Below are 57,671 nucleotides of genomic sequence, written 5' to 3'. Positions count from 1 at the left end.
GGCGACGAAGCCTGGGCAGCGAACGAAGCGGCCCCGGCGGAAGTCCTCTTCTCCGACTGGGTCATGCCGGGCCTGGACGGGCTGGAGCTCTGCAAGCGCATCCGGCACAAACAGTCGAAGAACTACACCTACTTCATCCTCGCGACGGGCGGGCGCACCTCCGAAGAGGACCACGACGCGGCGGTACGGGCGGGGGTGGACGATTTCCTGCTCAAGCCGATCAACCCCGACGAAGTGTGGCGGCGGCTCTTCGTCGCCCGGCGCTTCCTGGACTTCACCCGGCACCTGCGGCGCGTCCGGGCACTGCTGCCCGCCTGCTCGGTGTGCAAGAAAATCCGCGACGACAACACCTACTGGCACGACTTCGAGGCCTACATCCAGGACCAGCCCGACACGGATGCAGACACGTTCATTTGCCCCGACTGCCAGCGCGCCCAGGAAGAGGCGGCGGCGAAACACCGGTAAGGGCCACGGGTTCGCCCCATCAAGGCCGCGCGGGGTAGCGCCAGGCCCAGTCGCCTTGAGCAAGATCACAGCCTTCCGTTACCTCGCCGTGGTCATCGGTGACGTTCCAACCGACAGAGTAGAGGCAAAAGAGGCCGTCGGCGGTGCGCTTGTAATGGAGCGGCTGGCCCGTGATGATGTCCCAAGGGAGAAGGTCCAGGTAGCGTGGCACCAAGGCTTCGAGCTTTTCGGGATATTCACCGTAGGCCAGCCGGTAGCGCTCCAGGGCGCAGCCGATGCGGGCTTCGTCCACGGCGGTTTGGGCATAAGCAATTTTCTTAAAGCCGTTATTCATCACAGGAATGGCCAGTTCAAAAAGGCAGGTGTAGGGATGCCTCCAAAATGGGTTGCTCCAAATCGGGGCGTTCTCATCGATCGAGGGCATAACCGGCGGAAGCGCCTGGGGTGAAATGACGCGGGAGGCCGGGTCTAGAAAGGGGAAAAACTGTTCCTCATAGCAACGCGATAGGGCAAGGGTGTTTTGATACAAAACATTCCGCGCCAGTCTCCAGTAGCCGGAGAGTTGGGTTGTGCAGGCGGCGATCGCAAAGGCTCTTTCTCCTTTCATCCCGCGGAGCCCGGCGTCTAGAAAATCCCTCTGCGCCAGCATCTGCTGAATCTCGACGAGTTGGCTTTCATCCCAACGATGGGCGGCCAAGCCTTCCCAAACGGGCTGAAGATCAGCGCATACCATGCCGACTTCCATCATCAGAGACATCAGCGACGGGGGTTCGCTGGCGGCTTTGGAAATGCCAAAGAGTGTTTTCACATCCTCCAGCGCCAGGCTGGACTGGCCTTGATCCATCCGGGCCGTGGCACGCAGCAAAAAGATTTGCGTGGCTTGTCGCAGAGAAAGATAGAGGCGGAGATACCGCATTTCGAGAGAAATGGGAAACTGGGCAAAAGGACGGCGGCTGGCTTGCGAAATTTCTTCCAGTTCCGGGTCGATGGCCTTCAGTGCTTGCAAAGGATCGGAGCCAAGGTGTTCCGCCCACGCTTTCTGGTCCACGCTTACCCCGGTAGCCCATTTACCCAGCCGTGGCCAGTTTTCGCCGCCCCACGGGTCGAAACGCTCCAGTCGTTTTTGAACGGCAGCGGCTGCATTTGTGTTCGTGATCACAGCCTTCAAGAGCGGGGTCTTATAAAAGTTCTGCTCGTCTGGAACGGCAGGTGAGGCGAACGCGGCCAAGTCGAACCGTTCGCCCCGGGCCTCGGCCTGACGTTTGTAGCGTTCCCAAAGCCACTTTGCCCGGACATTCTCCTCCGCGATGACCAGGAGCCCTATGGCCACCAGCGCAACGGCAGCCAAAAACACCCGGCCTGCGATTTTCCAGAAAAGGCTGCGCTTCTTCATGATGAACTAAGCCCCTTTTTCTACCCTCCGCTGCCGGTTGTCCATCCCGATCGCCGCTGCAAACTCCCCTTTCCATTTCTCTTCAACCCAGTTAGTTTTGCCCTCACCCGATGGAGAAAGATTACAAAGTCAAACTCGAGGTTTTCGAGGGGCCGCTCGACCTGCTGCTGTTTTTGATCAAGCGGGACGAGATCGATATTTACGATATCCCCATCGAACACATCACCAGCCAGTATCTGGAATACCTGGAGGCGTTCCAGGAGCTGGATCTCGATATCGCGGGCGAGTTCGTGCTGATGGCGGCCAATCTGATTTACATTAAGAGCCGCAGCCTGCTACCCGTGGAGGACCGGGGGGAGGAAGAGGAGGAGGAAGAGACCGATCCGCGCTGGGAACTGGTGCGCCAGCTCATTGAATACAAGAAGTTCAAGGAGGCCTCGATGCGCCTGGGCGAGATGGAGGCCAATCAGTCGGCGCTCTTTCGCCACATTCCCGATGTCCCCAATACGGAACCGGAACGGCCGATTGGCGAGGTGAGCATTTTCGACCTGATCGCGGCGTTCCAAAAGATCCTCAAAAGGACGGTTAAAAAGGAGCTGATCCGGGAGATTTTCGAGGAGAATTTCACGGTTTCAGACAAGATCGAGTGGGTGCTCAAGCTGACGGCCTCGGGCAAGCGCCTGACGCTCTCAAGCATTCTGGAGGGGACGGTTTCGCGCACGGAGGTGGTGGTGACGTTTCTGGCGATTCTGGAGTTGATCCGCCTAAAGCAGCTCGCGATCCGGCAGGACGAGCCGTTTGCGGAGATCGAGATTCACCGCCGCGAGGACGCTCCGGAGAGCCCGCACTTTATTTCGACGACGCCCAAGCCGTTTAAGGAAGCGGCGGGGGAGGAATAGGCAGGGGTGCCTCGTTCCCAAACTCCGATGTGGGAACGCAAGTACTCCGGCAGCTCCATTGCCGGAATCCTGAGGGCCGCAATCGAGTTGAGAGATCAAGTGCGTGCCCAAATAGAGTTTGGGCACGAGGGGCGTTGTTCGGTTCAATACCCCGGAGCTTGCTCGGGGGATGCTTTACGCTTTACGGCGCTTTAGGCAGAAAAGACCGGCACCAGTTACAACCAACAAGGCGTACGTGGAGGGTTCCGGCACAATGGTCAATGTTTCCGCCGTCGCCGGTGAGGTGATGGTATTGTCCATGGTATAGGTACCGGTGACCAGGTTGCCAAAGCCCAAGCTGACGGTGTAGGAATCAGTGCCCGGGGTGTAGCTGATCTGATCTCCCGTGTGGCTCATCACATTTCCGCCGTTGTCGAACACCAGACTGACGACATCCATCCCTCCCCCACTCTGGAAGATCACACTGGTAATCTGATAGGTGGTTCCCGTGGTCAGATTGGTAATCGCCCCCGCGTTTTGCACCGTAAAAGTCACCGAAGAGCCGTCGGCAAGGAAACTGTTGTTAATAAAGGAGGAATAACTGCCGATTCCAATACCCCATAGCGCCCCATTGCTAGTCACACTGGACCCCGACAGCCAATCGTTGCCGAAGACCCATGAAACTTGCGTGTCGGCCCCGTTGTTGGCCGAGGACAAGGTGAAGTCGATGGTAGGGGTTGCCGTGCTCGCGGCGACACTGGCAAACATCGTCAATGCTAATACTACATGCAAAGCGTATTTTTTCATATTTGGTCCGCGCGTAAGTTTTTAGGGCCAAATGTAAAAATAATATTATAGCGAAATATTCAACCATATTTTTGCGGCATGCGCAAACAGCTGGGTTTATCCCCACCTGAGAGAGGCCATTTCGCAATAGCCCCCTACCCGTTGCACATCCCCAGGACGCGCTTCAAATACCGGCCGGTGTGGCTGGCCTTGGAGCGGGCGATCTGCTCCGGCGTGCCTTCGGCGATGATTTGGCCGCCGTCAGCGCCGCCCTCGGGGCCGAGGTCGATGATCCAGTCGGCGCATTTGATCATTTCCAGGTTGTGCTCGATGACGATCAGCGTGTTGCCGGAGTCGCGCAGCTTGAGGAGCACTTCCAGGAGTTTATGGATGTCGGCGAAGTGGAGGCCGGTGGTTGGTTCGTCGAGGATGTAGACGGTGCGGCCGGTGGCTTTTTTGGCCAGTTCGGCGGCGAGCTTGATGCGCTGGGCTTCGCCGCCGGAAAGCGTGGTGCCGGACTGGCCCAGGCGCACGTAGCCGAGGCCCACGTCCTCCAGGGCGAGGAGTTTGTCGCACACGGTGGGGACGCTCCGGAAGAAACGGGCGGCTTCGTCGACGGTCATGTCGAGGACGTCGGCGATGTTTTTGCCCTTGTAGGTGATCTCCAAGGTCTCGCGGTTGTAGCGGCGGCCGTGGCAGACTTCGCACTCGACGTAGACGTCGGCCAGGAAGTGCATCTCGATTTTGATCAGGCCGTCGCCCGCGCAATGCTCGCAGCGGCCCCCTTTGACGTTGAAGGAGAAGCGGCCGGGGTCGTAGCCGCGCACGCGCGAGGCGGGGAGCTGGGCGAAAAGGGAGCGGATGGGGCCAAACGCGCCGGTGTAGGTGACGGGGTTGGAGCGCGGGGTGCGGCCGATGGGGGTCTGGTCGATGACGATGGCTTTGTCCACCTGGTCGAGGCCGAGGAGGCCTTTGTGTTTGCCGGGGCGGTCTTTGGAGCCGTAGAAGTGCCGGAAGAGGGCGCGGCGCAGGATGTCGTCGACGAGGGTGGACTTGCCGCTGCCAGAGACGCCGGTAACGCAGGTGAAGCACCCGAGGGGGAAGGCGGCGGTGACGCCCGCGAGGTTGTTCTCGCTGGCTTCCTGGACGGTGAGCCAGCCGCTGGAGAGGGCGCGGGTGTCGAGGGCCAGTTCGCGGCGGCCCTGGGGGGGCACGCGGTGTTTGGGCACGGGGATGGAGAGCCGCCCGGAGAGGTAGTCGCCGGTAAGGGAGCCGGGGCTGTTTAGGATGTCCTCCAGCGTTCCCTGGCCGACGAGCTGGCCACCGCGCACGCCCGCGCCGGGGCCGAGATCGACGATGTGGTCGGCGGCGCGGATGGTGTCCTCGTCGTGCTCGACGACGATGACGGAGTTGCCGAGGTCGCGCAGGCGGCGCAGGGTGCCGATCAAGCGGTCGTTGTCGCGCTGGTGGAGGCCGATGCTGGGTTCGTCCAGGACGTAGAGGACGCCCGCGAGGCCGGAGCCGATCTGGGTGGCCAGGCGGATGCGCTGGGCCTCGCCGCCGGAGAGGGTGCCGCTTTCGCGGTCGAGGTTCAAGTAGGAGAGGCCCACTTCGTCCAGGAAGCTCAAGCGGGCGAGGATTTCGCGCAGGACTTCGCCGGTGATGAGGACCTGCTGCGGGGTGAGCTTGAGGTGTTCGAGGAATTCCCGGGCATCGCGGATGGTCAGGTGGCAGAGGCCCTGGATGCCAAGCTCGCCGCCGGTGGCGTCGGTGAGGGTGACGGCGAGGATCTCGGGCTTGAGGCGCGCGCCGTGGCAGACGGTACACCCGCGGCGGCTCATGAAGGCGCGGATTTGCAGGCGGCGCAGTTCGCTCGCGGTCTGCTCGTAGAGGCGGGCGAGGTTGCCGACGACGCCTTCAAAGGGCTTCTGGATGCGGGTGCTCCGCGAGCTGCTCTGCATCTGGAGGTCGATGGTGCGATCACCCGTGCCGTGGAAGAGGGCTTGCTTGAAGCGCTCGGGGAGCTCGCCAAAGGGGGTCTCCATGGAGACTTTGTAGGCTTTGGTGAGCGAAAGGAGCAGCGCCCGGTAGTAGCCGTGCATCCGCTTGGTGGCCTTGGCCCAGGGGACGACCGCGCCGCCTTCGAGGCTTTTGGTGGGGTCCGGGACGATGAGGTCGGGGTCGCAGACGAGTTCGGTGCCCAGGCCGCTGCATGCGGGGCAGGCCCCTTCGTGGCTGTTGAAGGAGAAGTGCTTGGGGGTGAGGTGCGGGATGGTGAACCCGGTCTCGGGGTTGATGTACTCGGTGGAGTAGCGGTGGCCCTCCCAGGCGGTCTCGCCCCGGAGCTGGGTGAGGGCGGAGAGGCGACCGTGGCCCCATTTGAGGGCGGTTTCCACGGAGTCGGCAAAGCGCTGGCGGGCACCGTCGCGCACGACAAGGCGGTCAACGACGGCTTCAATGGAGTGCTTTTTCTCCCGGTCGAGCTTCACGGGCTGCTGCGGGTTGCCGATTTCGACGATCTGGCCGTCGATGCGGGCGCGGACGAAGCCTTCGCGCTTGATTTTCTCCAGCACGTCGCGGAATTCCCCGGCCTGGCCGTCGACGAGCGGGGCCAGGAGGACGATTTTGGTTTCCGGAGGGAAGGCCAGCAGGGCGTCGACGATGGATTGGGTGGTTTGTTTAAAAACGGGCTGGCCGGTGGCGGGGTCGTGCGGCTGGCCGATGGCGGAGTAGAGGACGCGCAGGTAGTCGTATATTTCCGTAGTCGTCGCGATGGTCGAGCGGGGGTTGCTGGCGCTGGTGCGCTGCTCGATGGCGATGGCGGGCGAGAGGCCTTCGATGAAGTCCACATCAGGCTTCTGCATCTGGTCGAGGAACTGCCGGGCGTAGGCCGAGAGGCTCTCGACGTAGCGGCGCTGACCTTCGGCATATAGCGTATCAAACGCGAGCGAGGACTTGCCCGATCCGCTCAGGCCGGTCATCACGACGAGCTTCTGCCTCGGAATCTCCAATGAAAGATTCTTGAGGTTATGCTGTCTTGCGCCTGTGATTTTGATTGTCTCCGCAGCCATTTTGCTGGATTGGTGGAAATAATCACAAAAGCACAACCTCTAGCCCAGCTCCAGAGATAACTTCCATGAGCAACGAATCTGTCACTTTTACTTCCGAGGAATGGATGGACTTCCGCCAAAGATACAGCACTGTAAAGCACTCGCTGAACAATGCTCTGGCGGTGTTCATGGCCCTCGCGGAACTGGCCCAGCGCAATCCCGAGAATTTCGAGAAACTGGCGAAGTCGGTCTGCACCCGCGGGCCGGAAATCGCCGCGCTGATCCAGGAATTCACGGTCTACCTCGACTCCAAGGGCCCGCCCGCCCCCTTGAGGTAGCAGAGGACCTAAAGTTTTTCGGCACGGACGCCTTGTTTTTCTCTTAGCCGGGAAAAGCGCGAGGGGGTTTTGTGCGCCCCCACGATCCCGCGCTACGCCATCCGAAGGACGGCCTTAATGGCCCGGCCCGATGCGGAATCGGCAAAGGCGCGGTTGATTTCGCCAAACGGATAGACGCGAAGGAGCCGGTCGATGGGGAAGCGCCCGGCTTGATAATACCGGATCATTTTCGGGATGAACACCTGGGGAATGGCGTCGCCCTGGATGATTTCGACCATCCGCTGGCCGGGCTGGAGCCGGGAGGCGTCGGCCCCGGGCACGGCGATATTGGCCAACGCGCCGCCGGGGGCGAGGGTTTCGGCGGCTACGTCAAGCACCTCGGGCTCGCCGGTGATTTCCAGGGCGTAATCAACCCCGCGGGGGAGGATTTTCCGCAGGGCCCCGGCCAGGCGTCCGTTGGAAAGGAGCGCATGGGTGGCCCCCAGTTCGCGGGCCAGTCGCAGCCGGGCGGGCCGGAGATCAATGGCGATGATGACCCCGGCCCGGGCAATCCGCGCGGCCATGACGGCGGCGAGGCCAACGGACCCCGCGCCAAAAACCGCCACGCTGGAGCCGCGCCGGACGCGCAGGGAGTTTAAAATGGTCCCCGCGCCGGTCTGGAAACCGCACCCGAGGGGGGCGAGGAGTTCCAGCGGGAGCGTCTTGGGCACTTTCACGGCGTTGCGAGGGGTGGCCAGGGCATGGGTGGCAAAGGAGGACTGGCCGAAGAAGTGCCCCCGAGCGCCGTGGTAGGCGTTGGAGCCATCCAGGCGCTCGCCGTCGAAGTTCAGCTCCCAAAAGCGTGCGCAATGGGCCGGAGCGCCCCGGCGGCAGGCGGCGCAGCGCCCGCAGGACTGGTAGGAGAGGACGACGTGGTCGCCCGGCCGCAAGCCGCGGACCCGCGCCCCGGTCTGCTCGATGATCCCCGCCCCTTCGTGCCCCAGGATCTGCGGTAGGCCGCCGTCGCCGCCAGCCGCCCCGGCAAAGCCGAGGTCGGTGTGGCAGATGCCGCACGCGGCGATGCGCACGAGCAGTTCGCCGGGCCGCGGAGCGTCGAGCCCCACCGGCTCGATGCGAAAGGCCCGGGCCGAGCCGGATTTGCGCGCCAAGGCGGCCTGAATGGTGATCATCCCGGCCCTTATCGTGCGCCGGAGGCCTTCCGGGGGCAATCCGAATCCACCTCGCGGCGAAATCGCCTCGCCGGGTCCCGGACGGCCACTGCGATGGGCTGAACGATGCGAATTGTGCGAATTTTCTCTCGCAACCCTCCGTTTGCAGGGTAACTAGGGGAGGGAGTCCCCAAGATGTCTACCGAACTGCTTGATGCCTACGCGTATTGCCCGCTTTGCGGCGCAAAAGAATTATCGAAAAACCCCGAGGGCCTGACGTGCTGCCATTGCGGTCACCGGATCTTCAACAACCCGATCACGGCGGTGGCCGTTTTCATTCTCGACGACCAGGAGCGCGTGCTGCTGATCCGCCGGGCCATGGAGCCCGCCCGGGGCAAATGGGCCCCGCCGGGTGGGTTCGTTAACGCCGGAGAGACGCTGGAGGAGGCCGCCGCGCGGGAAATCGACGAGGAGACCGGCCTGAGCCTTCGCGGCCTGCGCTACCTCGGCGCATTCCCCAACCGCTATCTCTACCATGGCCTGAGCCGCCCGGTTTGCGATGTTTTCTTTACCGCGCGCACCGATTCGTTCGCGGTGCGCTTGCAGGATGACGAGGCGAGCGCCTCTGAGCTGCGCCCGCTGGCGGAGATCGCCCCGGAGGACCTGGCCTTCGACTCGATGCGCCGCGCGCTGGCGCTCCTGCGGGGGGTGTAGGGCGATGCCGTTGGGGCGTTGGGGGAGGGTTTGTTGAACTGTTCAACAACCGCCGGGTTGCGTTAACCCGCTTTTCACCGTCAAGTATCAGAGTCCGGTGTGTTTGCCACGATCAGTGAACCCGGCGGCTCACTCCTATTTTCCATGAATCATCCCCATCCCCCTTTTGGCCATTTCTCCGAAGACGGCCGCGAATATTGCATTACCGAACCGCTCGCTCCGCCCCGGGCCCAGGTCAATTTTCTCTGGAACGATACGCTCATCTCAGGGCTCAACCAGTTCGGCAGCGGCGACGGCGTCTTTAATAATCAGGCGATGATGTACAACGACGCGCGCGGGCGGGTTCGCATGATCCGCGACGGGCGGCGCTACTTTTACCTGCGCGACAATGCCTCCGGGGAGTTCTGGAACACGGGGCTTTACCCGGTCAATACCGCCGGTGCGAAGTTCACCTCCCACGTGGGGCTGGGGTACTCCCGTTTTTCGATGGAGTGGTCGGGCATTCTCGCCGAGAGCCAGGTATTCCTGGCGCCGGATGAGCCGGTGGAGATCTGGGAGTTTACGCTCCGGAATCTCTCCGGCCAGCCGCGCACGCTCACGCTGATCCCCTACGTGGAGTGGCTCCTGGGCGGCTATGCCACCTTCAGTAGTCCTTACTCATACCTTCGCAGCGCCTACGACCCCGCACTGAAGGCGGTGAGCAGTTACAACACGTCCGACGAACGGCCCCACGGGCGCTATAACGCGTTTGCCGCCACGGACGGGGCAATCACCGGGTGGTGCGGCGGGCGGCGGGATTTTCTCGGAGCGTATGGCTCGCCCGCGCGGCCGCAGACGGTGGTGGATGGCGCATTCTCGAACAAAGAGGCGTGGTGCGAGGAGCTGGCGGGAGCGATGGGCATCGAGGTCGCGCTCGAACCGGGCGAGGCACGCGAGGTTGCGGTGTTACTCGGTAGTTTCGACACGGAGGAGGAAAAGGCGCGCCTGATCGCCAAGGTCCTGCCGAAGGCTTACCGTGCAAAGGCATGGAGTTCGCTGATCGAAGATAAAAAGGCGATGCTCGAAGCGGTGGTCGTCGAGACGCCGGACCCGCAGGTCAACCGGCTCGTCAACATCTGGGCCAAGCAGCAGATCCAGCTTTGCGTGGAGTTCGGCCGCGACGGGGCGCGCGGCTTTCGCGACACGCTCCAGGACGCCTGGGGCATCGCGCCGTTTAACGCGCCGCTCTCGAAGGCGAAGATCAAAGAGACGCTGGCGCACCAGCACAGCGACGGCCACGGCATCCGCGGCTGGCTGCCGCTCCAGATGCACCATTACTCCGACGGCCCGGCGTGGATCGCGCCGACGGTGGCGGCTTACCTCAAGGAGACGGGCGATTACGATTTTCTCAACGAAACGGTGCCCTACCTCGACGAAGGCGCCGACACGGTGCTGGGCCACACGCTCAAGGGCGTGCGACACTTGAGCGGCGACCTCGGGGCGCACGGCCTGGTGCTGGCGCACGAGGGGGACTGGAACGACTCGCTCAACTGGATGGGCCGGGGCGGCAAGGGCGAGAGCGTCTGGACGAGCATGGCGCTCTACCATTCGTGCAACGTGGTGGCCGAGTTGGCCCGCGAGGTTCTCTGCGACGCCGCGCTGGAGGCCGAGATGAACGAGCGCGCGGCCCGCATCGCGGCGGCCATCCAGGAGCACGGCTGGGACGGCGAGTGGTACCTGGCGGGGTGGAGCGATTCCGGCAACCCGGTGGGGTCCTCCAGGAACTCCGAGGGGCGCGTTTTCCTCAACTCGCAGACGTGGGCCGTTCTGACGGGCCTCGCCACCGGAGAGCGCAAGGCGAAGTGCCTCAAGGCGGTGGACGAAATTCTCGAATCCGAGCACGGCTCGCTGACGCTGACGCCGCACTACACCCATGCAGACGAGAACGTGGGCCGCGTCACGATGCTGCTCCCCGGGATGTATGAAAACGGGACGCCATATTGCCACGGCACGGCGTTCAAAATCGTGGCCGACCTCAGCGCGGGCCGCCCCGAGGAGGCGCTGCGGAGCTGGCAGAAGGTGATGCCCGACAACGCCGCGCATCCTTCGGCGGTTTCCGGCTGCGAGCCCTACGCCTTTACCAACCAGTACCTCGGGCCGGGCAACGGTCGCGCGGGCGATTCGATCAGCGGATGGATTACCGGCACGGCGGGGTGGATGTTCCGCGCGGTGCTGGAGTACTTCTGCGGCGTGAAGCCGGGCTACCAGGGGTTCACCGTGGAGCCGTGCCTGCCAGCGGCGTGGGACCGTGTGAAGATTCACCGCCGGTTGCGCGGGAGCGATTACGAGATCCTCCTCGAACGCCAGGCGGGCGGCGCGGTCCGCGTCACCGTCAACGGTGCCGAGGTTCACGGCGAGCCGATCCCCTACCGGTAATCGCCCGGCAGACCGGCGGCTATCGCACCGTGGGGCCGTCGCGCCAGACGCCTTCGATACTTACGATCTTGGGGCAGCGCGGGAGGCCGTATTCGTTGTTCTGAAGCTGCCCGGTGACGAGATCGACCCCGGCGGCGCCGATGCTGCGCGGCAGGCGGTCGATCCCGGCCCACGGGTCGGTGTCCAGCAGCCGGTGGAGCGAGGCAAAGCCGATCTCCTCGGGCACGCGGATGCCCTTTTCGCGCACAAACGCCAGCGGGTGCGCAGTATTACTCACGATGACCTCGGGCCGGTATTCGTCGAGCCACTTATAGAACCGCTCCGGGCTCCACACCATGCCGCCCGCGCAGGCGTGCATGCCGATCTCGGGCGATTTCGGGAAGCTCCTCAGCGGCCCGTCGGAAAGCCCCCATTCGCGCGGCAGCAGCGGCGGCACGCGCTGGCTCTGCGGCAGCTGCTGCTGAAAGGTCAGGAACCCGGATAGCCAGCCGTGCTTGACGCGCCGTTCGAACAATGCCGAGTTCACAAACCCGATGCGCCTGTACCCGCGCCGTTTGAGCGTGCGCAGCGCGAGCATCATTCCGTCATGGTAGGCGTGGGTCGCGCGGTGCACGTTCGGCTGCGCGATCGTCAGGCCCAAGGCCGCGCTGGCGAACAAGCGCCAGTCGAGCGAGACGTGCCCCAGGTGCCTCGGCAACGGCCCGAGGACCACGCCGCGGATGCCCCGCGTGTACAGAATGCGGCTGAGCCGGGTGCCGTTCATGCCCGGTTCCTTGGCCCAGAAATGCTCGATCTCGTAGCCGGTCTCCTCGGCCCGCTCGCAGGCCCCTTCGTAATACGCCCGCTCGTTGATATTGCCCCGCCACATATCGGCCGTTTTCCAGAAGCTGAGGTAGGCGATTTTCTCGCAGGAGCGTTCGCGCCTGGCGGTGCGAAGGCGCGTCATGAGGGATGAGACGACCGGATCGGGCGTGTATCCATGCGCCTCGGCGAGCTTCAAGATGCGCTCGCGAGTGCCCTGGGCGATGCGGGGATGATGGTGCAACGCCATGGAGACCGTGGCCTGGGAGACTCCGGCAAGCGCCGCGAGCTGCCGGATCGTGAGGAAGTTGCTCATAAGGAAAAACGCCGGGGGGGCTTGACGTCCTTAGCGTAGCATTCCTCCCCCGCGAAACGAACAGAAAATCAACCCCATCCCGATTTTTGGAGGTTGACTTTCGACACGGCATGTAGCACGGTGGCTTAGCCACGATGCTAATAAAAGATCCCATCTACCAACAGCTGCGCCAGGCCTTGGGCGAGCTGATCCTGAAACGCGATTTCAAAGTCGGCGACAAGTTCCTGACGGAACGGGAGATCTCCGAACGCTTCGGCGTGAGCCGGACGACGGCCAACAAAGCCCTTTCCTCCCTGGTCGCCGACGGCACCCTGGAATTTCGCAAAGGCGTGGGGACGTTCGTGCGCCCGGGGGTTCTCGATTACGATCTGCGCTCGCTGGTGAGCTTCAGCGACAAGGCTCGGAGCGCCGGGCGCGTGCCCAAAACGGAGCTGCTCGCCTTCCGCCGCCTGCGAGCCTCGGAAGCGCCGGACCCGGTGGCCGCTCAGCTCGGGGCGGGGCCGAAGGAGCGCCTTTTCTTCGTCGAGCGCCTGCGGTTCGCGGACGACGTCCCGGTCATTCTCGAACGCCGTTACATCCTGGCGGATCTCTGCCCACGGCTGACTAAGCGGGACCTGGAGGGATCGCTCTACGCGGCCTGGACGGAGAAGCACAAGCTGGCGATCACGGGAGCCAGCCAGACGATCCGCGCGGTGAAGCTTTCCGGCAGCGACGCGGCGGCGCTTCAAACCAAACCGGGCGATGCGGCGCTGGCGGTTCTCGCGCTGGGCTACGTCGCCGACGGCAAGCCGCTCTGGCGCGAGGAAACGCTCTACCGCGCCGAGGCCTACGAGTTTCGCTGCGAACTCGGCGGCCTGCACCCCTCCCAGCCCACCATGGGCCATCTCCTGCCGTAGTTCCGCGCGGCGGGGCGTTAGCATTTTCAACACCCATCCCATCACTCAAACCCAAGAATAATTCCATGACATCCATCAAAGTTACCCTCAAAGATTTGGCGAAGATGATTGATCATTCGCTGCTGCACCCCACCATGACGGACGATGACATCCGCAGGGGCTGTGAGCTCGCGCGCAAGTACGACACCGCCACGGCCTGCGTGAAGCCCTACTCCATCCCGCTCGCCCGGGAAGTCCTTGCCGGAAGCGACGTTCGCGTCTGCCCGGTGATCGGCTTCCCGCACGGCAACAGCACGACAGCCATCAAGGTGGCAGAGGCCGCAGCAGCAGCGACGGCAGGCGGGGTCGAGATCGACATGGTGGTGAACATCGGCAAGGCGCTCGGTGGTGACTGGGCCTACGTCGCCGCCGAGATCCAGGCGATCCAGGACGCGGTGGCGGCCCATCACGCGATACTGAAAGTGATTTTTGAAAACGACTACCTTCAGGATGAGCACGTCATCAAGCTGTGCGAAATCTGTTCGACCATCGGCGTGGCATTCGTCAAGACCTCCACGGGCTATGGATTTGTGAAGCAGAGCAACGGCCTATATTCTTACAAAGGCGCGACGCTGCACCACCTCCAACTGATGCGCCAGCATTGCCCGTCCACGGTCCAGATCAAGGCGGCGGGCGGCGTGCGCACGCTCGATGATCTGCTGCTGGTGCGCTCGATCGGCGTGAGCCGGATCGGCGCGACGGCCACGGAGGCGATCCTTGAGGAAGCCAAAAAGCGCGGCGTCGGCGAACAGCCCGTGGAGGTGACGATCGAACACTCCGCCCTGGCCGGTGGCGGCTATTAGCGCATGATTGGCCTGGAAGGAAAAGTGCTCGTCGCCCAGGGCGGCGGGCCCACCGCCGTCATCAACCAAACGCTGGCAGGGGTCACGCTGGAAGCGCGGAAGAATCCGCTCACCAAGGCGGTCTACGGGGCGCTCCACGGTGTTCGAGGAATCGTGGAGGAGGAGTTCCTCGATCTGACCCGAGAAACCACCCACCACCTCGAACAGGTCGCCGCGACGGCCTCCTCGGCACTGCTCTCGACCCGCGACAAGCCCGACGCGGAATACTGCGCGCGGATGTTCCAGGTGATGCGCCGCCATGACATCCGCTACTTTTTCTACATCGGGGGCAACGACTCGGCGGATACGGTGCGGATTATCGACGAGCAGGCGAAATCGACCGGGTATGACTTACGCGCAATCCACATCCCCAAGACCATCGACAATGACCTCGCTGTCAACGACCACTGCCCGGGCTTCGGCTCGGCGGCGCGGTTCGTGGCACAGGCGTTCATGGGCCTCAACCTCGATAGCCGCGCGCTTTCCGGCGTGCTGATCGGAACGGTGATGGGGCGGCATTCGGGGTTCCTGACTGCCTCATCGATCCTGGCGAAAAAGTATGCCGATGACGGCCCTCACCTCGTCTATCTGCCGGAGCGCCCGTTCTCGCAGGAGGCGTTTCTCGCGGATGTGGAGCACGTCTACCGCCAGCACGGCCGGTGCGTGATCGCCGTGGCAGAGGGGATCAAGGATGCACAGGGGACGCCGATCCTGCTCCAGCTCAGCCCGAACCGCGAGCGGGATGCGCACGGCAACCGGCAGCTCTCGGGAACGGGTCTCCTCGGAGACCTGCTCGCGGAGACGATCCGCAAGGGGCTCAAAATCCGGCGCGTGCGGGCCGATACGTTCGGCTATCTCCAGCGGTGTTTCGCCGGAGTGATCTCCGACCGGGATGCGCAGGAAGCCCGGGAGCTGGGGGAGACCGCCGTTCACTACGCCATGCGGGACCATCTCGATGGCTCGGTGGTGATCCGCCGTCCGGTGATGGATTACGGAGTATGCTACGATCTCGTTCGGCTGGATGAGGTGGCGGGCAGGACGAGGACGATGCCGGACGAATTCATCAACGAGGAAGCCAACGGCGTGACGGCGCTCTTCCGGAGCTACTGCCGCCCGCTGGTGGGGACGCAGCTCCCGGAGGCCCATCGCCTGCGTGCGCCCCGCGTGCCAAAAATCGCCGTGTCAGCTTAAACCCGGAGGATTGACAACCGGCGGGGTCAATCCATTATGGGCGAAGTCAAAGCGGGGCGCCTTCGGCCCGGCAAGCCCTCCAGATTACCACCTCCCATGGTTCCCCTTTGCTTCTCCACTCTCGGTTGTCCCCAGGACAACGTTGCCACGCTTTGCGAACGCGCCCGGCGCTTCGGTATTTCCACAGTGGAAATCCGCTCCCTGGAGGGCCTCGTCGATTACCCGGGATTCCTCGCGGCGCATCCGGAGGCCCTTGCCCATACCCGTGAACGCTTGCAGCGCGCCCGGATCGCCGTGGCGGGGCTCGGCGCATCTTTCGACCTGCTCGGAAGCGGCCCCGCCGACATCCCGCACCTGGTGGAAACCTGCCGCGTGGCCGACGCTCTCGGGAGCCCCTACGTCCGGATTTTCGGCGGCGGCGGCGAGCGCCAGGTGATGACGCCGAAGGATCTTTGCTACGCCGCGGACCTCTACCGCCAGGCCGACGCGGCACGGGCCAACGCGGGAACCGAATGCCAGCTCCTCGTGGAGACGCACGGCGCGCTCGTGGATACAGCGACGCTCTCGGAGTTCATCGCCCGGGCCGGGGAGGACGTTCTGTTTTTATGGGACACCCACCACACGTGGCGGCTCGGTGGCGATGCGCTCGCAAAGACCTTCGCCCTGATCGGCCGCAATGTTCGCCATCTCCATTGCCGCGATAGCGTCTCCACTGGCGGCGAGGCGTACCGGCAGGTTCTCCCGGGCGAGGGGGAGTTCCCCTATGGCGATCTCTTGGAGCTGCTCCGCTCCCCGGAAGGCAAGGGCTTGACGCTCTCGCTGGAATGGGAAAAACAATGGCACCCGGAGCTGCCGCCGCTCGACGAGGCCCTCGAGTGCTTCCTCGGCATTATTGACGCGCACCGTTGATCGCTTCTTCGATCTTCCGCCGGTGCTCGCTCTCTCGGCCCAGCGTTTCCGCGACTTTCTGGAATGCCGGGGGGAGCGTCAGCGCTTCGGCGGGAGTGGGGTTGAACTGGTAGCGGTAGAGCGTACCGTCCGCGCCCCGATAGGCCACGGGGAGCTTGGTGGAGGCGTCGATCCAGGCTTCGCGGCCCGCCGTGGCATAGTGATGGCACAGGTGATTTTCGAAATGGGCCGCGCCGGTGTAGGCTGCGATTTTCACCCAGGCCACGCCGGGGAAACCGCCCGGAACGGCTGGGCTCATCTCGTCGGACACAGGCGATCCGCTGAGATCGTCGGCCACGACTCTCCCGGTATTGGTCATCCAGAGCAGGACTGATCCGGAATACCATTGGTCCCGCACCTTGTGGTTACTTAGAGTGATTCGATCATGCTTGATCTTTCCGGCCAGCGTGGAGCGCACTTCCAGGATGCGGAAATCTTCCGGCTTTGGCGCAACGGCATATTGGACCGTTACCAGCCAGTCGGCGGTGCGGGGCTCGGCGATCAACGGCGGGGTGGGCGCGGAAAGCGTGGCGGCTTCCTGGGCCGGGGCGTGCACGGTGGCGAGGAGGGTGAGAAGGGCGATCCAGCGGAGTTTCATTTGCAAAAGGATGAAGTGATTCAGCGATTGACCGGCTCGAGCTGCTGATCTACCACCTCGCCGGTGATGCGGTCGATGGCGACGTGCAGCCAGTAGCGGCGCTCTCCCTCGACCATGAACTGGTCGAGACTCCGGGCGGAGCCGGGGTAGCGGCCAGTTTGAACGACGAGGTCGATCATCAAATTCCACGTCCGGGTCTGCGCCACGTCGGCAAGCGCGCGGACGACGCCTTCGCGCCGGGGCTTGACGTTGCACTCGTCGGAGCTCGCGCCGCCGAAATCCGCCGCGGCAACGTTGGGAATGAATTTGGTGACCAGTTCATCCCGGCCCGCCAGGGGGGCCGATCCGCTAAGCTTCACCAGGTCAGAGGCGATCAGGTCGGGGCTGGATAGTTCGGTGGTGGCGATGACGTCGGATATCGTTTTGGCCGCGACGGCCTGCATCGCCGGGAGGTTGCGGGTGTTAAGCGATATGCGGCCGCCGATCACTTTGTCGTCGCTCTGGCTAACGGTAAAGAGGTCGAGCAACCCGGCGTCGGCGCTATTGGCGGTGAAAAAGTCGAGCGTCCGCCACGGGCAATCGCGGTTGACGTAGCCGAGCTCGCCCACGCTGTAGAAAGGCCGGTTCAGGATGACCGGGCGGTCGGCGACGCGCGTCGCGGAAGTGGCGTAGGGATCGCCTTTCCAGCCGTTGCTGGAGGCCAGCGCGCTGTAGAGGCCGCTGTCGGCGATGCGCTGGACGCCGTCGGGGTCTTTGTACGCAGCGAGCGAGGTGGAGCTGCCGGGCGGGGTGGTGTTATTCCGGCTAAGCCCGGCGAGGAACGATGGCTGCCCGTAGGCCGCGTACGATCCGGTGCCCGGGCCGAAGCCCTTGGGGATGTTCTGCGTGTCCTGGCGGCCGTAGGTTTGGTAAGCACTCTGGGTGTCGCTGCTCCAAAGGGTGCTCTTGAGGAAGGAGGACCAGCTGGCGCCCACGGAAACGTCGGTCTGACCGACGGACCAGTTAAAGCGCAGGGAGCGGGGATCGGATATTTCCTGGTAATACTTGCGGGCGTAGAGGTCGCTGCTGGTGGTGTCCAGAGGCTGAAGCGTGGCGGGGTAAAAGGTGCTCACTCCCTGGGCGTTCGTCGTGTAGCTCCGGCCCATGTAGTCGGCGTAGAAAAACAAGGCTTTGGTGTACCAGGTGCTCGAATCGTTGATGCCCGCGTTGTAGTTATAGGGAACCCAGGTGCCCGAGGGGTTCTGGTATTCGAGCCAGGTGTTGAATTTGTCGGCGGCGTTGCAGTTGATCCATGAATAGAGCCAGTTCCACTGGGCGTTGACGGCCGAGGTCAGGGAGGTCGGGGCGTCGAGGGGGTCGATGAGGTAATCGGGAAGCCGGTAACCCGCGTAGGTGGCGGAGCCGATGGAGGGAAGCGATGCCCAGGTCATCCCCTGGGCGCTCCCGACGCCGGGGGCGCTCGATAGGTCCGAGGGCGTGATGACGTGGGAGTCGGTGAAGCCGTTGACGCCGGAGCCGCTGTTGGCCGAAAGCTCGGTGGTCGCGTCGAGCGAATACAAGATCCCGCCCTGGTAGTTCACGTTGTTGACGGTGATGCCCGTGCTGTAAGCGGGGATGTTGCGCCCGTAGAGGTTGGCGAACCCCATGGAGCCTTCGACGTGAAGCCGCACTTTGGGCCGCCCGGTGCTGACATTTCCCTGATGGGGATTCCACAACGCGGGCAGCCAGTAGCAGCCTAGGCTATTGCTGGCGTTCTTGCCCGCGAGAATGGCCGTCAGGTTCAGGTAAGGAAGGTTGTCGATCCCGGCGGCTTGCCACGAGATGGAGCTGCCCGCATAGGGCAAGAAGCTAACGACGGCGGGGCAGCAGCTCGCCTCGTACTGCGAGATGATGGAGGCGCCGATGCGCATGACGTGCAAGGTGGTCGAGCGCTCGTGCTGGGAGTTGTAGGCGTTATTGGCGACGGCGCCTCCCGCAGAGAGGTGCATCTCGCCGCCGAGCGAACCGGCGAGGATGCCCGCCTGGAGCAGTTCGAAGAAGTTCGGCTCGCGGCTGGTAGTCTCAGCGGCGACTTGGCTGAGGGTTTTGATGGCGCTTTGCTCGGTATTACCCGAGGGCCCCACGTAGTGCCATACGCCGGTGTCGCTATCCCATTTCAAGCCGAAGTGGGTCTGGATCGCGGCGTCGGTCGCGCCGTTCTGGGGGCCGCTCGCACCAAGCCAGCGCAGGCGGTCCAGGGGGAAGCGCTTGTAGACCAGCGGATCGCCTGCCTCGACGGGGTAGCTGGCATCCGTTGAGCCGTCGATCTTGTAGGCCTGGATGGTGGCGGGACGCGAATGGCGGACCAGCGGGATAAAGACGTTCGTGGAGGTGAGGGTCAGGGCGTTGGAGGAGTAGTCGATCGATGGCGTGAGGCCGGGCGGGTTCTGGGGCCGCCAGCTCGGGGCGTTGCGTTCGCGGGTGAAGGTGGTGAGGTTTGGAAGCACGGAGGTGCCCGAGGAGAGGCCCGCGCCGCCGGTTTCAGCAGCCCGGATCAGGTCCTGGCGGCTGAGGAAATTCGTGTCGCCGGGGGCCACGCGGCGGTAGCCGTTTTTGGCAAAAAAGTCCGTGGCGTAGGTGGTGAAGCTGGCGTTGTTGCCTCCCGTGGCGGCGTTGCGCCACTGGATCAGCTTCTGCACGTCGATGTTGAGTTTCGTGAGGTCGGCGCCCGCGAGGGTTCCTTTGAATTTCTGGATTTCATCGGCGGTCATACCCGCCGGGTGCCCCGCCGAGGTGATGTCCAGCAGGCCCCCTTCGTCGTAGATGGCGTAGGCGAACCGGGCGACGACATAGTTCGAGTTGGAGACGGCGGCGTTATTGACGCTGGCCCCGGTACTACTGAAGGTGAGGCCGTCACCGTTGCTCGGCCCTTCGCGGGTCAAGAGCACCCAGTGGGGGACCGGGTCTGAGGGAGCGTAGGCGCCGAAGCTGGCGTAGTTCCAGCGCGGAAGGTCCACGGTGCGGCCATTGCGCGAGGAGGTGGTGGCGCTAACGCTGGTGGCGAGGAGGTAGGTGCCGCTCACGCGCGATCCGGTAAACGAGGGAGAGGGGCCGCTGGTTTTGACCAATGTGGGAATGGACGCGGCGGTGGCCGTGACCTGAGGGCCGACGTTGGAACCGGTGACGTTGGTGTAGACCGGTTTTTTCGGGTAGCTGCCTCCGCCGGTGTCCGGGGCTGCGTCCTTGCCCATCTCGCGCTGCAAATCGGCGACGATCATTTGCAGGCAGCCGGAGGCCGTCTGCTCGGCGCGCACGGACTGGCTGTAGGCGACGCTGGCGGAGCGGTCGGAGTTCATGATGCTGCTGAAGCCAACAAGCAGGATGGTCACGAGCACCACGGTGGAGAGGACCATGATCAACGCCACGCCGCGCTCGGCCCGCCCGGACGCTGAAAGCTTATGGGTAGTATTTGGGAAGGGGCACATAGCGTTCAAAGATCCGGAGCCCCGGGGAGAGCCGGGCCGGTTGGTTGTCCCAGGTGGCGGGATCGGCGAACTTCTGCCGCAGCACGCTGATCGCCGGGGTGTTGAGGCGGCCCAGCGTGCGATCGTCGAGCACCGCGAGCGATACGCCCATGGCAAGCACCGGGTTCGTCCCGCTCATCCCGGCATAGGTTCCCGAGGTGGTGCCGTCGGCTTGGATGAAGAGCACCCGGAAGCCGACGATGCCCGGGGCGGTGTCTCGCAGCGTGACCGAGCCGCTCGCGCTCGAGGTGAAGGCGTTGGTATTACTAAACGTGATGCTATGCGCCGGGCTATCCCAGAGGATGGCCATGTCGCCGCGCTTGAGGGTGGTCTTGCCCTGGTCCGGATCGAGGGCGTAGGTGACCAGCGAGACGCCGCGCACGGTGCCGGTACCGGTGACGGCCGGAACGCCGGGGCGCTGGGTGTAGAAGGCGAGCGTGCCGGAGATGGCCGGGGGAAAGGCGGGGAGGTCGTCGCGGAATACGCCCGCCTGGGCGTCGCGCGCGACCAGGTCGAGCATGGCCCGCGCTTTGGAGAGGTTGTTGACCTGCTTTTCGCCACCGAGCCAGGTCTCGCCCGCGATGCCCGCGAACTTGACGAGGAGCACGAGCACGATGGCCAGCACGACGATGGCCGTCATGAGTTCGATGAGCGTGAAGGCCCGGTTACGGTGTGGGGAGATACGTGGTGACTTCATACTTCCCCTCGGCCAGTTCGGGAGCGGCCCCGGCGGGCCAGCTCAATACAAGGTGGACCTGCGCGATCCGCGTGCCGGTGCGCTCATTGGTGCCGCTGGAGCAGCTCACGCGGAATGCGGCGCTGCCGGAAACGGTAAGGCGGCCCTCGGTATCGACATAACGCGGGGACGCGCCGCCGTAGGCATCGCCATAGGATTGCGCAAGGGCTCCGGCGGGAATGGCCAGCGTGCCGGTGGTGGCGGAGTCGGCGAGGCCGGGCGAGGCGCTGCGGATCGCGATGACTTTCGAGGCGATGCCCGCCGCCTGCACTTGGTTCATCGAGTCGCGGCTGGCTTTGAGCCCTACGCTGAAGAGGCCGATCATGGAGACGAGGGCGACGGCACAGATTCCCAACGCCATGACGATCTCCACCAACGTGAACGCGGGCAGGCCACGTTGGAGATTCCGGGGGGAATGGCGCAGGTTCATATCGTCACGGGCGGTAGACCATCGTCTGCCCTGTCAGGCCGCTGATTCTGACGACTGCCACGTTGCGGTTGTCCACGACGTTGCCCTGGCAGGGCTGGACGGCAAATTCAATAAGGTTGATGGGGCTCTCGGTGGTGCGAGCCTCGCCCGATGGGGTGAACTGGAGGGTCCGTTGGAATGGAATGGCCACTCCGCGCACGTTGACGGTGAAGAATCCGGTGGCATTGGTGGCGGGGCTATTGATGGTGTCGATGACCACGGGATCGGTACTGGGAAGCTGCGGGATCTGGGTGGTGGTGAAGGTGCCCGCGTCATTGAGTTTGAGGCGAGCCAAGACGCGCGGTTTTCCAATCAGGTCGATCTGGCTATTGGGCACGGTGCCGTGGAGCTCCAGCGGCGACTGTTCTCCGCCGCATTTGGAGGCGAGGACGGCAACGTTGAGCGAGTCGTCCACCTGCTGGAAGCTGACCCAGACGGAGGTGTTATTGGCCACGGCGTAGGTGCGGGCTTGTTCGAGCAGACCGGCCAAGTCAGCCACGGAGGCATTCATGGTGTTGCCGCGAAGCAGCGAGTTAATCGCCGGGCCGGAGAAGCCGAAGAGGACCCCCGCGATCAACATCACTGTTAGCATTTCAATCAGGCTGAACCCGGACCGGGAAGCGGTCGCGGAGGGAGCCCGATGTGGAAGGAGTGAGTGCATGGTAACTGGGAAAAGGAGGAATGAAGCTCAGGAAACCATTAGGGGTGGACAGCGGCGGAATGGAGGGTTTTCTTGGGGGGGAAACGGTCCTTGGAATAGGAGTAACTTAATGCAGTAAAGAATCCAAGCGCAACGGATAACCTGTTCTAGCTATAGACTTGTGAAAATTAAATGAAAGGGAGGTTTGAAGACGTTTTTCCGGCGCGGGGAATGGGCCCCGCGCCGAGATTAACTATTGGCGGCGGCGCAGGCGTTGACCGAAGGCTAGCATGCCAACCCCGCCGACTAGCATCGCCCAGGTGCTCGGCTCGGGCACCACGGTGAGCACAGTGTAGTCGCTGTTGTGATCGACGACCGCCCAGGCGGTGTGCGTCGTGGGGTCGTATCCGTAGGAGCCGAGGCTGTAGGCGGAGTTCCAGGTCCCCACGTAGTAGCTGCCCGAACCGCCTTCGAGCAGGGAGGCCCCGCCGTTGCTGTTCCCGCTGACGGCGCTGACGAATTCCCCAAGGGTGGTGTCGTAGTAGGCGACGTAGACTTCCCCGGTCTCCTCGATGCTGTAGGAGAGCTGGACGACAAAGAGGTCAGTAAGGGTGGAGTTGTCGTAGCCTTTGAGGCCGGTCTGGTGCACGCCGGAGATGCTGACGATGTCGGCCACGCGGTTAACGCTGTCGTTGATGGCGAGGTTCGTGGCGGTGTTGAAGGTGACGCTCAAGGTCGTATCCACCGTGGAGCTGCCGCCGAGCAGGGCGACTGTGGTATTGTAGGCGAGGCCGCTGCTGGTGAGGTTGTACCCGGCGAACGAACCGCCCGCCACGATGCCCGCCACCTTGGTGACGCCCGCGGCGCCGGTGTTCCCCGACACGACTGCCGAGAGACTGACGCTGGTGCCCGCGTCGCCAGTGGTGACTCCACCGATGGCACCACCGGAGGCAGTGGTGCTGGTGGCCCCGATGTTCGCGGTGGCATGGTAGGTGCCGTTAAGTTTGTCGGAGGAATCGAAGGAGGCGATGGCAGCGGTGGCGTTGGAGGCGACCAGGCCGGGCGCGTTCGCAGCGGTAAAGCCGGTGACGTTTGTGTTAAGCGATACCGAGGTGACGTCGGCGGCGGCTCGCAGGGCGCTGCTCCCCTTGGCGTTGGTCAGGCTGTAGGTTTCCACGCTTCCGGTGGAGGTCGATCCAGCGGAGGTGAGGTTGGCCCGGTCGTAGACGTCCACGCTCACCGTCGCGGTCTGGCCGCCGTTGGTGGCGTTGGAGTCGTTCACCGTAAAGGTCCCCTCCTGCCCGGCTCCGGCGGTGGCGGAGGAGAAGCTCAGGCCGGAGATGTTGGCGCTGGTCTCGCCCGCGGCCACGGAGACAGCGGTGCCCACCGCGCCATGCACATTGGTCCCGGCGCTGGCGGTGACGCTGAGCGAATCGGAGCTGGTCGGCGCGGAGTTGCTCACTTTAAAGGTGACGTCGGTGGAGCTGCCCGCGAGGAGGGATGTGGTGGTGGTGGAAGCGGTCACGGAGCCGATGGTGGCCCGGTGGATCAAATCGAGTTCGCTCGATGAAGCGGAGAGCCGGTAATCCGCCGCTCCAATAAGCGCACTGCCGCCGCTGAGGGCCCCGGTGGTCGTCAGGAGCACGTATTTCCCGAGCGTCTGGCTGCCGGTCAGGTTGACTGAGATGGCGCCGGAGAGAGCCGCGTTGCCGTTGACGGAGATCTTGTCCACGGTATCGCCGACGAGATCGACGCCGAGAAGCGCCCCGCTGGCGAGCGTCAGGCCGCCGGTGGTCAATGTGCCCACCGTGCCGATGGTGCCCGCGTTGAGGAGGCCGCCGCCGTTGATGACCACCGAGCCCGCCGCCGTGCCGGTGCCAGCCAGGACGCCGCCGGAGTTGACAGTGACGCCGGTGTCCACCGCGAGCGCTCCGGTGACGGCCAGCTGCCCGCCATTGACGGTGGTGGACCCGCTGTAGGTGTTGGCGGCGTTGGAGAGTGTCACGGTGCCTGAGCCGAACTTTGTGAGCCCCGCGCCCGCGCCGGTAACCGCCCCGCTAAAGACAACGTTGCCAGTACCCCCCACGGTCAGGGTGTTGACTCCGCCGGAAGTGAGGTTTGCGCCGTTGGTGAAGGTCAGCGTGCCCGTGTCCACCTGCACGGTGCCGGAGCCAACCAGGGAAAGCGTGGAGGAGGTGCTATTGGTTCCGCTGAGCGACTCGATCTTGGCGTTGCCCAGGTACCAGCCGTAGCCGTTGGAGAGGTTCATGTTCTGGAATTGCAGCACGCCGGAGTTGATATAGACCGCCCCGGTAAGGCTGTTATTCCCGGTGAGCTTCAAGGTGCCCAGGCCGGACTTGGTGAGGCCCGCTCCGGAGCTGCTGGCCAGGGAGCTGGCAATGGTCAGCGTGTCGCTGGCCTGGTCGACCCGGATGACTAGTTCATTGGCGCCACCGGTGGTAATGGTACCGGAGGAAATCGTGGAGGCGTTGCCCCCGGACTTGAGGATGCCGCCGACGGTCAGCGTGGCCCCGGTGGCCAGGCTGACGGTGCTGGTGTCGGCGATCTGCAAGGTGCCGATGTTTACGGAGGCTTGTCCGGTGACGCTCGTGGTGCTGACTTGAACGTTGTTGCCGGAGGTGAATGCCGCGCCGCTGGTGTTGTTCTGGGTGTTGCTGTCGGTGCCGTAGTTGATCCCGCGCACATACCCGGTGTTATCGTAGTAGGCAAAGGAGGCGCTGCTTGAGTTACCCCCGTAGAAGTACCGGGCCCCGAGCACTCCGGCAGCCTGGCTCGTCAGGGCGATCTTATTGGTAGAGCCGTTGACGCCGCCGGTCGTTACGAAATTGCCCGTGGCCCCTTTGGTACTGGCAGCCAGCGAGGTGAAGGAAAGGGTGCTGTTGCCGCCGTTGTTGATGGATTGGACGTTGCCCTCGCCCGCGGTGAAGGTCAGGGAGCCCATGTTCTGGCTCACGCCGCTGGCTTCGTTGACGACGAAGGTCCCCCCGGAGGTGGTGAAGTTCAGGGCGGAGTAGGTGCCGCCGGTGTTGATGAGGTTGCCGGTGGTGCCGTTGCCAACCTGCAATGTCCCGGAGGCAATGGTGGTGGTGCCGGTATAGGTAAAGGCTCCTGTCAGCAAAAGCGTGCCATTGCCGTCGCCCGTGCGAAAGGCGCCGTTGGCATCGTAGTAGGCGCTCCCGGCGCTCTTGACCAGGCTCCAAGCGGGGGTCCCAGTGCCGGTGCTATTGCCAATCCCGGAGGCCAGGGTAATCGTATTGCCGGTTGAAACGCCGAACGAGAGCGTTCCGGCGCTGGTCGCCGTTGAGGAGATGACGCCGGTAAAGGTCAGGTTCGAAGCCGAAGTCGCGTAGTTATTAATCGCGTTGGCCCCGCTGTAGATAATGGAGCGGTTGGTTGTCTGATTGCCCGAACCGACGTAACTGAACCGGCCGCCGTTGCTAAAGGTGATCGCTCCGCTACTGGCATTGGAGATGCCCAGGGCGCTGGCTCCGGCGCTGGCTCCGGCGTTGTTGATCGACGTATAGGAAAAGAGCCCCCCTATGTTGTAGGTGGAATCAAGGGTGTTGGAGTTGTTGGAGAGGACGATGGCAGGGGCCGAGGAGGAGGTGCTGCCAAGCGGGGTATAGGAACCGGTGAAGTTCGTGCCAGCGCCGCCGCCGGTCAGCTTGGATGCGATCACCACCACGGGAAGAACCGCGGGCATGCTGGTGATGCTGGAGTTCGCCTGGTAGTTGACGGTATGGGTCCCGTTGGTAAAGTTGAGGGTCAGGTCGCTGCCGAACTTCACGACGGTACTCGTCGGCGAGGGCAGGTAGATGTTCTTGTTGAGGTTGAGGATGGTATCGCCTGCGGTGCCGTCGCCGTTGATCGTGATGGACTCGGTACTCGTACCGGTGCTGGAGGTGCTCCCGAAGTAGAGGCTCTGGACGTTGATGGTGCCGACGGTGGTGGCGCTCAATACAACCGGCAACGGGGTGTTGATCGCGGCAAAGTTGAGGTCGTTGGTCGTCGAAAATGTCGGGGAGGAAAGGTAGTTGGCCGGGGCATCCCAGAGGGTGCCGTTACCGGTCCACGTCGAGGTGGTCGCAAAGGTGGAGTTAGCCGCGAGAAGCACCGCCGAAACAGCGGCGGGGGTGACAATTTGGCGAATCCTCATGGAGGCAGGGGTTTTCATACTCAAGGGATGTTTGGGGTAAGGCGTTCGGGGATTGATATGGGACTTTTCCCACAATGCGGAATGAAGGCAATGGTATCGGAGTTCTAACTATTGAACGGGGCCGGTTGGGGTTTCAGGTGATCCGGTCATAGACATCGAGAGTGATCAAAGATTCCAGCGGATCGCCCATGATGAACCGGGCGATATTACGCAACGCCAGCTCTCCGCAGGCCCGCAGGTGATCGGCGGTCGGGCCGCTGATGTGCGGCAGCAGCGTTACGTTGCGCAGGCCGCGCAGGGGGTGAACGGCTGGAAGCGGTTCCTGGTGGTAGACGTCGAGCCCGATCTGGAGCGTTCCCTCGCGGGCGACTTTGAGGAGCGCGTCACCGTCGACCACGCCCGGCCTGCCGGTGTTGACAAAGACGGCGCCGGGGGGCAGCCGCCGGAGCAGCGCCTCGGTGACGACGCCGGTGGTCTCGGCAGTAAACGCCGCCAGCTCAACGAGGACGTCCGAATCGGAAAACAGTTCCTCAAGCGAGCCAACGCGCTGCACGCCGTGCGCCAGCAGCACCTCGTCGCTCACATAGGGATCGTAGGTGCGAACGGAGCACCGGAATGGAGCAATGAGCCGCGTAAAGCAGCGCGCAATGTTCCCGAAACCATGGATGCCGATGCGCTTTTCAAAAAGGCTGGAGGGCAACAGCGCCGGTTCCCATTTCCCCTCCAAGTGCATCCCGAGGGCGTAGTAGGTAACGCGGCGCATGGCGCACAACGTCAGCATCATCGTGCATTCGGCAATGGTGCGGCTGATGGAAGCCCCCCAGTTGGTGACCAGCATTCCGCGCTCGATCATTTCACGGTTGATGATCCAGCGCACCTCGCCGCAGAGGTGGCAAATGTAGCGGAGGCTCTCGGGAAGGTCTTGGGGAAGCGGGTAGGTATCCCAGCCCGTCACCAGGATGTCCGGGCGGAACTCGTGCAGCAGCTCCTTCCAGCGTTCGATCGGGTTGCAGTACGGGTCAAAAACAACCATTTCCGAGGCCATCCGTTGCAGGCGATCCATCAGGTCCTGCGGCAGAAACCCCTGGCCCCGGCGGGCATTGAGGGAGACAAGGATGCGCGGCTTTTTGAAGCAATTAGTCATAGAAAGAATTCGCCGGGAGGGGGGAGAAACCGAAGATTACTGGGCAGCTTTGCCTTGCCCGGCAATGTGGGCGTCGACGGCTTTGGAGATGGCTCCCCAGACGCCAGGGCCGCCCGCGTCGTGACCGCGCACGGGATCGTTGATGATGGATTTAGGCCCGGCAAGCTGGTTGAACGCCGCGTAGCTTCCGGTGGGCGGGCAGGTAACGTCGCAGAAGCCCACCCAGCCGTAAACGGGCGTCTTGATCCGCGTGGCGAAGTTCACGGTATCGAAATAGCGCATGGCTTCGAGGACCGTCGGATCGAGCTTCCCGTCCGGGCCCTTGGGAACGACCTTCGGCCAGCCCGCGATGCGCCCCACGACCGGTCCGCTGGGGTCGCATTGCCCGGGCACGCAGGCGACGGTGAACGTCACGCGCGGATCGAGCGACGTGGCGGCCAGGGACTGCGCACCGCCCTGGCTGACGCCGACTACGATCAGCGTGCGTCCATCCCATTCCGGCTGCGAGGTAAGGAAATCGAGCCCCCGCAGCGCCCGCAGGTACATGCCGAGGAAGTAATAGGTATCGCGCGATTCGCGGCCCCGCACGCGGTAGTCCTTTAGTTCGCCGTTGGCCAGGTCGTTATAATATTCGCGCGGTTTGCCGACCGGGATGCCGTGGGCGTTGAGGTCGAGGGCAAGCACGCCTTTCTGCGCATACCGAGTAGGCGCCAGTAGATCCGTGGGCACGACGCCCGCCCCTTCCACGTAGAGCAGCGCCGGGCAGCTCTTGGGCTTCGCGCCCACCGGGCGGGCGTAGTAACCGGAAGCCGGGTTGCCGATGCAGTCGGCCTGGAATTCAAAGGTCTCCACCCCGGCCCGACCCGCAGGCGGCGGCACCGAGGTCAGCTTTGGGTTGATCGGCACGGCGGCGAGCTGCTTCTTTTTCTCCGCCCAAAATGCGTCGAAATCCGCCGGTTTGGGGAGGCTCGGCTGGATGTCGCTCGGGTCGATGCCCGCGGCGGCCAGCGCGGTGTAGTTTTTGTCGGAGCCCTTGAAGGTCACTTCACATTGCAGGAAGCCCGGTTCGCCAAGCGTGCCCGTCACCACGGCGCGCCCCTCGGCGTTCAGCGTCGCGGTGCCGGTTTGCAGCGGCGGGAAGACGCCGTCTTTCGAGAGCTTCCAAACCACCGCACCCTCCGTTGCCGGTTGCCGGTTGTGCTCCAGGTAAATCTCGAAGTTCACCGGCTCGCCCTTGTGGTAAATGGCCGCCGAACGCTCGGGGTAGACCGACACGATGTACTCGACCGCTTTTTCCCCGTCCGAGGAAGCCCCGGCGAAAAGCGAGCCGGCTGAAGCCATGGCTACGGCAAGGCAGGCGCACGCTTTGCGCCAGCGGGATGCCGGAAGGAATAACGGGGAGGAAGTCATAAACATATTGGGGGGCGGTTTCGCTTTGCATACGCCGCGAAATGCGGCTCACATCGGTTTGAAAAATAGGTGCCTTGGGCGCTCACGCCAAATGCTTTGCAGTTCTAGCTATAGAATGCATTGACCGCGCGCTTGAAGGCCGCCGCTCTATAGTTAGCACCGCGCGCCGGTTGTTCTTCGCCGCCGGGTCCTTATCGTAGGGACGCATGACGCCATTCTCTCCCGATCCCCTCAAGTGGAAGCTCGTCTGGTCCGACGAATTCGAGCGCCCCGGCCTGCCCGACCCCGCGAAATGGGGCTATGAAACCGGCCTTGTTCGTAACAACGAGCTGCAATACTACACCGCCTCGCGTCCGGAAAATGCCCGCGTGGAAGGGGGGCGGCTCATCATCGAGGCCCGCAAGGAGGAGTGGGAGGGCTCGCACTACACCTCGGCGAGCCTCCACACGCTCGGCAAGGCGAGCTGGCGCTATGGCCGCTTGGAAGTGCGCGCGAAGCTCCCCGCCGCGCGCGGCACCTGGCCCGCTTTCTGGACGCTGGGGGAAAACTACCCCGAGGTCAACTGGCCCCGCTGCGGCGAAATCGACATCCTCGAACACGTCGCCCACCATCCCGGGGTAATTTTTAGTAATATCCACTATGGCGACCCTTCCCACCATAATGCCAAGGGCTTCCTCGTGGTTCCCGACGTAACCTGCGCCTTCCATGTCTACGCCGTGGAGTGGCACGCCGATCACCTCGACTTCATGGTGGACGGGCGCATCTACTTCACCTGCCGCAAGGAGGATTCGCGCGACGGCACCTGGCCCTTCGATCACCCCCACTACCTCATCCTCAACCTCGCCGTTGGCGGCGTCTGGGGCGGCGAAATGGGGATCGACGCCGACAGCTACCCGCAGCGCTACGAAGTCGACTACGTTCGCGTCTACGAACCGGCCCGGTAGCCGGCCTTGGTACGAATGGTCTTCCCATCGACCCACACGCCCTCGATGAGGAGCTGGGTCCGCTCCGCCGGGATGCCGCGCTCGTTGTTCTGGATCATCTTGACCAAAAAATCGACCGCAGTACGCCCCAACAGCGGGTAGTTCTGGCAAATGCCGGATTCGTTCCCGTCGAGATCGGCATCGAGCGATGCATAGCCGCATTCGCCGTAGCCGATGTTGAGCCGCCGCATGAGCTCCGGCACCGTCCGGTAGAGCGCCAGGATGACCTCGGGGCGGTGCTCGCCATACCAGCGCCCGAACTCCTCGCACTCGGCGGGAATCGTGCTGTCGTTGAGAATCAGCATCGGGATCTGATCCGAGGGCTTGAAGCGCCGTTGCTCGGAGAGAAAGCCGGAGGAAAAATTGAGGTTCGTGCGCTCGTCGATATTGTGCGTGGTCACAAAGCCAATGCGCCGATAGCCCCGCACGCGCAACTCGCGCATGGCCGTGCGCGTGGACTGGTACTGGGCGTTGGTGACGAGGTGCAGCCGGGGCCGCGCGACGGAAAACCCGAAACAGACCGCGGAAAAGTTCTCCCAGTCGAAATTAATATGCGTGCGGTTGAAGGACTGCGGCGGGATGAGCAAGCCCTGGATGTTCCGGGCGCGCAGAACGCGCGAGAGCCGAAAACGCCCCAGCTCGGCGATGCTGAAATCCTCGATCTGGTAGCCAAGCTCCTGCCCGCGCTCAACAGCCCCGCAGCGGTACTGAGTACTACTCGGGACCGACCCGCCCTCTTTCACGCAGGGGCAAAGCCAGGCGAGCACCCCCTGGTGCCGGGCCCGTTTGAGCCGCTTGCGGTAGACCGTCAGCGCCGAGAGCATCGGGTCGGGCCGGTAGCCCATCTCCTCGGCGAGGTCCTGGATGCGTTTGCGCGTGGCCGGGGGCAGCCGGGGGTTATCCCGCAGCGCGAGGGAAACGGTGGTGATGTGGACACCGGCGCGGTCGGCGATGTCCTGTTGCGTAACGACTCCCTTGGGGGTGGGCATACTATAGCTAGAATAGGCCTTGCGCTTGCGTTTCACAATGGGATTCTCCGGGTTTAAAATGCGGGGTGAGCGAAGAAACGCGCCCTCAGACCTCCGGCGCCACGTAATGCTTCGGCCCGCCGAGGGCCATGAACTTGGCATGAACCACCAGGCCGCCGAGGAATCCGATTAAGGCCAGCCCGGAGCTCATGAAATAGGTATAGCGGTAAATGTGGGCCGCGTAATCCAGGAAGATGCCCACCAGCGGCCCCACGGAGATCGAGAAAGCGCAGCCGACCAGCCCCGCTGCCGAGCCGAGTTGGGCAAATTTCGAGCGCGGGAACAGCCGCTGCCCCAGCGACGCCACGGCGGTAATCCAGGTCCCCCCGAGCACGCCCGTGACCACGTAAAAGACCCCGAAGGTAAAGGCGTCCCGCGCAAAAATCCCTCCCAGGAGCGTCGCCACAAAGTAGAGCCCCTGCACCCCCAGGCTCAGCCGCAGCGGGTGGAGGCGGTCGGCCAGCACCCCCAGCGGATAGGAGACGAGCAGCGAGAGGGCGAACGTCAGCGCCAGGCACTTGCCATAGGTATCCATGCTCATCTCCACGCTCTTGGCAAAGTAGACGCTGAAAAGATTGAGCGGGTGCATCATCGCCCACGACACCGCCATCACCACGAAATACCAAACGTAGTAGGAGTGCCCAAAGCATTCCTTGAAATAGTCCTTCGCGGCGGAGAGGAACCCGCCCCCGTTGAGGCGGGGCAGGGTGGGCGGGGACGGCGGAGGGTAGTCCCCTTCCTTCACTTTGAAACACATCATCGTGAAGCCCACGCCATACAGCGCCCCCATGCCCAGGAAGATCCAGGCGAAGTGCGTCTCCACCTTGCCCATCATCTGGTAGTTGAACACGATCCCGGCGACTAGGCTCAGCGCCCGGAACATGCCGTAAAAACGCCCCAGCACCGGCTCGGGCACGACGTCATTGACCAATCCGCTGAAGACCGAATTCGCCGTCACGCTCGCAAACTCGAAGAGGGTCCAGAACACCGCGAAGAGGATAAGGATCGAAGGATGGAGCCCGGGCGACCAAGCCCCGAGCGCCTGGTTTAGCGCCCTCCCCAGCTGGGGGCAAAAGGCGAGCCCCGCCATGGAAAAGACAATGACCGGCGTCGGGATGAGCAGGAAAGGAATCCGCCGCCCCCAGCGGCCCCGGTGGCGGTCCGATTGATAGCTGATGACCGGCCCAAGGATCATCGTGAACGCCGCCGGGAGCGACCCGATGAGCAGCCCGGAAAGCAGGTCAGACGCCTGGTATTTGTTCAGCAACAGCTGCACCACCGAGGGCACGGAGCGGTCCTTGAGCGACCAGGCGAAATCCCCCCACAGCAGCCAGAAGAAGAGGACCACGAGACCGCCCGTGGTGTAGGTCAGCGTGCCGACGGTCCAGCGTTTGCCGGAGGGTTTGGCTGAGGTGTCCGTGGTCATGCGAGGCACGGGGGGCTAGAGCTTGGCGGCGGGGGTGATCTTGACCGCGATCGTGGCCTTTGCCGACGGGGCATTCAGATCAATGCCAAGGCGGCGCACCTTTCCGGCGCGGGATTCGTCCTTGAGGGTCTCGTTCGTGACGGTTAAGGGAGCGTCGGCGGTGATCTCCACCCGCACCGCCTCCCCTTTTTGCGAAATGATCCAGACCCCTGGCTGCTCCTCCCGGGCCTCTCCGTAGGTGGCCATCGCCGTGCCAAAGGCCTGCGGCGTTTCAAACTCCACCTGGTCCGTCACGGTCACGCTCCCCTGCCCTGCCCGGCTGTAATCGAAGCGCCGGAGGAGCCCGCGCAGCTCCGCAACCTGGTAACCTCTGGAAATATCCAGCGTTATTACGTCCGCATCGTCAGCAAAGCTGGTTCCCGTGACAATGGCGCGGCCCGGCCAGCCCTCGCGCTGTACGTCCCCCGCCACCTTCGGCACGGAGTGGCCATAGGAGCCGATGATCTGGTTTTGGTAACGCTCCGCGCTGAACGTCGCGCCGGTGTACTGCGTCGCGCCGGGGTCGACGATCAACGGCTGCCCCTGCATCGCCACCACGTAGGAGCCGAGGTCGCAATGCCCGTGACGCGTTCCGTTGTTGCCCCCCTTGAGGCCCAGCGTCAGCCCAGCCGCGCCTTCCGGGAGCCGGCCAATGTACACCTGGCCGCGCTCAAACCAATCCCGCAGCTTGTGCCCGCGATCCACGGCCCCGCCCTCGGTAAAGACCGGCGCGGCGGAGGAATCGAACGTCATCGCCGTGCCATAGGCGTAGAGGAACGTGGAAAAAATGCTATCCACTTTACAAACGCGCGGCGCGGCGTCTCCCAACCCATAGCGATGGTCGATGATGTGGTAGAGCCACAGACTTGGCTCTTCCATGAACTGGGAATCGGCAAAGGCCGGATAGACCTTCGGGACCAGCTCGAAGCGCCGGGGGAACTGGGCCACCAGCCGGGCGCTTTCCCCCGCGTAGAGATTCACTTTCCCCTGGGTCGCCCGCAGGATCGCCTCGGAAAGCATGACATAGTGGCCAAAGCCGTACTTCCAATAGCCCATCCCCTCCCACGAATAGCCGTCGGAGGGGAAGCCCTGGAGGTAATACGGCAGCTCCTTTTCCACCGACGCGATCACCTCCGCGCGCTCTTCCCGCGAGGGGTCGACAGCCAGGGCCACGCCCACCACGCCGCCATGCACCACGGCGTTCCAGTTATAGTTATCAATCCGCCACCACTCCGGCTTCCCCTGGCCGCGGGTTTTTTCCAGATAGGGAAGGATGATCCGCTCCCGGACTCTGTCGCGAATCTGCTGGCGCGTGGTTGCCGAGAGCCGGTCGCCGAGCATCGAGTCGGCGGTGACGAGCGTCCACGAAACCATGGCCGCCCCGAGGTCGAGCAGCTGTTCGGGCGACTGGAAGCCCTGGGCCCGAGAATCGAGCGAAGGCGCAACCCACGTCGGCTCCGAGCAGATGACGCCGATCTCCTTTTCAATCGCGGGAAGGAAACGGCCCTGGTTTTCCATCCCCTCGGCGAGCACCCAGGTGGCGAGGCGGAAGCGGCGCTTGTCGATCAGGCCATCCGCCTTGCGATCCCGGGAGCGAATGGACTGCATCCAGAGCGCCTCGCTCACCTCAGGCGTCGGCTCATTGAGGAACCCCTCGGCACGTTTGAGCGTCTTGCTCTTGAGGTCCGCGTCACGGGCCAGTTCGTCCCAGGCCTTCCGGTCGTCAAGGGAGGGGCCCGTCCCCCGCGGCTGCTCATCGAGAAAAGAAGCGATCTCCCGGATCCGGGCCGGGTCGGGCACCGGCAATAACGAGGCCTTGGCCGCCGGACCGGAAGGGGGAGGAGTGTCACTGGCGCCGCAGAACGCCAACTGAAGCCCAAGCCAGGCGCCAGCGAGGAGCGAGAGCCTCGCAAAAACGGAGGGAGATTTTTGCATCGGCCCCAAAGTAGGGTCCCCCCGGGCGATCTCAATTTCTTTGCTGCTCTAGCTATAGAACTCCCCGCCTACACCCGTTGGACCGGGCGCACCGAGCCGCCCTATCCCCCAAGCGCCCCCTTCTAGAAAAAGATATTCGGCGCCATTTTCTTCGAGTAAGCTCAAAGCCGAATTCCGTCAGGGTCGCCTGACCTCCAGCTTGGCGGCCAGGCCCCTCCCCGACGTGCCATCGGGCTGCATTCACTTACTTCCGCATCGATCTGGAACTATTTGGAACTATTTTTATGAAAACCATCGCCATTCTGCTCCTTACGCTCTCCGCATCGCTGGCCTTCGCGCAGGACATCGCCCTGCCCGCCCCTCAAACCAGCGGCGGCAAACCGCTCATGCAGGCGCTTGCCGCCCGCAAAACATCCCGCCAGTTCAGCGACCGCGCTCTGCCCCCGCAAACGCTCTCCAATCTCCTTTGGGCCGCCTATGGCTTTAACCGCCCCGGCAAACGCACGGCCCCCAGCGCCCGCAACCAGCAGGAAATGGAGCTCTACGTTTTCCTGAAAGAAGGCGTCTACCTCTACGACGCCAAGGCCAACAAGCTCCTCCAAAAAATCACCGGAGACCACCGGCCAGCAACCGGCAAACAAGCCTTCGCGGCCAACGCGGCAGCAGACATCGTCCTCGTGGGCGACATCGCCAAGCTCAACCGCGAACTCGTCCACGCCGACAGCGGCTTCATCAGCCAGAACATCTACCTCTACTGCGCCTCCGAAGACCTCGCCACGGTTGTCTGCGGCTCGATCGACAGAGAGGCGCTGGGGAAACTGCTCGGGCTGCAAGGCCAACGGGAAGCACTCTATACCCAGTGCGTTGGCTACCCAGCCGAATTGTAGATCGGCTAACATACCGTCAAAGGGCAGGGAATTGCTCCGGGGCAAACCACGCGGCGCGGTGCGGTGCAGTACCGTGCACGCAGGAAAATAGAGGTTGTGAAGTCGGCCGTTCTCGCCGATGGGTAGTCATGAGAGGCCACGGTGGTATTGGCACTGTGGACGCGCGGACCTATGCCGATCATTCACCGTTTACCCACCAACCCCCTTTTCACGCCCGCCAACATCCAGCCATCGCGGCCCGATTTCCAGGTACTGTGCGTCTTTAACCCAGCGGCGACACTCTTCAAGGGCCAGCGCCTGATCCTCATGCGCGTCGCCGAAACCCCCATTCCGGAGAAGGGCTACGTGGCCACCCCCATCGTCAATCCCGAAACAGGCAAAACAGAAGTCCTGCGCTTCCGCCGGGATGACCCGGATTTCCAGCAAAATGATCCGCGCATCTTTACCTACAAAGGCGAGAGCTACGTAACGAGCCTAAGCCACCTGCGCCTGGCGGTCTCCGATGACGGCATCCATTTCACAGCCGACGCCCAGCCGCTGCTTTACCCGTGCGGCCCCTACGAATCATTCGGGATCGAAGACGCCCGAATCACTCGGATGGAGGAAGACTATTATATCAACTACACGGCCGTCTCGCCCCACGGCGTCGTCACCGCGCTCACACGCACCCGGGATTTCAAAACGTTTGAGCGACTAGGGACTGTATTCGGCCCCGACAATAAAGACGTGGCCATCTTCCCGGAAAAAATCAACGGCCGCTACCATGCCTTCCACCGTCCGGCGACCTTCCATTTGGGCAAACCGTCCATTTGGCTGGCCTCTTCGAGCAACCTCCTGGACTGGGGGCGGCATCACATTGTGGCCGGTCCGCGGCCAGGGTCCTGGGATTGCGAGCGCGTCGGCTCCGGCTCCGCGCCGATCAAAACCGAGCACGGCTGGCTGGCGTTCTACCACGCCGCCGATTACCAAACCCGCTATTGCCTGGGGGCCATGCTGCTCGACTTGGAGCAACCATGGCGCATCCTCTCCCGCCCCAACGAACCGTTCTTCATCCCGGAGGCCGATTACGAAGTGCGCGGCGGCTTCATGCCGAACATTGTTTTTCACAACGGCACAGTGGACCTCGGCGACGGCAATCTGGAGCTCTACTACGGCGGCGGCGATCTGGTCACTTGCGGCGCGCGGGTGAAAATCAGCGACCTCCTGGAATACCTCGGGCGAGGAAAATGCGCCTGAGGCTCTAGCTGCGCCCGCGGGATCTCCACGCAACGGTACCAGCCGATCGAGGCTGAGGAGGACTTACTTTTTGCCGCCGGGGGCTCCGCCGTCAACGTAGGCACGGACGGCAACGAAAAAGGGCAAGCTGGCCGAACTGCCCAACGGCCATCAAAGCACCTGAAGTAATTACCTTTGATTCAGTAAATTGGAGCGGGTAGCGGGAATCGAACCCGCATGGCGATTCCGGCCTCTTTAGTCATCGTAAGTGCTTCTTCATCAACACAACAAAATCTCTTCGACATAGGCAGACGTTGTTACTATTGTTGTTACCCGAAATGGCCAGCGTCCGCAAACATCCCAAGAGTAAATTCTGGTACGCCTGCTTCACGGACTCGAACGGAGTCCGGACTACCCGGTCCACCAAAACGAAGAATCGCACCACCGCGCTGAAAATGGCCGTCGAGTGGGAAAAGGCCGCTACTCAAGCCTCCGAAGGACGGCTTACTGAGGCCCAAGCCCGCACCGTCATCAACTCCATCATGGAGCATGCCGGGCAGGAGCCTGTGTACATACGTGCTTCGCTTTTACGTACCCTCCGTCGTAGTCGCTGCCACGGATGTATTCCACCGAAGCGTAGGTCGAGCCAGCAGCGTGCTCCTGTACGCTAAGCCCACCGCTAAAGACGACGTTGGTGCTGACTCTGCCCGCTGCGGTTTCGTCCCGGACCACCCGCCGGGTGCGGTAGTCGTAGACGTACTCGTAACGTCCCGCTGACTGCTCCCGCGCCTTTGGCGAGGGTGACGAGGCGGTTCTCGTAGTCGTAGCCGTACGTGTCCACCCCCGACGCCGTTCCTCCGGTGACCGTGCGCGCGGCCCGGTTCCCGTTCGCGTCGTAACTCAGCGCGACCGCTTGCTGGCTGTCGCTGTATTGGGTGAGCTGGTTCAAGGCGTTGTACGTGTAGCCGGTTGTACCCGCATTGCTTCCGCCCGTCACGACTTTTGAGAGGCGGTTGTTGGCTGTGTCGTAGGTGTAGGCCATGGTGACGGCGTTGGTTGCGCTGACCGCCTCGATGCTCAAACGGTTGATCACGTTGTAGGTGTTGTTGACGGTCCGATTGTTAATTCCCCCGGCATAATTTTCCCCGATTTTGGTAACGTTCCCCGCAAGGTCGTGCTCGTAGGTGTATTGATAGAGCAGGTTGGTGCTGGAGGTCGCTGTTTGCAACGTGGTCCGGTTGGGCAGGTCGAACGCGGCGGTATCTTTATCGCCGTTGGGGGCGGTTTGGTATGAGTTTGCTCGGAATGCCCCAGCTTCCTCACAAACTACACTTTTAGTTTGCTAGGCATCCTTGGCTTTGGACGCATACCTGTCCCCTCTTATGGTAAGCATGTAGCAGGCCGCGCCTGAATCTGAACTGTATTCCGTATCATACGTGAGATCGATACAATTGCCTGAATCGCTCGATATTACATAGGCAGCGTTGGCATTCAGAACAACCAACTCTGTTGCCCTGTCGAGAAAATGGTGAAGTCCAACCTTCACTGACCCACAGGATTCGCACAAAGGTGTACTATATAAATAAATCTGCTCATCGTGGATTTCATCCTTGAGGCGTTGCATGAACGCAGCGACTTTTTTTCGTTCCTTGAATGTGATCCGGTGTGCCGAATCGCCAGTTAGACCTTTTATCTTTGAACGATAGGCCTCCAGTGTAGCATCGCTCTCATTTAGGCTCACCATCTCAATATCATTAATCGTGATTTCCAATCGAGAAGAAAGGAACTGCAACAGTTCAGGTAGTTTATTTTTGCGCTGATTTTGCCGCAATGCGCGTTGAAGAGGGGAAGATGCCTTCATGATTAACACTTCTTATACGTGACCTTTGATTTATCTCTTTCGTATTTAATCTGTCCTTGATTACCCGTCCGCGGATTCCCTTGATCGTCAAGCTTTACATCCCCAGCCTCCCAATCTGGATCTGCTGATGGCTCCATCCGCACCGTTGCCCACTTCACGCCCGACTGCCGCGCAACTTCCTCAAGCGGCAGCCCTTTGGCGTAGAGTTTGTAGCAGCGTTCTTTGACTTCCGGGGAATGGATTTGCTCCATGTCCCCAGTCTAATCGAGCTTGGCCCGTTACGCCACCGTTGCCGCCGTATCCGCTCCAGGATGGCCACTACGGGCTTTGGTTCGGGGCGCGGTGCGATGGCCTATGGTATGCGTTTGCTCTTATTTGCCCCCGCCTTCTCACAAACTACACTTTACACTTTCCTCGCAAACTACACTACGAGCGAACTACTCATCAGGCGAATTGGCCGCACTATTCGGTGGGTTCAACTCTTCCTCTTCTATCCCACAGAATTTGTTCCATTCGTAAACGTATTTTTTTGACTCGATCCCCAACAAGGGTTCGATCTTTTTCCACAATTCATCCTGCTTGTCTGTCTCAACTAGCAATGCCTCTATCAAACCTGTTGCCACCGCATTACTTGATGCCTGATCAGCGGACGACATGAGATCTTCGATCTTTGAAAAGATTTTCTCCTGTGTAGACTCTGGAACACTCAGAATATTTTGAGCTATTGCCTTACCCAAGGATTCAAAGGCGATCGTTATCGGCGGAAGTTCTGGTTCCCAGTCTTTGAACACGCTATTCAGCGCATCATCTAGAAACTTCGATAATCCCGCCAATAGCCGTATTTCAGTTGTATCCCATGTGTTTTTCATTTTCCCGAAACCGCGTTTTTCATATCTTTTAGCACGTTTTCTGCGGCGGCACGGTCGCCCGGACTCGCTGCCGGATTTTTCTGAAGCCAATTTTCAAGTTGTCGGATTTTGTCCATCGCTTTTTGTAAATGGAATTTTCCAGCAACAGGATTTCCCGTTGCCATTTCCTCTCGCACCGCCGCAGCAGTGCTCCCACTCCCGATCTTAGCACCGCGTCTATAGAGTTCTTCCAAATATAGCCTTCAACTCAGGATTCGCCGCGGCTGGCTTCCCCATCTGCGAACGTAAAAAGTCCTTATATGCTTCGAACGCGATTCTATTCTTAAGAATACTCGCTCCTTCGGCAATTTTACCTTCACCCGGAACACCGGCTATCTTGAGGAGTTCGATAGCGTTCCGAGCGCTATCCATCGCTATGAAATCGTTGCTAGTATCATCAACCGTGTTAGCGTCGATCTCCTTCGATATACCCGCAAAAAGCCTGGCTGCCTTTGAACAAGAAAGCTTTGCCGTTTCTTCAATGCTAGAAATCCTTGCATCATCCCTATCAACCCTTTTCCAGTATGAATCATAAATCTTCTTTGATTCCTTATCATACTCTTTTGTCCCTGCAGCATATTTCTGTTTTAGCTCATTGAGCGACTTCTCGCGTTCAGCCGCTGCTGCCTCCTTGTCTTTTTCGTAATCACTTTTCGTCTCTAGCCCTTCCGGGTCAAAGCTGGTCCACGGATTCTGCTTAACGTAGGTGTAGAGATTCGGTCCGTCAACGAAGCCTGCGGGATCGGCGGTAATGAACACCCCTGTCTCCAAATCACGGTAACGGAAGCCTTCATTCAATAACCCGGTAGGGTCTTCGTCCTTGGTATTGGCTTTTTGTCGGTCTGCTGTGCTGCCGTTTTCCTGTGTGCGAGTGCCGTACGCCTCGTAGCTGGCTTGGTAAGTTAGGGCTCCGCTGGCGTTTGTCTTGGCTATGACGTCGCCTCGGCGGTTCTCGTGGGTGAAGCTCGGGTCGCTGCCGCGCAGGGTGTAGAGGATGCCGCCGACCCCTCCGCCGTAGTCACTGCCCCGGATGTATTCTACTGCCGTATATGTTGAGCCTGCGGCGTATTCCTGCACGCTCACGCCTCCGCTGAAGACCACGCTCGTTAGCACGCCCCCGGCGTTGGTCTCGTCCCTGACCACTCGCCGTGTGCGGTAGTCGTAGCTATAGCTATCGGTGCCTGCGTCGCTGGCGGCGGTGCCGCTGACGACCCGCCGCGTGCGGTTGCCCACCGTGTCGTAGGTCAACGCTACGCTTCTCCCCGCACTGCTATAGCTCGTGAGTTGGTTCAAGGCGTTGTAGTTGTAGCTGGTTGTACCGGCGGCGCTCCCACCTGTCACGATTTTTGACGCCCGGTTGTTGGCAGCTTCTTGATGGATACAAGGGGCGCTCGGTATTGCCGTAAACGCAGTCTTCTAATATCAACAAAGAATAGCCTAAGGAAGTCGCATTTCTTACCCGGCTTGCAGTGAAATGGGATGGGGCTGAAAAACGAATCTCGCGAAGTTGCCAGGGACGAGCACTGGATGGAGGCGGGCCCGTGTGCTGAAGCGTTCGGATGGTAAGGCGCATGCCGCTATTGCTCAGAAGCCTTGCTTGGCGCTCATTTTTGCTTGGGCGTGATTTTCATCGCCTATGGTATGCGTTTGCTCTTATTCGACCCCGCATCCTCTCCAGACTACACTTCTAATTTCGATTGCATCGTTTTAATTACAATATAACACCCATCTCGATTGTTGTTTTTCATTTCGATTTGAAGCCGCCGCCTAGTCCCAAAATTATCATCCACCTCGATTGTGCCTTCAAAACCGTATAGAGCTATCTGGTTAGTTCCATAGGTCCTTTCTATGTAAAAACTTGCTACTCTGCCTAGGATCATTCGAAGAGTTCCATTTGCATGATTTACATTATATAGCTGGAGTTCCCCATTGTTAATTCCTATTCCGATTGTGGAGTCTGTTTGCAGCTTGACAACGACATGCCCGTATTGTCCCGCGAGCCTAAGCAACCTCCATGTCAAAGCTGATATATCGAATTCATGCTTGCCCAGCTCTTCTATCCAGTTGGCAAAAGTATCTATGCTCATCAATTTGAAGGTGTTGCTTCCACTGTCTTCTCTTGTTTTTTGGGAAGGGGAGTGACGTGCTTTTCAATGCTACTCCAGCTTTTTCGCAACGCCTCTAGCCCTGTGCCGGTTTCAAAGCGCTTTTCTGTCATATCCCCGGCACCCATCTTATAGATACTCCGGGGCATTCTCATTACAAGCATTACTGGATCTCCTCCATATTGTGCTGCTGTACCACGAGCGTAATCCTGAGCTGACCCGCCGACTCCAGTCACTTCTGCCCCGTGCGGTGTAGCAACCGAAAATCCTCCGGCAGGGAACACATCCCCGGGACGTTTGAACTCGGGATCCGGCCCATTTTTCAGCAGTGCAGGTGCGCTGGAACTATTTGTGCCGTGGTAGACAGTGATCGTATCGTCCGTAATGGCTTTGGTTTCTGATGCGGATTTTCCACTTGGGGAAAACCCAGCCTTCAGGGCCTTAGTACCCAAAGTTGCCATCACAACCGTCTCGCCGAAACTGGCCCCAGCACTTAACCCTGCCGCAAACCTTTCTCCACCACTTAGGGTTTTTCCTGCGTTCTCAGGATGGATACCAAGCCCATTTTTTGCCTCGTAGCCGCTAGCCATAACGTTGAACATCGGATTGTTCCTAGCGTTCGCTACGTTGAAATGACTTTCGTAATGAGCGTAATCTCTTTCGTAATGCTGGACTTCAGCAGCAGCAGCTTGGGTTTGCTGCTGAACATAGGAATTCCACATTCCTTGGACAGTGGACAATAGCGATAAACCCTCTGGGTCAAAGCTGGTCCAGGGATTCTGCTTAACGTAAGTGTAAAGATTCGGACCGTTTATGAAGCCAGCCGGATCGGCTGTTATGAAGCCGCCCGTCTCCAAATCGCGGTAGCGGAAGCCTTCATTGAGGAGGCCGGTAGGGTCTTCGTCCTTGGTGTTGGCTTTTTGCCGATCCTGCGTGCTGCCGTTTTCCTGTGTGCGAGTGCCGTACGCCTCGTAGCTGGCTTGGTAAGTTAGGGCTCCGCTGGCGTTTGTCTTGGCTATGACATCGCCTCGACGGTTCTCGTGCGTGAAGCTCGGGTCGCTGCCTCTCAAGGTGTAGAGGATGCCGCCGACCCCTCCACCGTAGTCGTTGCCCCGGATGTATTCCACGGCCGTGTACGTCGAGCCCGCGGCGTATTCCTGCACGCTTACGCCTCCGCTGAAGACTATGTTGGTCTGGACGCCTCCGGCGTTGGTCTCGTCCCTGACCACTCGCCGTGTACGGTAGTCGTAGCTGTAGGCGTAGGTGCCGCTGCTGCCCGCAGTTTTGGTTACGCTGATGAGCCGGTTCTCGAAGTCGTAGCTATAGCTATCGGTGCCTGCGTCGCTGGCGGCGGTGCCGCTGACGACCCGCCGCGTGCGGTTGCCTGCTGCGTCGTAGGTTAACGCTACGCTTCTCCCCGCACTGCTATAGCTGGTGAGTTGGTTCAAGGCGTTGTAGTTGTAGCTGGTTGTACCGGCGGCGCTCCCACCTGTCACGATTTTTGACGTCCGGTTGTTGGCGGCGTCGTAGGAGTAACTGGTGGTTGTGGCGTTGCTGCCGCTGACGGCTTCGCTGACAAGCCGGTTGGCTCCGTCGTAGTTGTTGGTAACGGTTCGGTTGTTGAGGCCGCTGGGGTAGGTTTCCCCGACGCTGCTGACGTTGCCCGCAAGGTCGTGGCCGTAGGTGTATTGATAGAGGGATTCGTTCGCGCCGCTGACGGCGGTTTGGGTTTTTGTACGGTTCAGGGCGTCAAAGGTGGCGGTTTCTTTGTCGCCGTTGGGGAGGACTTTTTGGGCGATGTTGCCGTCGAGGTCGTAGGCGTAACTGGTGGTGCGCCCCGATTCGGTGACGGTCGAGAGCCGGTTCAGCGGGTCGTAGGTGGAGACGAGGGTGCGGCTATTGCCTCCGTAGATGGCTTTGGTGCGGTTGCCGGCCAAATCATAGCTGTAGGCATGCGTTTTACCGTTGGATGTTTCGCTGACGACGCGGTTGAGTCCGTCATAGAGATAGGCTACGTCGGCAACCCCGCTTTTGGCCGGTTCGCTGACGGTGAGCATGTTTCCTACGTCGTCGTAGGTGTAAGTGCGCGTGGCGTTGGCGGCGTCGGTGGAGGCGTAGACGACGTTGGTAAGCCGGTTGCGCGTGTCGTAGAGGTAGTTGGTGATGCGCTTAGCGGCATCGATGCGCTGGGTTTTGTTCAGGGCATCGTAGCGGAACTGGGTTGACCGGCCCAGAGCGTCGGTGACGACGGTGTTCCGGTTCAGGGCATCGTAGGCAAACGTGGTGCTCTGGTTTTTGCCATCGGTGACTTTGGTACGGTTGCCTACTTGGTCATACTGATAACTGACGGTGTTCCCTGCGGCATCGGTGGTGTTTAGGAGGCGGTTGAGAGCATCGTAGGTGTTGGTTGTTGTATGGCCGTTTGGGTCGGTAACGGTGAGGACGTTACCGTTCCGGTCGTAAGTGCTATGTGTGATCGGGGTAGCGGTGCCGCTGGTTGTGCCGCTTTGGAAAAGCACGGCGGGAGCCGTGACGTCGGTGACGCGGTTGGCTGGATCGTAAGCAGTGTGGGTCCAGTTGCCGCGGGCATCGAGCGTGCCTGTGGCACGGCCCGCAGCGTCATAGGCCCACCCGAGCGTGGAACTTGTGGTGCCGCCGCTGACGATGTCGAGCGCGGCGGGCCGGAACTCGCGGATCTTACGGTTGCGGGCGTCGTAAGCATAGTCGGTCTCAAAACCCAGCGGGTTGACCGTGGCGGCTATGTTCCCGGCGGCATCGTAATAGGTGGAGGTTGTGGGAATGGCGAGATTGCCGGCCCCGTCATCTACCTGCGAACCCAGGACAGCTGTGGCACGTCCGGCACCGTCATATTGCGTGCGGGTGATGTGGACCAGAGGAGTGGAAGGCCTCCAGTTTTCGTCCTGAACCTTCCACTTCAGACCGGTGGAGGTGTAGAACGTTTGGGTAAAGGTGCTATCCGGGTGTGTAGTCTTGACCGGGCGATTGAGGGCATCGTATTGCGTCGCGGTTTGGTGCCCCAGGGCATCGGTGATGAGGATGGCATTGCCAACATTATCGTATTGAGTAGAGGTGGCGGCGATGACGGCTCCGCTGGCGTCCTTGACGGTTTTGACGAGAGGCCGGTAGAGGGCGTCGTAGGAAACATCCGTGATGACGCCGCGCGGGTCAATGCTCCGGGTCGGCTTGAACGCGGAAGTATCGAAGCCGTTCCCGCCACTGTTGGTGCCGTATTCGAGGTTGGTGCTGTTGCTCAGGGCATCAGTGGTTTTGACGAGCCGCTGGATGCTGTCGTAATCCATGGTCGTTGTGTTGTGGTTGGGGTCGGTGGTGGATATTTTGGAGTTGGCGGCGTTGTACTTGTAAGACGTGACCAGATCGGAGTCCGTGCCGTTCATGGACCGGGTTTGCTGGGTAAGCCGGTTCAACTTATCGTAGCCGTAGAGCGTGCTATTGCCGTTTTCGTCAGTTTCGGAGACTTTGTTGCCGCTGTCGTCATAGGCGATCTGTTTCAGCGTGCCGTCGGCAAACGTGGTGTAAACGAGACGGTTGCGCGAATCGTAGGTGAACCATGTGGTGTTGCCCTTGGGATCAGTGACGCTCAGTTTGTTGCCGTTAGCGTCGTAGGTATATGAGGTGACCAAGTGGAGGCCATCGGGATCAATGATTTGCTGAGCAACTCGGCCGTTGGCGTCGGGCACGAACTGTGTAACCAGCGCCGACTGGGCCCACTCATCGCCGCTGAGTTTTTCCACGGTTTTCTTGGTCTGGAACCCGGGATACTGCTTGTTGCCGTACTCGAAATCTGTGACCTGAATTGTACCACTCGTGCCGATGATGGTCTCCTGGGTGCGCCTTCCAAGATTATCAATCTTATAGGCGGTCTCGCGACCCTCTTCGTCGGTAACGCTGCTCATGATCCGAGACCCTGCCGTATAGGTAAATGACTTGGTTTTACCCAAGGCATTGATCTGGCTGGTGGGATCGCCGTAGTAGCCGTTGACCGTCGTGTCGGTCATGATGTTACGGTACAAGGAGGACAGCGAATCCGTCCAGGCATCTCCGTGGACGAAGATGGTTGTGTTACCGCTGAAGTCCTTGATGGAACTAACAGCCATTCCCGCGCCGATATCAAATGTATAGGTCTCGCTCCCGAGGGTTCCGTAGTCGATGCTCATGGTCTGGTAGCAGACGACCTTGGAATCGGTGAAGTTGGATGCGTTGTAATATTTTTTGAACTTCGGCAGCGGAACGACTTGCGCGTCTTCAAACCGGTAGGTCCGCGTGAAGCCCGTGGCGTCGGTGACTTTGACGTGCCGCTGGCCTTTCTGGATGGGGGTGCCGCCGCTGAACTCCACCCAGACTTTCGAATCGTTGACAAAGGTGGTGACGTCTGCCTCCGGATGGGTTGCTGTGTGGTCGTCCGGAAGCGTAATCTGGGCGATGTTGCGAGGCAGGCCGCTCTGCGTATAGTAGCCGGTGTAAATATCCGGGTCGGCCATGTAGTTGAGCTTGGTGTTATCGATGTTGTAAGTGAACTGGTAAGTATTGCCGAGCGGGTCGGCGATAGATGCAATATCCGCATGCCAGAAAGTCTTCCCGGGATCGGTGGAAAGATGCGGCGTGGCATCGGATTCCTGAGCAAGGTTGTAGGTATAACGCGTGATGGCTCCATCGGGAGCAACGACGCTGACCAGTTCACAAGCGTTGCTGTCGCCACTACCCGCAGCCTGGTAACTGAAGGATGTCCTATTTCCCTTGGCATCCCAAATGGCCGTGATAAGGGGCTGGGTGCTTGTAACACCCGACACAACAGACGATGCGGGCGCCTGCTGAATTGAAAGCTTCGTATCCGGCTGATTAGCGACGGTGATGGTCGCAGGGATCAGATTATTAGCTCCTTGGAACTGATAGTAGATCGTATTGCCGAGGCGGTCCGTCGCCTGTTTGAGGCGGGCGTATGTGTTGGAATCTGAATAGGGGCTGCCAATGACACGGTCCTCGCTGATGCTCAGGTTGAGCGGCGTCATCTCGAAAGTCAACGTGGCGCCATATTTGCGCGTAAAGGTGTACGTGGCAGAGGATCCGCCGGAATTGGCAACAAGGCTTTCCAAATTGGGCGTTTGCTCGTTCTTCGCCGTAGGCATCGGGAAGAACTGCTGAACGCCGCCATCGCTCCAAATGAAGAAGGTATGGACTGCGCCCGTTTCATCGGTCACGTAGGCCTTATCCGGCTCGGTTTTGTTCGGATTGCCGGAATTGGTGAAGTGGATATTGGGGGCAAGATTGCTGCTCCAGCAGATGCCAAAGGGGCGGTCCGGCTGTTCATGCGGACGCAGGCCGCTGCGATTATTCCATACTTCAGAGCGAAAATCGCGTCGCGCAGATACTGAAAAATCGCTGCCGTTGACGGGGAGATAAGCGTCCGTGGTGCTGTGACGTAGCCCAAGAGTCAGCGCATCGACAAACGTTTCCTCCTTCTCTTGATCGGTTTCGGCGGAATGCTGCGGTTTTTCGTCCGGCATCGGCAGGCCGTTCATGGCGATCTTGCGATATTTCGGCCCCGAGGACTCGTCTATGGGAAGCGAGTAATCCGGTGTCTGACCTTGATAGACGAATTTGCAGGTGTCTGTTGCTACAATAGCGCCGTGCAGGTCTTTGAAGGTCACGGTAATGATCATGTAAACGCCGTTGGGCGTGTTGTCCTTGGCTCGGACATAGAACTGATTTTTATAAGCATCATTAATCAGCGTATCGCCAATTTTGTTGCCATAAGCATTGTAAATCTCGAAATAACTGCTTGAGAAACTTATCGTTGCGGATGCTTCGCCAGCGCCATACAAATAAGGAATTTCAAAAGGCACTTGGCCCTGCGCGCCCGAGGCAGCAATCTTTACGCCGTTGTCTTTTTTCTCCGTCTTATCGGTATTTCCATACGCATTATTGTAGACAATAATTTGTGGCGTGCAATATAGCACATAATAGGTATTCGTGCTAGTGCTCGGATTTACGGAGTACACGCCTGTTTCGTTTGAACTTCCCGTCCAGGTTTTCGGGGTCCAGGCTATGACACTATCGTCATCCGTTAAAAATTCTACTTCCGTCCACTTAAGTGCATCCGAAGGTTGATGATGATTTAATATGAATTTGTATTTTTCGGAGGTATTGGTGTATTCTCCATTCGATCCCCGATAGTTACCAGTCCACGAGTCATAAGCGTACCAGTTATAGGAATAATTAGAATCCACCTCATACCAGTCGGAGGTGTAATCACACCAAACTTTATTTTCATCGCCGTCCAAATAATAGTCATGGGTGTGCCGACGAAATTGATATATGAACGTACGTACCAGCGGGAAACTATAGGAAGCCGTCGCTGAAGGCTGGGATTGGTAGGAATCCCTCGTCGCAATGACGCGGAATTGGTAGTCCTTTTCTGCATATAGTCCACTTGCCGTATACGAACCGCCTTTGGCTCCAGCGGTCCCAAGGTTGTTCCATTTACCGCCGCTAATTTGCTCTTGTATAAGGTATCCGTCGGCATTCGCCGCAGCACCCCATGTAATAATAACCTCGCTGGGGTCCTCATAATAATCCGTCGGTGTCACATAAACATTCATGGGAACACCCAATGCCGGCGGATCTAAATCCGTGGTAGGTGTCCCAGAGCCGCCTGCCGTTGTTGTCCCGCTGGAACCGCTTTGAGTGTAAGCTGACAAGTATACGGTCGAAGTTGACGACGAAGTTGTGCAGGAAACCTGATTGAGCGGACCGGTTCCCGTACAGAGATAGATCGTCGCTTGCCCGCTGCCGTCTGTGGATAAATTGAGAGCGCTTTGCCACGCACCGCTGGATGAAGGCGAAATCGTGGCGCCACCGCCGACCACGTTGAAGCTCAATCCCAAAGAGGAAACAGGCCCGCCCAAATGATCGACTGCTTGGACTACGAACGGACTGGAGAGCACATGCCCCGCCGCGGCGCTTTGGTTTGCTCCGCTCACAACCGAAAGGACCGGCACATCGTTCGCCGTCGAGTCGGTTCCGCTTTGGGCTGTGGATGCCACGGTGTTTTCCAGAAAGACGACTGGATTTGAGGTTCCTGCAGAGGCTTTGATCGAAGTCACCCCAAGAGTTTGCGGCATCTGCAACCAAGCCGTTGCCTTCCCTGAAGCATCGGTAGGAACCGTCAAAGTGGAATAAGCCGGAGCCAGCCCCGTGTTTGTCGAGGAGAGGAGCCCCATGCCAGATTGAGCGCTAAAGGTGACCAATGTGGACGGAACCGCTGTGCCTGATTTCAGTGCCTGTACAATCAGCGGTTGAGCCGCAAACAAACCAGCGACAGCGTATTGATTGGCACCGCTAACTATCGAGAGTGAATCGATGACGATCCCGCTATCGATATTGATGGTCATCGCCTTCGTCCCTGTCCCAATGGCGTTGGTTGCGCTCGAGGTCAGCACCGTGCTGCTAACTTGCGTAGCTGTGCCCGAAATCACGCCAGTGGACGCGCTCAAACTCAGCCCTGAGGGAAGGGCGCTCACCCCGAAGCTGGAAGGCAGATTTGTGGCCGTAAGCGTAAATCCAAACGGCGCATTCACGGTTCCCGAAGCCATTGCGGCGCTCGTAATGACCGGAGCAGAGGTGCCGGAGGTCAACGTGTAGGTAACCACCAGCTTGGGATTCTTGGTAGGATCAGATGCCTGGGCATTCAATCCAACATAGTTAGCGGTCGAGCCCGATTCCACGCTTGGGGCCAGTAGACTCAAGTAAAGCGTTCCTGAATTGGAGTAAACCTGCTGAACAACGCTGGTAAAAGCGGTTAGGCCATAGAAATTACTGGTGCTCGGCGAAGCAGTGTCGATCGTAGCGTAGCTCAGCGGTGTTAGGGAGTACGCGTTGTTGTTGGACCAGTTGGCGGTTGCAGCGCTGAACGGCGAAGATGCCTGATGGACTTCCACATAGACCGGAGCCCCCAGACCATTCGTACCGGAAGCGGTCACGACAAGCTGAGCGCTTGTCACACTGGCATTGTCGGGCAGCGATGAAAGATCGAATGCCAAAAGCCCCCGACTCGCCGAGGTTCCGCTGACGATCCCGACCGGGATTACGTTCGAGGAGGTCGATGACAGGTCGGGCTGGGAGGAGTTAATCGCCGCGAAGGGAACCGTGTAGCTCGAAACCGGCGCAGCGCCTTGTTGGAAGGATGCTACGGTGTCCATCGGGTTGGCCGTAACAATCATTAACAATGGTGCTGAAGTCTGTCCGGCGCCATTCCCGCCCGTGAGGGTCATACTGACCATATCGGCAGCCACTGGAGTTCCCGAAATGATTCCGGAAGAACCATTGAGGCTTAATCCTGCGGGAAGCGAGGTTGAGCTGAAATTCGTGGGATTATTGCTTCCTGTTATGAGATAGTTGAAAGGCACGCCCACTTGTGCAATCGTCACCGTGGAACTCGTGATCGTCGGTTGCCCTATGACGGTCAAAACCAATGTTGCACTATTCGTGCCATCCGTATTTGCAGCAGTAAGATTGATGTTATAAATTCCACTTGCAGATGCTGTGCCTGTAATATATCCATCGGCGAAAGTTAATCCGTCTGGCATGCCTGTTGCACTGGTGCTCGTTGGGTTATTATTCGCATACAATCCATACGAATAATAATTCCCAACATAGGCTGTACCAGTCAGTGCACTGCTGATAATTGGCCCTGGAGGGAAGATCGTTAATTTCAGGGTTCCCGTTCCGCTAATGGCTCCGGCACTCACAATATAACTGGCAGTAATTGGAATAAAATACGTTCCAGTGGTAGTTGCCGTGCCAGAAATTTCGCCCGAATTATTTATTGATAATCCCGCCGGCAACCCGGAGGTTGAAAACGAGTAAGATGGGTAGGAAGCATTCGCTACTTTGTCGACTGTGCAGTTTAGGTTGGTGGAAAAGTAATTATTAACAGACGCTGATGCGCTCTGATCCGACACCCTCACAGCAGGTGGAGGCAGAACATTTATTGCAAACGAAGTGGAGCCGGAACCGACGGCATTCGTGGCTGTAACCGTTACGGCGAATGTTCCCGTTATTGAAGGGGTTCCTGAAATTGTTCCGTTTTGGCTGATTGACAATCCCGGAGGCAAACCGGTTGCACTGTACCTCGATGTTTCGTACGTAACATACTGAAATGGGTAATAATTAAATCCTAAACTTTGATTTCCTGAAACATCGGGTATAATGCCAAATACGGGCGGAACTTGAGCGACATTAAGTGTAATTGCCTTGCTAGAGCTGCCGTATTGATTGGTAGCCGTGATGGTAAACGTTCTGGAGTAAGTAGATGTGGCAGAGATTGTTCCTGAAATGATGCCCGTAGCCGAATTAAGGCTTAATCCATTAGGCAGGGAACCGTTGGTTAGACTATACGTAGCGGCTCCATTGGATGTCGCGAAAGTGTAACTGTATGCCGCACCTTCTGTCCCAGAGGTGATGGTTCCGCTTGTCTGAATATTTGGAACGCCGCCGACTATCATCGTTAGCGCGCCCGTTCCTGATCCGTTGGCGTTGGTTGCACTAAGGTTCACAACATAGGTTCCAGACGTCGTGGCTGTTCCACTGACAACTCCGGTAGTGCCATTTAACAATAATCCGGCGGGCAAGTTTACCGCACTGATGGCGGTCGGACTATGGAGTATCGGAAGCCGAAAACTCGTTGCGGTGCCCGTTGTCACCAAAGAGCTTTGCCCCGGAATAACCACGGGAGGCGCTGCTGTTGTATAATTTAGATAAAGTGATGGGCGTTTCGCTGGCGTGCTGTCTGAGGCGGTCGCAAAGGTGTAATAGTAGGTTGTCCCGCTTATATTTGCCTCCGCGGTTGGCGCCAAAAGCACCAAATTAAGCATTGTGGCATTTTGAACGGCCCCTTGCATGGCGCTCACGAAGTTCGTCCCGGAAACCCATGTGTAGTACCCTGCAGATCCTGTGACCTGCGTACTCGCCAAACGTAGATTTGAATCATAACCATTGTTGAGCGTCCAGGTTGCCGCTCCTTCGTAGAACGGGACGCTCGGCTGGTATATCTCCACGCTCGACGCATACGAACCATAAGACGTTGCATACAACGTTAGGCTGCCGCTTATAACCGTGGCATCCGGCGGCAACATCGAAAGATCAACCCCCAGGAGCCCGCGCTGGATTGTGTCGGAACTGCTATTTCCCACGGACAAACCTGGAAACGAAGTATCCGCCACGGTCGTATCGCTCGTGCTGCTTTTAATAACCGCGGAGGTTGTCGCATACGTCTGCATCGGGCTCACGCCGGTCTGAAGTTGGGCGCTCGAGGACACAACGCTCGTTGCCGACTCCACAACCAGCAGCATTTGCGCTGTCCCGGTGCCCACGGAATTGCTCCCAGTGAGATTAATAAGATAAGTTCCCGCCGTGCCCGATGTTGTCCCGGAAATCACCCCGCTGGCCGCATCGATTGTGAATCCCTGCGGCAGTCCTGTAGCTGAAAAACTGGTCGGGAAATTAGCCATTGAAAGCGTTTGGCTAAACGGAATATTCGGCGCGCTATAGACGATGCTACGGCCTGTGAAAACCGGGATAGCGGGACCATTAACGGATACCGTTAACGTCAGCGTAGCCGTCGAACTTCCAATCGCATTGCTCGCGGTCAACAAGATCGGGTAAACGCCAGGCACTGTAGGAACCCCCACAATATTACCGCTGGTTGGGTTGATTTCCAAACCCGCAGGCAGCCCGGATGCGCTGTAACTCGTTGGGCTGTTGCCCGCGGATATCTGGTAAAAAAAGGAATTTTCCACCATAACGCTCGCTGTCGTATCGCTGGTAATCACAGGTTTTGCAACGTCGATATTAACGATCAAATTGCCCAATGCGACGCCGTTAGGGCCTGTTCCCGAGATGGCAACAGCGAAATTACCGCTCTGCGTGGGAATACCTGTTATATCCCCAGTATTCTGGTTCAGACTCAGTCCTGACGGCAATCCAGTAGCGCTGTAACCAGCCGGATTGTTATTGGCGGTAATTTGGTAATAGAAATCCATTCCTATTGCCCCGCTGGCAGTAGCAGCACTAGTAATCGTCGGGATGGTTGGATCGATGATCACCATTTGCATTGAGGCGCTGCTCGTCCCGTTTTGATTTCCAGCAGCGATGATGAGGGTATAAGTGCCCGAAACGGTTGCTGTCCCGCTAACAACGCCCGAGGTTCCATCAACACTCAATCCGGAGGGCAATCCCGATGCACTATAGCTCGTGGGACTATTCGTCGCCGTGATCGTATAGCTAAACGGCTGGCCCATGGTTCCGCTGGAACTAAGACTGCCCGTAATCGCCGGGACCTGACCGCTTCCGCCCAAACTATTGGTACTGACCGCAAGCATGAGTGTTGCTGAACCCGACCCTGCTGCATTGGCTACGCTAATATTGACATTATAGGTACCCGAAGTGGTCACCGTTCCGCTGATAATGCCGCTGACTGAATCGACCAATAAATTCGAGGGCAGATTTGCTGCAGCAAAACTTGTGGGTGAGTTGCTCGCCGTAATCATGTAGGCAAATCCAACCCCTGTCGTTGCCACTGCGGAGAGGCTGCTATTAATCACCGGGGCCGAGCCTGATGAAGCTACATTAATGACCAAAACACCGGAACCGGTCCCATGCTGGTTCGTTGCTGAGATTTTGATGCAATATAATCCCGCGTTACTTAGCGTTCCGCTTATCACGCCTGTGGAGTTATTTACGCACAATCCTGCCGGAAGCGCGCTTCCATCCAGACTCGTGGCATTGTAAGCAGTAGGGCTTTGGGTAGCGGCAATCGTGTAAGAAAATGCAGCACTGACTACCAAGTCCGCATCGGCTGGACTCGTAATCTGCGGAACCAGTGAACTTGCTAGGGTAAAACTCGACAAATCAAAACTGAAGAGATTTTTGACTTGGCCAATATTGGCCATGGCGTAGTCGTTTGCAGTGCCTTCCCGGTTAGCCCATGGGTAGGTACAGGTGCCAGACTCCAGAGGACGCCCGGTGTATTGGACTTCTAGAAGGCGGTCAAAAAACGGCTTTGCGACCGCTTTCAATTGGCCCAAGTTGACCGCCGCGTAGTCGTTGGTGCTCGACGAAGTTTTACTCAATGTTATTGCCAGCTGGTTTAACGCATCTCCAGCACCGCCTAGATCCGCAAGCTTTTCGTTGAATTCGGCAACGGCTTTAGTCGCGATATTCTTGACTTGTCCTTGGTTTACAGCGGCATAGTCATTGGCAGAATTGCCATTGGTAACACTGCGCTCGGTCCACCATTGGGGAGCTTGCGCCAGGAGGACGAGCGGAACAAGCAGAAGCACCAATACAGCTATGATGCGCAGGGATGCCAGACCAACTCTTTCTGAGTCTAGGGGCAGTTTCATATCAGAATTCTCTGGCCTTTAATATTTTCTAGAGCTTTTTGGCTGAGGTGTCTCGTTGCCTCAAATGAATCACGACGGTAACGATTAAGGCGACGGTTTAGCGCCATTTACAAAATCCCCCATGGATAAATCTCCCTGCTCCGGGATCAAAACTGATGCTGTTGTTCCGGATGATATAATCTTCGTTGTGGTCGTTCCCGAGGTTAAAGTTACCGGCACGGCCGTTCCTGTTACAATCAAGCCGGTGCCAGTTCCACTGACCGTAAGTTTGCCATAAAGTGTCGTGTCGCCATTATTGTTCATTACAAGGGCATTGGATTGAACATCTGGCAGTTGATTCCCGTTTTGATCGTAAAGCGGATTGCCCCACAGGCTTTGTGAAACGGTTCCGTTCCCAATAATGAATAGCGGATCCGTTGGGCTCCAGGTTCCGGTGGCTCCTTGGGGAATATTATTGACTCCGACAACCGTTTGGCAAAATCCCTGAGCTGTAGTCCTGCAGCCTGCTGACATTGCCCCGAATCCACTGGCGCTTGAATAAAACCCACTGGCGGTTGATCCCCATCCACTGGCGCCTGAATAAATCCCACTGGCGGTTGAATAAAACCCGCTGGCGGTTGATCCCCATCCACTGGCGGCAGATCCCCGTCCGCTAGCGTTCGAATAAAACCCACTGGCGATTGAAAAATCCCCGCGGGTAAATGACTTATATCCACTGGCAGTTGACTGATATCCAGTGGCAGTTGACCAATTTCCACTGGCAATTGATGCCCACCCGTTGGCATTTGCCCCCCACCCGCTGGCAGTTGAAAATCCCCCGCTGGTAGTTGACTGATATCCGCTGGCAGTTGACGCCCCCCCGTTGGCGGTTGACCAATTTCCGCTAGCGATTGAATTACCAGCATTGGCGGTTGAACGATACCCGCTGGCGGTTGTATTCCAGTCGTTAGCCTTTGAATACGCGCCGCTGGCAGTTGAAAATCCCCCGCTGGCGGTTGCCCAAACCCCACTGGCAGTTGAAAAATCCCCGCTAGCGCTTGACGTAAATCCGCTGGCGCTTGACGCTAATCCGCTGGCGGTTGAACGATACCCGCTGGCGGTTGACGCTCCTCCGCTGGCGGTTGAACGACACCCGCTGGCGGTTGAACCATACCCGCTGGCGGTTGACTCACACCCAATTGCGACTGAACCGTAATCGCTAGCTGCTGCATTAATGCCCGCGAAGGAGCAGGCAGCGGTTGCTGTTCCGCCGACCAACGCAACGGAGGGGCCGGTTCCGACTACAATACTGGAACTGCTAACATATTTATTATCAGCAGCCTGCTGGGTGAGAATAGTAGCCGCGCCAGTAACGCCAATTGAAGCGGGGCTCAAAACGAGAGAATTCCCAGAGGTATCATAAACCTTAAGGCCGTTGGTGGGATCCAGGGTCATGAGTGGCGTGCTGGAGCCTGAACTAACCGGGTATTCCCATGTCCACTGATGCGACTGTCGGGTGGGAATCAAACTGAACTTGGATGATGTGCCATCTGTGTAGATCGCGCTAATCCCAGGCTGAAGGGTAGAGCCACTGATGACCGAGCCCATATAGAGGCTACGGCCATAAAAATCCAACACCGAGCTGGTCCCCGTAACGCTGACATTTCCCTGAAGGGTTGTTGATCCGGTAACAGTCAACGTCGATCCAGACAACGCTTGGGCGCGCACGGTCATGGGAACCCAAAGCAGGTCGGCGACGGCCGCCGCGACGACGAGTGTCAGGCGATTCGTTAACTTTAGCTTTGTTTTGGTGCGCATAGGGTCTCTCCAAGTGATGTTGAGGGTTAGGGGGAGGGGATTTTTTCCGAATCAAATTATCGAGGCATCGAGAAGGCGTAACCGAAGCGTTCAAAATACCAGGCGTAGTTCGTTTCGATAAACTTCACCGTGGCCGGGCCCAGGATTTGCAGAAAATCTTCGGGCAATGGGGCGACTTTGGGGCGAATCTCATGCAGCCCGGCAGATTCATACACCGTATCGTCTTCCTGAGTTATTTGCGCGACGTGATCGAAATTATGTGCAAACTCCGGCAGCCCGACATAGGCGTAAATCTGCTTTACCGTATTGGCTGGGGTGCGAACCAAGTCTTCGTAACGCAGGAAAAGCATTTTGGGAGCGAATCCCCGGGTGTGCACTTCAAAAAGGCGCTCCAGAGCCAGCCCCAGCGGAATGCTCTGGAGGTTCTGAACCGCACGCTTGTAAGTCGTAATCCCTTCCATGGACTGATGCTTTTCAATCGGCTTGTAAGTGGCCGGATTTTTACGGAAGCGTTTTTCCAGGGAGGCGACGATGGCCCGGAGATCCCGCACCATGCAGACGATTTTGGGTTCGCATCCGAAAATTGCGCTCAAAAGGTCGAAATGCACGCCCCAGCCCCGCGATTTGTCCCAAACATAGGGACGATCCGTAATTGCATCGAAGAAACCTTCCATCCCTCCCTTGCAGAAGTTCAGGAACGCCTTTTCCATTAACTGATGATCTTGAGCCTTGAACTCCGGGCCATTGGTGTAGTTAAGCCGGGCGCCGAAGACCAAATCAAGCACACCTGAAGTCGGCGTTACATAGAAGGCAGGATTTTGAGCCAGGATGTTCTGGAGCAACGTTGAGCCCGAACGAGGGAGGGAACTTTGGTAGAAAATTTTCATCGGTGCAGGTTTTGCCCTGATCTTTCTGAGTATGTTTTGCGCACACGCAGGATTTCAATTCAATCAAAAATTCCTATCTCCGCATCGGGGAAACCCTGATTTGTAAATATTATTAAGTAAAACCAAATTGTCATTCCTGAACGGACGTTGCATAGTCCGGCTGGATATTGGTTTATGAATTTCTCCCTCCGCCCTGCTTCCCAAGGCAATGATTCCGCCCCCGATCCGGGCGCTCCTCCTTCGTGGACTGACTGCAGCATTACCTGCAAGCATCGCGCACTTCACAATGGCCACTCCAGTGCCATTGTATGGCTCACCGGCCTCAGCGGCGCAGGTAAATCCACGATTGCCAAGGAACTGGAACGAACGCTATTCCAAAACTCGATCCAAACTTACGTACTTGACGGTGATACCCTTCGCCAAGGGCTCAACGCAAATCTTGGGTTTTCTCCAGACGACCGGTCCGAGAACATTCGACGTGTTGGCGAAGTTGCCCGCTTGATGGCCGATGCCGGGTTGGTCGTCATTACCGCATTTATTTCACCATATCAGGCCGACCGAAACCGTGCCCGCGAAATAGCGCTGGAGGGAGGCTTCGAATTCATTGAATGCTTTGTCGATGCCCCTTTGGAAGTATGCGAACAACGCGATCTCAAACAGCTTTATAAAAAAGCGCGGGCGGGTAAAATCAAGGATTTCACAGGAATCGATGCCCCTTACGAACGTCCAACTGATCCGGAACTGGTAATCCGCACTGACAAACAAACAGTGGCGGAGTCAGTCGCCCAAATCGTCGATCTTCTCTTACCTCGGATCCGATGTTTAGCTGATTGATTAGCCGGAAAACAAAGTTTTCCCGAAGATCGGAACGCGCTAAGGCCGAACTTAAACCGGTGACACGCGGTCAATGGAACGTGTATGATTGCCCAGCTAAAGAAAAGAGTCTCCAATGACTGGAAGCCCTTCTCTTTGAACTAATTCCTCCCAAACGCCAGCCCGATGTGGGTATCCATAAGCCCATGTAAGGCTTCAGTGCGTTTGGGGAGGACTGCTAGGTCGCCATCCTTCAGCGCCTCGATAAAGGCATTGAAAATCGCGAGACATAGCGTGGAAGAAGCACATGCTCGATTATGGCGTGGCTGTGGCGGCATTCCTTCGGTAAATAGCAACGTGTCCGGTATGGCACTTCTATGGCGATTCCAGTCTCTGTATTCGCCATAAGTTATTCATAATCAACACCACAAAATCTCTTCGACATAGGCA

At 59.7% G+C, this 57,671-nt stretch carries 39 protein-coding genes (1 of these 39 running past the window's edge); 13 read left to right on the top strand and 26 right to left on the bottom strand.

Translation table 11 applies throughout. The annotated features are described in order from the left end of the window. Positions 1-465 carry the 3' portion of a response regulator gene (locus tag B2828_RS11895; RefSeq protein ID WP_479633965.1) on the top strand. It extends 96 nt beyond the left edge of the window, so only the last 465 of its 561 coding nucleotides appear in the window; the start codon falls outside the window, past its left edge; its stop codon occupies positions 463-465. A gap of 19 nt (positions 466-484) precedes the next feature. Here the strand turns inward: B2828_RS11895 and B2828_RS11890 are convergent, their stop codons facing one another. After that, on the bottom strand, positions 485-1,858 hold the full coding sequence (locus tag B2828_RS11890; protein WP_479633964.1) for a hypothetical protein: 1,374 nt from the start codon (positions 1,856-1,858) through the stop codon (positions 485-487). A 110-nt stretch (positions 1,859-1,968) separates the two neighbouring features. Here B2828_RS11890 and B2828_RS11885 point away from each other — a divergent pair, with 110 nt between their 5' ends. Continuing rightward, positions 1,969-2,757: a segregation and condensation protein A gene (locus B2828_RS11885; protein WP_479633963.1), complete on the top strand. Its 789-nt coding sequence runs from the start codon at positions 1,969-1,971 to the stop codon at positions 2,755-2,757. A gap of 174 nt (positions 2,758-2,931) precedes the next feature. On the opposite strand, the gene B2828_RS11880 is transcribed toward B2828_RS11885, so the two are convergent. After that, positions 2,932-3,543, bottom strand: a complete 612-nt coding sequence (locus tag B2828_RS11880; protein WP_479633962.1) for a PEP-CTERM sorting domain-containing protein — start codon at positions 3,541-3,543, stop codon at positions 2,932-2,934. Between the two features lie 134 nt (positions 3,544-3,677). Then, the gene (uvrA, locus tag B2828_RS11875) at positions 3,678-6,593 is read right to left on the bottom strand and encodes an excinuclease ABC subunit UvrA (protein WP_479633961.1); all 2,916 of its coding nucleotides are present in this window, start codon (positions 6,591-6,593) and stop codon (positions 3,678-3,680) included. 65 nt (positions 6,594-6,658) lie between these two features. Here uvrA and B2828_RS11870 point away from each other — a divergent pair, with 65 nt between their 5' ends. Beyond that, positions 6,659-6,910, top strand: coding sequence for a hypothetical protein (locus B2828_RS11870; RefSeq protein WP_479633960.1), 252 nt, complete (start codon positions 6,659-6,661; stop codon positions 6,908-6,910). A 92-nt stretch (positions 6,911-7,002) separates the two neighbouring features. Here the strand turns inward: B2828_RS11870 and B2828_RS11865 are convergent, their stop codons facing one another. Continuing rightward, a complete protein-coding gene (locus tag B2828_RS11865) occupies positions 7,003-8,079 on the bottom strand; it encodes an NAD(P)-dependent alcohol dehydrogenase (RefSeq protein ID WP_479633959.1) in 1,077 nt (358 codons plus the stop codon). Between the two features lie 174 nt (positions 8,080-8,253). Between B2828_RS11865 and B2828_RS11860 the strand changes: the two genes are divergently transcribed. Together B2828_RS11860 and B2828_RS11855 are read left to right on the top strand one after the other, a co-directional pair. Beyond that, positions 8,254-8,772: an NUDIX domain-containing protein gene (locus B2828_RS11860; protein ID WP_479633958.1), complete on the top strand. Its 519-nt coding sequence runs from the start codon at positions 8,254-8,256 to the stop codon at positions 8,770-8,772. Positions 8,773-8,916: 144 nt separating this feature from the next. Beyond that, the gene (locus B2828_RS11855; RefSeq protein ID WP_479633957.1) at positions 8,917-11,187 is read left to right on the top strand and encodes a GH36-type glycosyl hydrolase domain-containing protein; all 2,271 of its coding nucleotides are present in this window, start codon (positions 8,917-8,919) and stop codon (positions 11,185-11,187) included. Positions 11,188-11,206: 19 nt separating this feature from the next. Here B2828_RS11855 and B2828_RS11850 read toward each other — a convergent pair whose 3' ends face one another. After that, positions 11,207-12,304: a LacI family DNA-binding transcriptional regulator gene (locus B2828_RS11850; protein WP_479633956.1), complete on the bottom strand. Its 1,098-nt coding sequence runs from the start codon at positions 12,302-12,304 to the stop codon at positions 11,207-11,209. 134 nt (positions 12,305-12,438) lie between these two features. Between B2828_RS11850 and B2828_RS11845 the strand changes: the two genes are divergently transcribed. The 4 genes from B2828_RS11845 (at position 12,439) to B2828_RS11830 (ending at position 16,181) form a co-directional block, all read left to right on the top strand. Then, positions 12,439-13,200, top strand: coding sequence for a GntR family transcriptional regulator (locus tag B2828_RS11845; RefSeq protein WP_479633955.1), 762 nt, complete (start codon positions 12,439-12,441; stop codon positions 13,198-13,200). Positions 13,201-13,265: 65 nt separating this feature from the next. Next, positions 13,266-14,042: a deoxyribose-phosphate aldolase gene (gene deoC, locus B2828_RS11840; protein ID WP_479633954.1), complete on the top strand. Its 777-nt coding sequence runs from the start codon at positions 13,266-13,268 to the stop codon at positions 14,040-14,042. Positions 14,043-14,045: 3 nt separating this feature from the next. Then, entirely contained in the window at positions 14,046-15,272 is a 1,227-nt protein-coding gene (locus B2828_RS11835) for a 6-phosphofructokinase (protein WP_479633953.1), read from the top strand. 96 nt (positions 15,273-15,368) lie between these two features. After that, positions 15,369-16,181: a sugar phosphate isomerase/epimerase family protein gene (locus B2828_RS11830; RefSeq protein WP_479633952.1), complete on the top strand. Its 813-nt coding sequence runs from the start codon at positions 15,369-15,371 to the stop codon at positions 16,179-16,181. On the opposite strand, the gene B2828_RS11825 is transcribed toward B2828_RS11830, so the two are convergent. From B2828_RS11825 to B2828_RS11790, 8 genes are all read right to left on the bottom strand, one after another. Further along, positions 16,162-16,818, bottom strand: a complete 657-nt coding sequence (locus B2828_RS11825) for a hypothetical protein (RefSeq protein WP_479633951.1) — start codon at positions 16,816-16,818, stop codon at positions 16,162-16,164. The genes B2828_RS11830 and B2828_RS11825 overlap by 20 nt on opposite strands. Before the next feature lie 20 nt (positions 16,819-16,838). Continuing rightward, on the bottom strand, positions 16,839-20,282 hold the full coding sequence (locus tag B2828_RS11820) for a hypothetical protein (RefSeq protein WP_479633950.1): 3,444 nt from the start codon (positions 20,280-20,282) through the stop codon (positions 16,839-16,841). Beyond that, positions 20,254-21,018, bottom strand: a complete 765-nt coding sequence (locus tag B2828_RS11815; RefSeq protein ID WP_479633949.1) for a prepilin-type N-terminal cleavage/methylation domain-containing protein — start codon at positions 21,016-21,018, stop codon at positions 20,254-20,256. Before B2828_RS11815 ends, B2828_RS11820 begins: the two co-directional genes overlap by 29 nt. Next, positions 20,987-21,487 carry a type IV pilus modification PilV family protein gene (locus B2828_RS11810; protein ID WP_479633948.1) on the bottom strand — a complete coding sequence of 167 codons (501 nt, stop codon included), beginning with the start codon at positions 21,485-21,487 and terminating at the stop codon, positions 20,987-20,989. Before B2828_RS11810 ends, B2828_RS11815 begins: the two co-directional genes overlap by 32 nt. Positions 21,488-21,491: 4 nt before the next feature. Next, complete coding sequence (locus B2828_RS11805; protein WP_479633947.1) at positions 21,492-22,187, bottom strand: pilus assembly FimT family protein; 696 nt, start codon at positions 22,185-22,187, stop codon at positions 21,492-21,494. Between the two features lie 232 nt (positions 22,188-22,419). Next, positions 22,420-26,343: a beta strand repeat-containing protein gene (locus B2828_RS11800; protein WP_479633946.1), complete on the bottom strand. Its 3,924-nt coding sequence runs from the start codon at positions 26,341-26,343 to the stop codon at positions 22,420-22,422. A 133-nt stretch (positions 26,344-26,476) separates the two neighbouring features. Then, positions 26,477-27,487 carry a hydroxyacid dehydrogenase gene (locus B2828_RS11795; protein ID WP_479633945.1) on the bottom strand — a complete coding sequence of 337 codons (1,011 nt, stop codon included), beginning with the start codon at positions 27,485-27,487 and terminating at the stop codon, positions 26,477-26,479. Positions 27,488-27,523: 36 nt separating this feature from the next. Continuing rightward, positions 27,524-28,828 carry an acetylxylan esterase gene (locus B2828_RS11790; protein WP_479633944.1) on the bottom strand — a complete coding sequence of 435 codons (1,305 nt, stop codon included), beginning with the start codon at positions 28,826-28,828 and terminating at the stop codon, positions 27,524-27,526. 275 nt (positions 28,829-29,103) lie between these two features. On the opposite strand from B2828_RS11790, the gene B2828_RS11785 reads away from it, so the two are divergent. Continuing rightward, entirely contained in the window at positions 29,104-29,841 is a 738-nt protein-coding gene (locus tag B2828_RS11785; protein WP_479633943.1) for a glycoside hydrolase family 16 protein, read from the top strand. Here the strand turns inward: B2828_RS11785 and B2828_RS11780 are convergent. The 3 genes from B2828_RS11780 to B2828_RS11770 all read right to left on the bottom strand — a co-directional run bounded on the left by B2828_RS11780 (position 29,823) and on the right by B2828_RS11770 (position 34,308). Next, on the bottom strand, positions 29,823-30,869 hold the full coding sequence (locus B2828_RS11780) for a LacI family DNA-binding transcriptional regulator (RefSeq protein ID WP_479633942.1): 1,047 nt from the start codon (positions 30,867-30,869) through the stop codon (positions 29,823-29,825). The two genes, B2828_RS11785 and B2828_RS11780, sit on opposite strands and share 19 nt — an antisense overlap. Positions 30,870-30,954: 85 nt before the next feature. Then, positions 30,955-32,334, bottom strand: coding sequence for an MFS transporter (locus B2828_RS11775; RefSeq protein WP_479633941.1), 1,380 nt, complete (start codon positions 32,332-32,334; stop codon positions 30,955-30,957). 15 nt (positions 32,335-32,349) lie between these two features. Further along, the gene (locus B2828_RS11770) at positions 32,350-34,308 is read right to left on the bottom strand and encodes a heparinase II/III domain-containing protein (RefSeq protein WP_479633940.1); all 1,959 of its coding nucleotides are present in this window, start codon (positions 34,306-34,308) and stop codon (positions 32,350-32,352) included. A 284-nt stretch (positions 34,309-34,592) separates the two neighbouring features. On the opposite strand from B2828_RS11770, the gene B2828_RS11765 reads away from it, so the two are divergent. Continuing rightward, on the top strand, positions 34,593-35,195 hold the full coding sequence (locus B2828_RS11765; RefSeq protein WP_479633939.1) for a nitroreductase family protein: 603 nt from the start codon (positions 34,593-34,595) through the stop codon (positions 35,193-35,195). A 171-nt stretch (positions 35,196-35,366) separates the two neighbouring features. After that, positions 35,367-36,431 (top strand): glycoside hydrolase family 130 protein, encoded by a 1,065-nt coding sequence (locus tag B2828_RS11760; RefSeq protein WP_479633938.1) that lies wholly within the window; start codon positions 35,367-35,369, stop codon positions 36,429-36,431. A gap of 658 nt (positions 36,432-37,089) precedes the next feature. On the opposite strand, the gene B2828_RS11755 is transcribed toward B2828_RS11760, so the two are convergent. From B2828_RS11755 to B2828_RS11710, 10 genes are all read right to left on the bottom strand, one after another. Beyond that, positions 37,090-37,638, bottom strand: coding sequence for a hypothetical protein (locus tag B2828_RS11755; RefSeq protein ID WP_479633937.1), 549 nt, complete (start codon positions 37,636-37,638; stop codon positions 37,090-37,092). Between the two features lie 114 nt (positions 37,639-37,752). Next, positions 37,753-38,271 (bottom strand): hypothetical protein, encoded by a 519-nt coding sequence (locus B2828_RS11750; RefSeq protein WP_479633936.1) that lies wholly within the window; start codon positions 38,269-38,271, stop codon positions 37,753-37,755. A 2-nt stretch (positions 38,272-38,273) separates the two neighbouring features. Then, positions 38,274-38,522, bottom strand: coding sequence for a hypothetical protein (locus B2828_RS11745; protein WP_479633935.1), 249 nt, complete (start codon positions 38,520-38,522; stop codon positions 38,274-38,276). A gap of 186 nt (positions 38,523-38,708) precedes the next feature. After that, the gene (locus B2828_RS11740; RefSeq protein ID WP_479633934.1) at positions 38,709-39,140 is read right to left on the bottom strand and encodes a DUF7674 family protein; all 432 of its coding nucleotides are present in this window, start codon (positions 39,138-39,140) and stop codon (positions 38,709-38,711) included. After that, positions 39,137-39,373: a type IV secretion protein Rhs gene (locus tag B2828_RS11735; RefSeq protein ID WP_479633933.1), complete on the bottom strand. Its 237-nt coding sequence runs from the start codon at positions 39,371-39,373 to the stop codon at positions 39,137-39,139. Before B2828_RS11735 ends, B2828_RS11740 begins: the two co-directional genes overlap by 4 nt. Beyond that, the gene (locus B2828_RS11730) at positions 39,357-40,427 is read right to left on the bottom strand and encodes an RHS repeat-associated core domain-containing protein (protein ID WP_479633932.1); all 1,071 of its coding nucleotides are present in this window, start codon (positions 40,425-40,427) and stop codon (positions 39,357-39,359) included. Before B2828_RS11730 ends, B2828_RS11735 begins: the two co-directional genes overlap by 17 nt. Before the next feature lie 431 nt (positions 40,428-40,858). Beyond that, the gene (locus tag B2828_RS11725) at positions 40,859-41,266 is read right to left on the bottom strand and encodes a hypothetical protein (RefSeq protein ID WP_479633931.1); all 408 of its coding nucleotides are present in this window, start codon (positions 41,264-41,266) and stop codon (positions 40,859-40,861) included. Beyond that, positions 41,266-53,724 carry a putative Ig domain-containing protein gene (locus tag B2828_RS11720; RefSeq protein WP_479633930.1) on the bottom strand — a complete coding sequence of 4,153 codons (12,459 nt, stop codon included), beginning with the start codon at positions 53,722-53,724 and terminating at the stop codon, positions 41,266-41,268. Before B2828_RS11720 ends, B2828_RS11725 begins: the two co-directional genes overlap by 1 nt. 84 nt (positions 53,725-53,808) lie before the next feature. Then, entirely contained in the window at positions 53,809-55,521 is a 1,713-nt protein-coding gene (locus tag B2828_RS11715; protein ID WP_479633929.1) for a hypothetical protein, read from the bottom strand. Positions 55,522-55,577: 56 nt separating this feature from the next. Next, positions 55,578-56,408, bottom strand: coding sequence for a sulfotransferase family protein (locus B2828_RS11710; RefSeq protein WP_479633928.1), 831 nt, complete (start codon positions 56,406-56,408; stop codon positions 55,578-55,580). A gap of 174 nt (positions 56,409-56,582) precedes the next feature. On the opposite strand from B2828_RS11710, the gene cysC reads away from it, so the two are divergent. Continuing rightward, positions 56,583-57,242 (top strand): adenylyl-sulfate kinase, encoded by a 660-nt coding sequence (cysC, locus tag B2828_RS11705; RefSeq protein ID WP_479633927.1) that lies wholly within the window; start codon positions 56,583-56,585, stop codon positions 57,240-57,242. The last annotated feature ends 429 nt before the right edge of the window (positions 57,243-57,671 follow it).

It is taken from the genome of Spartobacteria bacterium UBA695, from assembly GCA_002298145.1.
Classification (GTDB): Bacteria; Verrucomicrobiota; Verrucomicrobiia; order Chthoniobacterales; family Chthoniobacteraceae; genus UBA695.
Note: the sequence above shows the minus strand (reverse complement) of the source record. Positions and strands in the feature narration are given on the sequence as shown.

Coding starts and splice junctions, on each gene's coding strand:
- B2828_RS11890 (WP_479633964.1), bottom strand. CDS start 1,858: ATGAAGAAGCGCAGCCTTTTCTGGAAAATCGCAGGCCGGGTGTTTTTG.
- B2828_RS11885 (WP_479633963.1), top strand. CDS start 1,969: ATGGAGAAAGATTACAAAGTCAAACTCGAGGTTTTCGAGGGGCCGCTC.
- B2828_RS11880 (WP_479633962.1), bottom strand. CDS start 3,543: ATGAAAAAATACGCTTTGCATGTAGTATTAGCATTGACGATGTTTGCC.
- uvrA (WP_479633961.1), bottom strand. CDS start 6,593: ATGGCTGCGGAGACAATCAAAATCACAGGCGCAAGACAGCATAACCTC.
- B2828_RS11870 (WP_479633960.1), top strand. CDS start 6,659: ATGAGCAACGAATCTGTCACTTTTACTTCCGAGGAATGGATGGACTTC.
- B2828_RS11865 (WP_479633959.1), bottom strand. CDS start 8,079: ATGATCACCATTCAGGCCGCCTTGGCGCGCAAATCCGGCTCGGCCCGG.
- B2828_RS11860 (WP_479633958.1), top strand. CDS start 8,254: ATGTCTACCGAACTGCTTGATGCCTACGCGTATTGCCCGCTTTGCGGC.
- B2828_RS11855 (WP_479633957.1), top strand. CDS start 8,917: ATGAATCATCCCCATCCCCCTTTTGGCCATTTCTCCGAAGACGGCCGC.
- B2828_RS11850 (WP_479633956.1), bottom strand. CDS start 12,304: ATGAGCAACTTCCTCACGATCCGGCAGCTCGCGGCGCTTGCCGGAGTC.
- B2828_RS11845 (WP_479633955.1), top strand. CDS start 12,439: ATGCTAATAAAAGATCCCATCTACCAACAGCTGCGCCAGGCCTTGGGC.
- deoC (WP_479633954.1), top strand. CDS start 13,266: ATGACATCCATCAAAGTTACCCTCAAAGATTTGGCGAAGATGATTGAT.
- B2828_RS11835 (WP_479633953.1), top strand. CDS start 14,046: ATGATTGGCCTGGAAGGAAAAGTGCTCGTCGCCCAGGGCGGCGGGCCC.
- B2828_RS11830 (WP_479633952.1), top strand. CDS start 15,369: ATGGTTCCCCTTTGCTTCTCCACTCTCGGTTGTCCCCAGGACAACGTT.
- B2828_RS11825 (WP_479633951.1), bottom strand. CDS start 16,818: ATGAAACTCCGCTGGATCGCCCTTCTCACCCTCCTCGCCACCGTGCAC.
- B2828_RS11820 (WP_479633950.1), bottom strand. CDS start 20,282: ATGTGCCCCTTCCCAAATACTACCCATAAGCTTTCAGCGTCCGGGCGG.
- B2828_RS11815 (WP_479633949.1), bottom strand. CDS start 21,018: ATGAAGTCACCACGTATCTCCCCACACCGTAACCGGGCCTTCACGCTC.
- B2828_RS11810 (WP_479633948.1), bottom strand. CDS start 21,487: ATGAACCTGCGCCATTCCCCCCGGAATCTCCAACGTGGCCTGCCCGCG.
- B2828_RS11805 (WP_479633947.1), bottom strand. CDS start 22,187: ATGCACTCACTCCTTCCACATCGGGCTCCCTCCGCGACCGCTTCCCGG.
- B2828_RS11800 (WP_479633946.1), bottom strand. CDS start 26,343: ATGAGGATTCGCCAAATTGTCACCCCCGCCGCTGTTTCGGCGGTGCTT.
- B2828_RS11795 (WP_479633945.1), bottom strand. CDS start 27,487: ATGACTAATTGCTTCAAAAAGCCGCGCATCCTTGTCTCCCTCAATGCC.
- B2828_RS11790 (WP_479633944.1), bottom strand. CDS start 28,828: ATGGCTTCAGCCGGCTCGCTTTTCGCCGGGGCTTCCTCGGACGGGGAA.
- B2828_RS11785 (WP_479633943.1), top strand. CDS start 29,104: ATGACGCCATTCTCTCCCGATCCCCTCAAGTGGAAGCTCGTCTGGTCC.
- B2828_RS11780 (WP_479633942.1), bottom strand. CDS start 30,869: ATGCCCACCCCCAAGGGAGTCGTTACGCAACAGGACATCGCCGACCGC.
- B2828_RS11775 (WP_479633941.1), bottom strand. CDS start 32,334: ATGACCACGGACACCTCAGCCAAACCCTCCGGCAAACGCTGGACCGTC.
- B2828_RS11770 (WP_479633940.1), bottom strand. CDS start 34,308: ATGCAAAAATCTCCCTCCGTTTTTGCGAGGCTCTCGCTCCTCGCTGGC.
- B2828_RS11765 (WP_479633939.1), top strand. CDS start 34,593: ATGAAAACCATCGCCATTCTGCTCCTTACGCTCTCCGCATCGCTGGCC.
- B2828_RS11760 (WP_479633938.1), top strand. CDS start 35,367: ATGCCGATCATTCACCGTTTACCCACCAACCCCCTTTTCACGCCCGCC.
- B2828_RS11750 (WP_479633936.1), bottom strand. CDS start 38,271: ATGAAGGCATCTTCCCCTCTTCAACGCGCATTGCGGCAAAATCAGCGC.
- B2828_RS11745 (WP_479633935.1), bottom strand. CDS start 38,522: ATGGAGCAAATCCATTCCCCGGAAGTCAAAGAACGCTGCTACAAACTC.
- B2828_RS11740 (WP_479633934.1), bottom strand. CDS start 39,140: ATGAAAAACACATGGGATACAACTGAAATACGGCTATTGGCGGGATTA.
- B2828_RS11725 (WP_479633931.1), bottom strand. CDS start 41,266: ATGAGCATAGATACTTTTGCCAACTGGATAGAAGAGCTGGGCAAGCAT.
- B2828_RS11720 (WP_479633930.1), bottom strand. CDS start 53,724: ATGAAACTGCCCCTAGACTCAGAAAGAGTTGGTCTGGCATCCCTGCGC.
- B2828_RS11715 (WP_479633929.1), bottom strand. CDS start 55,521: ATGCGCACCAAAACAAAGCTAAAGTTAACGAATCGCCTGACACTCGTC.
- B2828_RS11710 (WP_479633928.1), bottom strand. CDS start 56,408: ATGAAAATTTTCTACCAAAGTTCCCTCCCTCGTTCGGGCTCAACGTTG.
- cysC (WP_479633927.1), top strand. CDS start 56,583: ATGAATTTCTCCCTCCGCCCTGCTTCCCAAGGCAATGATTCCGCCCCC.